Source organism: Enterococcus sp. DIV1444a (assembly GCF_051712125.1).
GTDB classification, from domain to species: Bacteria; Bacillota; Bacilli; order Lactobacillales; family Enterococcaceae; genus Enterococcus; species Enterococcus faecalis.
In genome coordinates this window covers 843,432-901,102 of record NZ_JBIOOG010000001.1, presented here as the reverse complement: position 1 = coordinate 901,102, position 57,671 = coordinate 843,432, and the positions used below count along the sequence as shown (strand labels likewise).

Sequence of the window (57,671 nt, the reverse complement as noted above, 5' to 3'; positions counted from 1 at the left end):
CAAGTATAAAATCAACTGGCAAATTTATTTCTATTCTAATTGGTAATGTATAAAAAAAACTAAAAAAAATATTATAGCACACACTACTTACAATAGAACGAATAAGATTTTGCCTTCCTAAAAAGAAAAATGAAGCAAAAAGTAGAAGTATCGTTATTCCAGACGTTAAATATAAAATATTAACATCTGTTATCTTGTTAACAATCATCGCAAGGCTTGTCACTCCGCCATTAATTATTCCTCGCGGTTTCATCCATTTTGAATAAGCTATTCCTAATAAGATATTTCCGCCTATAATTTTAAATAACGACTTACTATTTTTTATAAAATTTTTCATTATTACACTACCCTCGCTTCATTTAACTAAGTTTATGATTATCCCAAGATTTTCAAATTATATAGAACAATTGATAAGATTAAAAAAAATACAATCACACGCGTAGAATTCATTTTTTTTCGTCCTAACAACCAGTAAGCAAGCCCTACTAACAATACAGGAACTAAATTAGGCAAAATCATATCTAAAGTGTCTTGAATGACAAGCTTTACACCATTATGTTTATAAACAAAGGGCACAGTCGTTCGAACTATTGTAGGAGCTAATGCACCAATAACTGTTATTCCTAAAATTAGCGCTGCATCTGTAAACGCATTCAATTTATCCTTCATAACAGTTACTAGTTTCACTCCTTGTTTATAACCTAAGTGAAGTAAACGTGATTGAAAAAAAACTAATACTAAATTAGCAATAACCCAAATAAATATACCTATTGGACTACCATTCATTGCTAATGTTGCAGCTAACGATCCAAACACCGTTCCCCAAATAACATGAAACAATGAATCTCCAATTCCCGCGAATGAACCCATTAAAGCCGTTTTTAATGCTACTATTGTTTCTTTTGCTTTGTACCCATCTGCTTCTTCAATAGCTAAATCAATACCCATAATTAGATTTCCAAAAATACCATTTGTATTAAAAAATTGGTTGTGAGTGTGTAACATATCTTTATATTCTTCTGGATTGTCTTTATATAGCTTCTTTAGTCCTGGTAGCATCCCAAACAGGTAACCCGAACTCATCATTCGTTCATAATTCCAATTTAACTGACTTCCTAAGATAAATCGCCAGCTCATTTTATTTAAATCTTTTTCTGTTAATATTTTTTTACTTTCACTCATCGCCATCATATCCCCCTTCTAAAAGCACATGTTCTTTTGTAGTGGCTTCTTCTTTTTTTGTAGAATTCATTTTATAAAATAGCATAGCAATTACTAGTCCTAATAAAAAAACTCCTAATATTGGTAATTTTAAATAAGAAGATAAAACGAAGCCTAAAATTAAAAATGGAACAAACTTTTTCACAGGTAAATATCGCAATAACACACCTATACCAACTACAGGAAGTACTCCTCCTGCTGTTTTTAATCCACCCATAAGCCAGTCTGGCATGCTAGTTGTAATTGATTGGATTGTCGCGGATCCGGCAAGTAGCATAATTAAAACAGGAATTGCTCTACTTAATCCCCATAGCATAGAACCAGATAAAACAAGAGGACTTATTTTTTGATCTTCTAAATTATCAATTGCTTTATCGATTCTATGCAATAGAAATACATTACAAAAACGAGCTACAACATCCAGCTGTAACATTAATAATGATACTGGAACAGCTAATCCTACTCCAAATTTTGCTCCTTGACCTGATAATACTGCAAAAACAGTTCCTAGCAACGCACCAGAAAAGTAATCCGGAATGCTTGCTCCACCGAATGCTGCAATACCTAAGCGCATTAGCTGTAGAGTGGCGCCGACTGTTAAACCTACTTTCATATCTCCCATAATCAAACCGGCTACAAAACCTGATACTACTGGCTGAGTTAAAGTATTAGTGATAAGTGAATCATTGATTGCAATAAATGAATATACCGTAAGTAACATTACTTGATAAATAGTTAATTCCATTATCTTTCCTCCAAGCTTATAAATAAAATTGATTAGTTTCCTTATAAATCAATTACTTAGTTACCGTTTTTAAGCGCTTACATAAACGTCTTTAAATTCTATGATTTAAAAATAGCTTCTTCAGATAAAATCTGAATACTCTTGGTAATCTTCTCTACCCCCTTTTTAATAACTCATATTTTCAACATTGGCTACTTTAAGCAAATAGCTTATAGATTCTAGTTGATAAAAATATCAGTTAATTTCTATATTTTCCAGAACTAATATTTTTTTCAAGATTTTAATTGCCAAAACAAATAATCTTATTGAATAAGTAGGTGCCATTCGTATCAATGGCTTTTATAAATGCTTGATAACAGCTTTACCATTAACTAAGACTATTATTGATTGCTTAGATTAATTGTCTAAATATTTGCAATTTATCAATACATTAAGTGTTTATCACTTAGTGGATTGACTGTATTTTATTTCCTGTGTACTTACTATAAATACTTAGTCCTCACTCTTTATCCGATCTATAATTTCCAATCGGCTTTGTTCTCCCCTACTTATGCATCGATGTAATCTTTTTTTGAAAGATTAATTAACTATTTTATAGATGTTTGTGGATTAACTACTGCTTCAGTCACTAGACACAAAATCATTCTATCAATAACTTCAACTCCATTTTTATTTAACTGGTTCTTTGTTGCTACGTAGAATTCCACATAAAAAACCAACAATAATAGTCAATCTGTTACAGAGTTTCATTGTCTCGGGTACTTCTTCTTTAAATTTTAGAGATTATCTTCATTTGGTCTTAATCAAAATGCATAAAAATTCTCTTGTTTACCAATGATTATTTCTACGTTATCTTTAGTTCCTACTGCCAGTCCGCTGTGATTAATTAATACAATGTTTTTCACTGAATCCTCTCCTTGTGTCTTTATTCATCAACTGTATAGTCTATATTACAAAAACACTATATCACATATTAAGTTATCAGTAAACCTAACATTTTAACATATTAAGTAAAAATAGGTCGCTATTCTTCATTTATAATTGCTTATGAATGTTTAACTTAATATTTTATTACAATTTCGTTCACAATTTTTTAACTAAAGAATTCAATTGGTTCGTCTTCATTGCTATATGCTGACAATGCATAGATATTACTTGTTGCACCTAAAATCATTTCAACTGTTTGCTTTAAGCTTTGTGACAATTCACCATGGATTGCAATATTGTTCACTTTTTCTCCCCTCCTTATTAACACTTTTATATATGCAATTTCCGCGCCAAATTTTGTTTATATCAAAACTAGTAGAAATTCCAACGATTTCCAAAAAAATAAATTTTGTCAAAAAAATTTGTATAAAAAATACTACTGTCCCTTCTAATAGTTTAATAGCTTTTTTGTAATATATGATATTTATATATGAAAAGAGAGCTGTGCGCTAATACAACTCTCTGGTGTAGAACATTTTAAAATAATAGCGAATATAGATTATTTTAAGAAATAACCATTTTTTCGCTAAAGTAGATAATTATTTCTTTTTTATTTTTAAACAATTTCACAACAGACTTAATCAATGCAATAGTAAACTTATAAAAATTTAATGCCATATGATAAGAAACTTATCATCATTAATTCTGCTCAATTACTCTTATAAGAATTATAAACTTACCCAACTACAGTCTAGGCAACTTTTTCCATAATTCTTATTATGTTAATGAAGATACACGGAAATATTCAGTTCATTACACTAATTACTTTTCATATATAATTTTCTCTAAACTGCATTTCAATTGTTTGACAGCTTTCTGACGTTGATACCAGATACTCCCCGCACTTAGCCCCATAGGTTCACCTATTTCTCGATCATTGAAACCAGCATAATAAAATAATAGAACTATACGCTTTAGTTCATCAGGCAATTTGTTGATTGCCTCTGCTAATTCAGGATTCGCTACTAAAATTTTCATTCCATTAGTCAAAAACACCTCACTATTTCCTATATTTAGATCTATATAAGACAACTCCTCAAATTCTCGTTCTGTGAGCTCCGTCAATGGAAACTGTCTTTCTCGGAACCTTTTATATTGCTTTTGAATATTTCTGGCTTCATTTCTAATAACCGTACGACAATAGCTATCAAATGTACACTGAATAAGATTTTTTACCGAATCATTCATTTTTATGCCTCCTGCTTTACAAATATGTTTTTTCATATCTACAACAACTAGAAAAAACTATTTTCAAGAAAACTAGTCAAAGATATGAAAAAAACGTATAAGCTCTATTGCTTATACGTCATATAAGTGTGAATTTTATTTAAAATCTATACTGAAAAAAACTAGCTGTCTGTAGTGACCCCAAAAAGTTAGACTTTTTATAGAGTGGAAAAATCCACTCTATTTTTTATGCAGTTTTTTGATTGAATTGTCGAAATTCTACTGGGCTTTTCCAGTTAGTCCTGTATTTAAAAAGAATCAATGAATACGCATCTTGCTAACTTTAACTATATTTTTCTTTGCAGGACTAATTCTCCCTAGGTTCTTTAATAATCAACCACTACAAAATATTGATTTCCTTTATTTAGGGATCGCGTTTATCCTATCAAGTGGCTTAACAACCTTTAATCGTCTCATAGATAGACAAAAAACACTACTACCCCATTGATATCTAAAAACGATTCAGAAAGTGAACTAAATATCATTCAAACTAGACAATAAAAAATCTATAAACAGATTACAAAGTGTAGCCGGTTGCTATATACTAGGAATATGGTTTATTATAGATAGACTATTTATTTAACAAATAATGTTTCCAATATCCTCTGTCTTTGAATTGAAAATTATTAAGGAGTGATTACTATGTTTCATGACACCATGCTATTTTTTTATTACATAATCATAGCTATCTCAATCATTTTTACTTTGAAGTATCTAGTACAATTGTTATTATTAAATAAAAAGTATCGATCAACATTAACTCTACAACAATTGAAAATTTATAACAAAAAGATACAAAACTATTTAGAAAGTGAAAATCCAATATTTAAGATTCAAAAAAAAGTTACTCTCTGTTTATTTTTAGTAATTATTTTATTTTTAGGATTAGTCTTTCCAAATTTAATACAGTTTATTAATCAAAATAAACTAGAAAATAAAAGACTTGTTTCGCTTTATATAGGAATCGCAAGCATTATTCTCAGTATCTTAGTTTTATTTAATTTGAAAATGGATATCAATAAAGATAAAATACTCCGCCAATATTTGAAAAGACAATCTAAAAACAAGCTTGGTGTGATTCAAATTAACAAAGGAGAAAAAGAAAAAATATTAAATGTTTGTAAAAAATTTGGTATTTCGTTACTTGTATGTGGATTGCTTTTTGTAATACATTATTTTTTCTAAATGATACAAAAAGCAGAGAGGTTAATGAACCTCTCTGCTTTTTGTATCATTTCAGACTAAGATTTAATTGAACTAGCTAAGAAAGTTACTGCCGAAACTATTAGTGTAATAATTTCATAACTTGTTAATGCAGTTCCTGCATACATCACAGCACCCGCACAAACTATTATGAATAATACAAATAAAAACCATCCAAAGACACTATTTCCTACTGTACTTTGAATCCAATCAAGCACATCTTGGAATGGTTTACCAATTTTGCCTAAGTCAATCTCAAGATTATATTTTACAGACGTTGTAATTTCTGTACCGTCCACTGTATTTTTTGTCATATTAAAGGTAATCGAACCAGAAATGACACCATCCTTATAACCACCACTAAATTCAGCATCTCCTGTTTCAATGGCACTTGTTAATCCAGAAACACCGTCTTCAAGTTTCGCCGTAATTCCAGACCCCAAAACATCTTCAATTTTGGCAGTAAAGGCTGGATCTAATTTTCCATTCATTATACTAAATTTAAGTGAAAAGGCCTGTGCATCTGGCGATTGAGCTTGAGCGGCTAATGTTTGCGTTAGTTTAAAGATACCCCATTCAAAAATAACAAATTCTTTGCCAAATTCAAATTGTTGACTATCTAATATGTCATTAATTAATTTAATTCCTAATCCTCGCAACATACTAACGGCGGGATCTTTTTTTGACACTGCTGTCACACCTGAGTCCGTACCAGATACATTCACTTTATCAATCATAACCAGTCCAGCACCAGTGCCAATACCGTCTGCTGGCTCATCAAACTGATCAAAAGACCAAGAAGCTGGCTGCGAAAATCCTAAGTTACCTGACCAACCGGTAGACATATTGGATACATAACTAGCTACTGCGTATCCTGCATCAACTACACGCATGCACGCATTTCTTGTCCCATAAATCCCGATGTTGTAGCGTCTATTATAGTTCATCGTATCAAACAGGCCGTTAAAATAAGGAATAATATTGGTAGTAATATCTGAGTCTAACGCATCAACATCCACAGCAAAATAAATAATGGTCTCCGTTGCGAGCCCTAGATTGTCTGCTGCTGCAAAAGCTGATCGCGCATCTAAAACCCCTTGTCCATACGTGTAATAATCAACCGTCGGAAAATTATCTTGGTAAATAGGAATAATGGCCATTCCAGCTCCGATAATATTATTCGCTTCACCAATTGTTAAATACTTAGGTTTAAATTCAGAACCGACTGTCCCCGTTAAATAACGTCCTACATATTTAATACCAGCCTTTTTTAAAGTTTCAATTTGGGCAGGTGTCAACTGTGCAGCAGTATCCACCGCGGTAAAACTACGATTTGGGTCTCCTGAAGATAGTAACAATGACATCACCGTTGATAAATCGGGATACCCTGTTTCGACATCCTTTAAATGCAAGAATGATTGGAATAATCCAATAGCAAAAGAAGTTTCAACGTCTAGTGATCCTGAAAAAGGGACACTACTTGGTAATACGTTGATTAGATTTTGATACAATGCATACTGGATTAATGTTACTAATCCAGGGTAAGAGGATAATTGATGATTACCTGCAATTTCTCCGTAGTCTTTTTGAGTGGTAGGACCAAACACACCGTTAGCGATATCCCCTAGTCCTTCTTCAACTTGCACTCCATAAATCAAGGCTGTATTCGTTGCACGCTGATAAATCCCATCACATGGTAAAATCCCTGTCCATTGGTAATATTTATTATTTAAATCTTGTTGCATTTGTCTTGTTCGTTCATCACCGCCAGGCACTAATACAAAGGCACTCATATCAAATAATGCACGGGCCCACATCGAATTGAATTTACTATCTGGTTTGCTAAATCCAGCAGCTTTTTTTAATTCAGTTAAAGCTGATACATTTTCTTTTGAATAAGTATCAGCAAATTTTCCAGAACCCATTCCTTTACAACGAAATCCTGCATCAATTAACTTTACAATATTTCCATTTTTATAACCGATAGCTAAGTTAGGAGTTACTTGATTATCCCAAGCAGCTGCAGTTCCAGCTCCAAAATTATTTACTGGTGTATCTGTAACTTTCAGCTCTAACTGAATTGCTCGAATGATTCCATAGACTGTATCCCACCCTGTTTGTCCTGTTTCTGCTACAGTACCATAGTTTGGATTGCTTCCAAATGTTTTATTTAACCATTGTTGGACCTCTAAAACCCAAGGATCTCCTAGATTTTTACGTGTGGCCATTTTACTCTCCTCTTTTCTCTTTTTTTGTTTATAATTGGTGCCTACCTGTGTTTGTTTAGTTAGTATCAGCTATGTCTTTGCTGTCATTACCAAATATATTCTTGCTAAAATAACCTCTCGATGACTAATGCGTTGCGATAAATTTATCAACTCTCACGTTCAATTTTTTCTGTTGTGACCACCATAATTTTTCTTAATAACTCCACCGATTTCCATAAAAATTCTATTCTTTGATATCTAGTGATTAGGAACTTGATATTTCAGAATGGCTTCCATTAATTTGGTTTCCAAACTCCTACGAAAAAATTCATCTACCTGAACAGATACACTGCCTTGCTCATCATAAACCTTCTGTAAAGCAAACCGACAGATATAATTTTGATAGTGACTTAAAACCAGTGCTATAGACTCCGCATCCCCTTTCTGAGCAGATAAAATAGTAGAGACATCCAACATATGCAACTGCTTTTCACTTCTTTTTTTCACTTAGCACCTCCACTGAATTAGACTAATTAATAAATTTTCCGAAAGATAACGGCTATTAATCATTTCTCTAGCTATAATCGTTAAATGATTGATTGCATTGGTTTAATTATGGTACAAGTTTCCAATTCTTTAATACTTAACTTTAAGTCTTCAATAAAATCACCACACACTGTCATTGACATTGATGGTCTGACTACAATGCGACTGATCGTGGTGTCTTCTCGATTTTTAGGTAATGGATACGCAGGAACTTGCCAGCCATGTTTAGACAACACTGACTCTAAATCGTATAAAGACCATGGAACATCCATATCCTCTCTCAGCTTCAAACAAACGATAGGTAATTGAGACCCGTCATTTATAATTTCAAAAAATCCTGTATTTGAAATTTCGTTTGAAAGTTCTAAAGATACTTTTCGAACACCTTCCATAATTTTTTTATAACCATAATACCCAAAACGAATAAAGTTGTAATACTGTGCAACAATGTGTGCACCACTATGAGAAAAATTAATCGCTATCGAATCCACTCGATCGCCTAAATAAGCGACTTCAAAACGCATACTTTTAGGTAAAATGTCGTAATTATTTTTCCGCCAAACAATCCAACCAATTCCTGGATATACCATTCCATATTTATGTCCCGAAACATTGATTGAAACCACGTTTTCCAGTCTAAAATCCCAAGGTTCAAATCCATCCATAAAAGGAGAAAACAATCCGCCAAATGCAGCATCAACATGAATACGTAGTTCAACTTTTGCTGTTCTATTGTACTCGGAAACCAATTTATCTAATGTTGCAATATCATCCACTGCTCCTGTATAAGTTATTCCGTGAATGCCTATGACTCCGATAGTGTTCTCATCAACATGATTCATAACCGAACTAGTGTCCAAAGACATATGCTTTTTATCGACAGGTACCGCTCTTAATTCAACATCCCAATATACACAAAATTTTTCCCAGACAACTTGGTATCCAGACATAATTACTAAATTCGGCCGATGATTTTTTAAATCTAAAACATCTATTCCAACTTTTGAAGCACGCTCTTTCCATGACTTCAAAAGGGCCAAACCTCCTAACATACATCCTTCTGAAGAGCCAACTGTCGAAGTACCAATAAAATCTTTATTTAGTTTTTTAGAATCCCCGATATTCCATAAATGAGCAATCATACTAATACAAGCATTTTCTAATGCCGCAGTTTTTGGATATTCTGATTTATCAATGGCGTTTGTATTCAAACTATCTAAAATCAATGCATCGGCCTGTTCTTCCATTTGGGTTGTGCAAAATGTGGCTAAATTTTGATTTGCTTTCGCTTCATTCAAGCGAAAATGTTTGATTAAATCTCTTGCTAAATTTGCATACATTGGACCTTCTGGTAATTTAGTATTTGGTAATAACTCCTGAGAACCTTCACTTCCTAAAAACGAAGCCTCTAAATATTTTTGATAATCTATTGATGTTGTCATCCTATTCTCTCCTTATAATGAATCATTATTTTGTAATGCTGACTTCCAACTCTTTCTTTTTTTGTACATTAAGAATGGAATAATAAGAACTATTACAAAAGCAGTTAGTAACATTAAAAGATACGCATGCTTTTCATTTGTAGGCAAGGTTTTATCAGGAACGAACGAGACAACAAACCCAAGTAGAGACAATAAAAACCCTACTATGCCAACTAAATATTTTATAAATTTAGATTTTGTGAAACTATAACTAGGAATTAATCCTTCATCTTTTTTTGTCTGGAGCACGATATAGCCAATAAACATCATCATGTACATCAAAGTATATATAGCAACCGTCAAACTCATCGCAGTTCTAAACGATAAGTTATCTTTCGAGCCGCCAGCGCCAAAAGTTAATAGTGCTCCCATTATTGAAACAATTACTCCTTGTAAAATCATGATATTGGTAGGGATATTATAGTCATTCACCTTAGAAAATCGTTTTGGTAAAAATCCTTCTTTTGCTGCTTCATACATACCAGTATTCGGGCCTACTACCCAGCTGCTAATTTCTCCTAATACCCCTGTTGCAAGAAGTATTCCTGAAAGTTTTTCAATAATAATCCCATGACTTGCAATAGAATCTAATAATCCACCAAATGCATATACTATCCCGTTACTGAGTATGATTTTTTCATTTGGAATGGTCATCGCAATTGCCATCGATCCCACAATATCAGAAACCACAGCACAGATTCCCAAAGACAGCATTACTTTGGGATATGATGCTGGATTTTTTAAATTTTTAACATGTGGCGCTGAACCTTCTGCACCTGCAAATGCTAGAATAAATGGTACAAAACCAATTAGTGTTTGAATACCTAAGCTATGAGGCATAATTGTATGCCAATTAATCGTTATATAGTGATCATGACCTTGGATCAAATAAATAATAAACATAACTAACAGAATCAAAATTGGAAGAATCACTCCAATGGTAAAACACCATTGTGCAATTTTCCCAGTAATTCTCGTCCCATGTTGTTGTAGAGCAATTAACCCCCACAAAATAATCATCATCAAAATAAATTTAACTATAGGGTTATCATTGATAATTGATATATTCAATGAAGCGCTAAAACAGCCAATAATAAAGTACATCATCGTATTAATTCCAACTGTTATATGGATCCATTGATAAAATAAAGCTAGCCAACCATTTTTTTCTCCCAGTGTCCCTTTTACCCACGTAAATATTCCACCTTTTTTCCATCCATCAATAGAGGCCATTTCTCCTGAAGTTAGTATCACAGGTAAAAACCATAAAACAGCGGCTAAAAATAAAAAGAAAAAAGCACGTGGTCCTTGTTTCGCAAAAGCAGCAAAACCATAAACCGTCATAACCATAGATGTTGTCATTGAAAACAACTGAAGCGAGGTAATCTGGTTACGACTATCTTTTTTATTTGATTCGTTACTCATTCTTAAATTGCTCCTCTTCATGCATCTTTTTAGTTGTGCTATTTTGCAAAATAGACTTCATTACGACTTACTATATGTTTACTTCCTTTCTTTTTCATTGACATTACATTTAGTCAATTCTGATTTGAGCTGTATACTAGCTACGCTAATTATATTAGTATGGTTGAACATCTATGTATAACGATTATTTTTCATATTAAATATTCTAAAAAGGAATATTTTCTTTTTAACTAGATTTAACAGCTATGAAAAATGAAAATAAATAAGTCGAAAAATACTCTTAGATCTTTATATATCAATAAAAAAACATCATTCAGAAGGATTTTTAACGGATCAAAAAAATAGACAAATTAAAAAAACGATTCTAAATAACTAAATCAAACAACGATAAAAACTTGATGAGCATTGTTTTATTTTATCCATATGCTATAATCAGCGCATGTATTCAATAAGTTAATAAAACGATTAATTGTTAATTTTTTCTTACATTTTTTTTACGGAAGGAAGCTGGTTCTATTGATTTTCTACACAGAACAAATAAAATTCTTTATTTTATAAGAGGTAAAAATTGGAGGGATTGACTTGAGAAGAGAAAAAATAGAAATAACCGGAGAAGTTCGAGTAAGATACGCACCAAGTCCAACAGGGTTTTTGCACTTAGGAAATGCCCAGTCCGCTCTTTTTAATTATTTATTCGCTAAACATTACAAGGGCACCTGGGTTTTAAGAATTGAGGATACTGATTTAAAAAGAAATGTACCCCACGGTGAAGAAAGTCAAATGGAAAATCTCCATTGGTTAGGTATCTACTGGGATGAAGGGCCAGATAAACCAAAAGAAGAATTTGCACCTTATCATCAAAAAGAGCGTGTTTCTTTATATCATAAGTATGTTCAACAACTATTAGATGCAGAGTTGGCCTACAAAGATTATGCAACTGAGGAAGAACTAACTGAGTTGCATGATCAACAAATGGCAGCTAAAATTGCTCCCCACTACGATGGTCGTTGGTATGGCGCAACAAAAGAACAAATAAAAAAAGCCGAAGCTGAAGGTAGAAAACCAACAGTTCGTCTTCACTTGCCTAAAAATCATGTCTATTCTTGGGATGATATGATTAAAGGGACTGTTTCTTTTAACTCTGATAATATTGGCGGAGACTTTATTATTGAAAAAAGTAACGGGATGGCAACCTATAATTTTGCAGTCGTAATTGACGACTACTTAATGAAAATCAGTCATGTACTTCGTGGCGACGATCACATCGCCAATACGCCGAAACAACTTGCTGTTTATGAAGCATTAGGTATCCCTCAACCACTATTTGGTCACATTACATTAATTTACAATTTAGAAACCCACAAAAAATTAAGCAAGCGTGACAAAAATACCTTACAGTTTATTAGTCAATACAGAAAATTTGGTTATTTAAACGAAGCATTAGTAAATTTCATTGCTTTTTTAGGCTGGTCCCCTATTGGCGAAAAAGAGTTGTTTACTAGAGATGAGCTAATTGAAGCTTTTGATATTCATCGAATGTCTGCTTCCCCTGCTTATTTCGATCAAAAAAAATTAGACTGGATTAATAGTGAATACATTAAAAAAATTCCAATTGCTGAATTAGCCAATCGAATAGTAACTTTAATAAATGTAGCTGAAACAGATACAGCATTAAAATTAAAAGAGCTAAAAATGCAAGAGAATCTAGATTTTATAAAAAAAGTGATTCAACTTTACCGTGCTGAAGCAAAAACACTAATGACTTTTATGGAAAAAATTTATTTTATTAAAAATTCAGATAGACACAAATTTTCCTATGCAGACTTAGCAGAATTTGATAAAAATAATGTCCATAAAATTTTATTAGTTATGCAAAAAGAAATCCAAAATGCTGTTGAACCAATTGACTATGACTCCATTCTATTGGCTATACAAAAAGAAACTGGCCAAAGTGGTCGAAATCTCTATATTCCATTAAATGTTGTTTTTACAGATAATAAATCTGCCCCACAAATAACTGAACTGTTAGCTATTATGCCAAAGCAAAATGTTGAAATTATGATAACTAACGCCTTAAAGTGGTTAAACCAATAACAAATAATTATTTACGAATTAATTTAGATAAGCAATGTTAAATGGAAACTTTGACCAGTAACCAAAGCTTTCTATTTATCATTGCTTATATTTTTTCAGAAACAACTGATTTACTTGAACTATCAATTTTTAAATGAGGATGTGTTTTTATGAATCTGGAAGATATATCTATTTATTGTAAAATCTGTCAAGAAGAAACTTTTTTTAAAGCATCTGAACATGAGCATATGTCACAATCAGCAATTTCTAAAACTATTCTTAGATTGGAAGATTTTCTTGGCAAAAAGTTAATCGAGCGTAGCCGTGGAAAACATAAAATTACTTTAACTCATGATGGAGAAATCTTTTTGAATTATGCAAACAAAATTGAAGAAACAATTACTGAAATGAACAAGCATTTTCTATTAAACGATTTCAGACATATCCCGATACTTATAACCGATTACGCAATGGAACAAAATATTTCTAAAATTTTTGATCAATACGAAAAATTATGTCTGTTTAAAGAAGATACTTGTAGACAACTTAATGTCCAACAAGGAGAGATTCGAATAATAGAAAGTCCAATTAAATTAGATTCCAATCCTCATTTTGAGACAACCTTATTTTACCAAGAAGAACTCTTTTTGGTTTGTTCAAAAGATAATACATTAACTGACTATTCAGATTATCGTGCGCTATCTTTCATTCAAAGCCAGGTTAATCCCTCTCTAGCTCATAGCGTACAAATTTTTTTCGATTTGTATAAAATACCGAAAAATAATATAGTCATTCGAGAAGATTTAAAAATTGTTAAAAACATGCTGACTCTCAGTAACCGTGTTACCATTCTCCCAGCAAGTTTTATTGGCAGTAATGATGGACTTCAAAAAATACCCTTAGCCCACAAACTTTTTTACTATCACTATTTAGTCAACAGCACAACAATGTCTGCAAAAGAACAAGAAGTTTTAGAGCTGATAAAAGATAAATTATTGAGTTTGGAATCAATTACCGTTAAATAGCATTCATAGATCTTGCTAGAATAAAAAACCTCCAAACAGTATATAATTTGGAGGTTTTCTTAGTTTTGAAATGAACCTTAAACTATAGAATACAACTATGATAATTGGGAATAAAGAACTAACATAATATATCTACTTGCCATTTCTCCTGACAATTTTTTTATTCTCTACTTCTTAAAATCTAGTTCCGTATAAGAGATTTTGAAAAACTTTTTTATTAATAATAAATTGAACAATACTCCAAAACGAATAAACTTTTACCATTTTATTTTTTTCTTTTATTCTTATTTCTCTTTCTCATAAGTACTAACGTTATTTGAGTGACTGTGCCAGCTACAACTATTCCTATCACAGAAATTAAAACGGATGTGCGTTCTAAAATAATATGAAAATGATTTAATATTATTGCTAATAGTGATATCAAAATAATGACTCCATAAAAAATTTTTTGTGAAAAAACCCATTTTGTTTTTGAAGCCATGCTTTCTTTAGTTCTGAACCCAATACCAGCATTTTGACTATTATCAAAAAAAATAATATTGATTAATAACACCACCGCCACAATTAAAATAAAATAACTATAAATATTCACTATATTTCCTCCTATCTCAGAGCTAATTGTTCAATCAGTTACATTTACATATTAACTTTACTACTGGGAACATTATTAAAAATGAAGTGTATTCAACTTGAATGACCTACTAAACTTCTAAAAGTGATCACAATAAACAAAAGAACCTATAAGGCTTACCTTGTTGGTTCTTCTCTATTAATAACTTATAGCAGTTGTTTTTTTATGTTTTATTTTTATCAAAGTTTTTTAATTTTTCTTTATACTATCAGCACTTTTTGTTTGTAAATCTATATACGATACAGGTAATCCAACGTTCTTTATTTTTCATCAATATATGCTATATCCATCTCATTTAGATTATATGCCTTCATTAATATCAAAAATCACTAACAATTTGAACTCCTATAGGTATTTCTTTTTTATTGGTAATTTTTGATAAACAATACTCCTATATCGTTAATTAAATACTTCCACCGGCTAGTAATGATACAGGTAATATATAATCTTTACTTATCTTTTCACCCTTAATTTTTTTTAATAAAACGTCAACTATTAACTTTGCAATTTCATCAATGGGTTGTTTAATTGTAGTCAATTGTGGTAAAAAATCTTCAATAAATGATGTTCCGTCATACCCAATGATTTTCACATTTTCTGGAATATTTAGGTTGAGTTTCTGAACAATTTTTATAGTAAGAATGGCTGTTAAATCATCTGAAATAAAAATTCCATCTGGTTTGTTATTCGAAATGATTGATTTAATTTCCATTTCTCGACGAATAGTAGACAAGCTATTAGGAACTTTAAAGACCTTTCCACCTGGAATTTGGAAAGAAAATCCTAAAGCACGTAACCCTGTTGGAGAGTCGGTATTGTCATTTCCAGTAATCATAATAATGTTTTGACAACCACTTTTTTGTAAAATACTCGCTGCCAATTTACCACCTTCAAAATTATCTGATGCGATAATAGGAACATTTGGTGCTAAATTTCTATCAAAAGCAATAATTGGCGCTTTAACGCGCTCGTAGTCAGAAATTCCAAGATTATGACTAGAAGAAATAATACCATCGACTTGATTTGCTTCAAGCATTTCAAGATATTCACGTTCTTTTCCAGGATCATTTTCGCTATTACAAATGATTGCTTTGTATCCTTGTTTAAATAATTCAATCTCAAGATATTCAATGAGTTCCGCATAAAAGATATTACTAATGTTAGGAAAAATGAGACCTACTAGTTTAGGTGATTTTCCTTGTAACCCACGCGCTAAGTTATTTGGCTTGTATCCTAAAGTTTTCATAGCTTCATGGACTTTTTTCTTGGTTTTTTCCGACAAGTAGCCTTTGTTATTAATGACACGTGATACAGTTGTCGGGCTAACTCCAGCTAATTCAGCTACATCTGTTAATTTTGCTACCATATTAGTACTCCAATCCAAAGTATTTTCCAATAGGTTCTCCTGATTTTATTTGAATACCATTTTGATACTTCTCAGGAAATACACGACTGGTAAATACTTTCTCTCCTTTATTAATAAAAATTTCAATGATTGAGTTATCTACAAAAATATTAGCAATTGTTTCTTCAGTATCTATTAAGCATTCACGAGTCGTACCAAAATCAATTGCATATTGAGTCCCCACTCTACTACGATCTAAAACAACTTTCCCTTTTTTAGTATCTACTGTTAAGCTTAGTCCATTTCCTTTATCATCAGCAAAAAGAAGTAATTCTGATTTCTGATTGGCTGGAAAAGTCAATTCCAGTTCATAAGTATTACTTGTTTCTATTTTTGACGTAAAATCTTCGCAACTAGTTCGCAGTGTCTTAATAGCATCTACAGGGTATTGATAAAGCTTTCCATTATTGATAGAAAGCTCTTTAACAAGACTCATTGCACCTTGATAATCATATTTATCTGTAGGGTATTCAATATCAGGAAGCCCAATCCAACTAACAATTAAAGTACGTCCGTCAGGAGAATTAAATCCTTGTGTTGCATAGACATCAAAACCGTAATCAAGATTTTTAATTTCAGAAGAACCCACAAGCTTTGCATTTTGTTCATCAAAACTTTGAAAAATTTTATAAGTATTTGGATAAATATTATCATAATTAAGTTCTGATTTATCAAGTCCTTGAGGACAATAAATAAGAATTGGTGTTTCATCTACAAATAAAAGGTTAGGGCACTCAATCATGTATTCTGATCCGCCGCTACAAAAATCCAAATTACCTACCTCTTCCCAATTTTCAACATTGTTATTGGAAGCTTGATAAAGTTTTATAATTCCTTTTTTTTCAAGACTTTGTGCTCCAATAATTGCATGAAATTTTCCTTTATAATTAAAGATTTGTGGATCCCTAAAATGATCTGTGACATCCTCAGGCTGATTAATAAAAACACTCTCACATTTTGTAATACTGTAACTTGTATCCATCCATGCTCCTAGTTGAAACGAATTGCGTATCCAATTTTTATTTCGAACATTTCCTGTATAAAATAGAAGTAATTTGCCATCTACTTCATATGCTGAACCAGAGTATGCTCCATGACTATCGTATCTTGTACTCGGAAGAAGTTCTGCTCCTGTCACATAAAAATGAACTAAATCATGTGACTCAGTATGCACCCATTTTTTTAATCCATGTGATGCTCCGAATGGCCAATTTTGATAGAAAAGTGTAAATTTTCCATTAAAAAAAGAGAATCCGTTCGGATCATTAAGCAATCCTGTTGTAGGTTCAATATGATAGTTAGTATGCCAAGGAGACTGCTTGACATGTTTATTTATTTTTATAATTTCATCTTTACTCCATTCAGAATAGGCACGATATCGTATTTCTCTAGGTAATTTCATCTTCTACTCCTTCAGTATAACTTTTTATTATAAATATAGTAAACGTTTTCTTCGAAAAAATCAATCATTCTATTACCAAATAAAAAAAATATGACAAACGTTTGACATGTTTACGAAATGTGCTAAAATATACGTAATTAAAAAAGCGCTTTCTTTAAAATAAAATGTTATAAAAGGAGCTATTAATATGGATTACACTAAATTAGCTTCCGACATAATTCAAGCAGTCGGAAAAGATAATCTTATCGCTGCTGCACACTGTGCAACGCGTCTTCGTCTCGTGCTCAAAGATGATACAAAAGTTGATCAAAAAGCTTTAGATGAAAACCCCGATATAAAAGGTACATTTAAAATCGATGGGCAGTATCAAGTTATTATCGGTGCTGGAGACGTTAATTTTGTTTATGATGAACTTATAAAAAAGACTGGTCTTGCAGAACTTTCAACAGATGGTTTAAAACAAATAACCTATAAAGACAAAAAATTCAATCCATTCATGGCATTAATTAAACTACTATCCGAGATTTTCGTCCCAATTATACCTGCACTCGTTGCAGGTGGATTATTAATGGCATTGCGAAACTTTTTAACCGCCGCTGGACTTTTTGGACCAAAATCAATAGAAGAAATATATCCTGCTATTAAAGGGATTTCCTCAATGATTCAGATTATGTCAGCTGCACCTTTTATATTTTTACCCATTCTAGTAGGAATTTCCGCAGCTAAACGTTTTGGAGCGAATCAGTTTCTCGGAGCTGTAATTGGTATGATTATGACAACACCAGACCTTGGAGGGTCTACTGAGTACTGGAATATTTTTGGGTATCATGTCTCCCAAACGAACTATTCATATCAAGTAATTCCAGTACTAGCCTCTGTATATCTTTTGTCAGTACTGGAAAAATACTTTCATAAAAAACTTCCTTCATCTATTGATTTTACATTCACGCCATTATTATCCGTAATAATTACTGGGTTCTTGACATTCACAGTTATTGGTCCTGTAATGTTATTACTATCTAATGGAATTACAGATGCTATTGTTTGGCTTTATAATGCAGCTGGATTCATAGGAATGGGTATTTTTGGAGGAACATATTCGCTCATTGTAATGACTGGTCTGCATCAATCATTTCCAGCAATTGAAACACAATTACTTTCAGCATGGTCGAATGGTATTGGTCAAGGAGATTTTATCTTCGTAGTTGCTTCTATGGCAAATGTAGCACAAGGTGCTGCAACATTCGCTATTTGGTTCTTAACTAAAAATTCTAAAACAAAGAGTCTTGCTTCTTCTGCTGGAGTCTCAGCACTTCTTGGTATTACTGAACCAGCGTTGTTTGGTGTAAACTTAAAATATCGATTCCCATTTTTCTGTGCTTTAATTGGTTCAGGCATTGCTGCAGCAATAGCAGCTCTATTGAAAGTTGTTGCTGTATCGCTTGGTTCAGCTGGGTTCCTTGGATTTCTTTCAATCAATGCAACTTCTATCCCTTTTTACTTGCTGTGTGAATTAATTAGCTTTGCCATTGCTTTTACAGTTACTTACTTCTATGGTAAAACAAAAGCTGCAGGTATCTTTGCAGCAGAAGAAATTACTGAACAAACTGCGGTTAATACTTCAGAAATAATAACAGAATCAACAGTTACTGTTAATGCACCTACAAAAGCAAACACTTTAGTAGAAACGATTGTTAGTCCCCTTTCTGGTGAAGTAATTACTCTTGATTCAATAAATGATCCGGTATTTTCTTCAGGAGCTATGGGGCAAGGAATTGCTATTAAACCAAATGGAAGTACCGTTTATTCTCCAGTAGATGGCACTGTTCAAACCGTATTTGAAACAGGACATGCTTATGGACTTAAATCAGATACTGGTGCTGAAGTACTGATTCACATTGGCATCGATACAGTATCGCTGAAAGGTAAAGGATTCGCTAAAAAAGTTATTGCTAATCAAAAAGTAAAAAAAGGAGATATTCTTGGAACATTTAATAGTGCAATAATTACAAAATCAGGACTTGACGATACAACAATAGTCACTGTGACAAATACTACAGATTATTCAGAAATAACTCCAAGTTCTAAAGGTAAAATTACTGAAGGTGTATCTTTATTAACAATTAAATAGCTTTCTTGAGATTTAATAGCCCTTCTATATAAATTGTAAGGAAGGGCTATATTTTTAAGTTTCTGGCTGTTATACGGTCCTACCGCAAATACTATAAAATCATATTCATTTATATAATTACATATACTCTATAGCTTCATTACATTTTAACTATAATAATTAGGTGTCTTAAGAACGAGTTTGTTCATATCTACTATACAAATTTTATTATTTTTTATACTAATAATTTGTTCTTTCATTAATTTTGAGAGATGTCGAGTGACGTAAGATCTTGTTACGGATGAAAAAGAAGCGATAATATCATGTGTAATATAACTTGGCATATGAAAACTATTTTCCTTTACCCGCTCTCCTAAACAACAAGCCAAATTTATCAATGTGAAGTTTATTCTTTCAAACCCAACTGAAAAAGCACTTTGCCAATATAAGTATGAGATACTTATATAATATTGAAAATTTAGTCCAAGTAAAGTCAAGCTTTCTTTATAATTTTCTAACAACAATTTATTTGTAATTACTAAAATTTCTGTATCCTGTAAAACAGTTGTAGTCCATTGAATTGGTACTTCTCCAAATAAAGTTGCAAATCCTAGAATCTCATCTTTTGATAAAAGTCCCACGGCTTTTACATGACCGTCACTATCAGAAAAAGAGCGCATAACAACACCTTTTTTAATATAATAAAGGTTTCCTGGCTCAAGAATGTTATCTATTGCAAGCTTTTTTTTAAAAGTGAATTTTTTTAAACATGTTTTACCATTGTGTTCTAAAATTTTGTTTAAAAAGGTTTTATTTTGTTCTTTATGAATATTTTTTATATCTTTAATCATGTTAGTACACATTTTGGTCCTCCCTGCATTCCTAAATAAGCCGAATCAACTTCGAACAATTGATTATTAAATGTTGTTACTCATTTCTTTTTGTTAATGTAACTTAAAGACACTAAAATGATACCTATCAGAATGAAATAATCTTCTGTTTTCCAATTTAATTTTGGATAATAGAGGGGCTTTTTATTATCTTCAATCGTTAGGTCAATTTTATCTTTCTTAATCAGTTTATTATTCGACGAATATATAAAGTTCGCGTAATACACACGTTCTTTAACAATTTGCTCTTTACTCCAATCAACAACCGCTCTCTCATTATCATCAGTCCATCCGCCAAAACTAAAGCCGGAATTAGGAATTGCTCTTGGTACCATATAATCTTTTATAAAATTCCCTTTTTGTAAATAAATGGAAGGTGTCCCAACTAGTACACCGTTTTCCTTTGCTTTAAACATTACTTTATATTTAACAATAGTTTTTTGCCCACTATAGATAACTACAGTTTCATTAGCATAAGTTGTAATAAGCGCACAGTTCAATAAAAAACAAAAACTAATTAATAACATTGAATAGCTATATTTTCTTATAAGTCGCACGCTTCCATCTCCTTTTAGGTCAAACTATTTATTCAACAAACAATTTAACATCCCAATAGGCCTGATTTAATTTGCGCTTTACTTTTTGTTTTGTGTATTCATTTTCTGTAAAAGTAAAGGCATGTACATCGATTTTACAAAAATATTCCCCTTTATCTATGTCTTTAAGCACGTCTTTTTCAAGTTTAGGTGATTCTAATGCTTTACCAGATTCAATAAGTTTGGATTCGTAAATTTGTTTTGTTTTACCCTCAACTACAACTGAAATCTTGTATGTAAGAAATACTTTTTTATTAATTTTAGGGTTAACTAGTTTGATAGGGAGCTCCTTCTGGTCTTTATTCATCTGCAAATTTTTTTCATAGGCAGGAAAGACAATATATCCAGGTGAAACATCTTTGTACTCGGAATTATACTGAACTGCACCTTGCTCAATCTCTTTGTTCAAGAAAAAATGTTTAAAAATTAAGAAACTTGCCAATATGAGCGTCACAATCCCTATAACACTTACTAAAATCTTTATAGTTCTTTTATTATTTTTATTCATTTACATATCTCCTATTATTAAAAAAATTAAATTCTTACAAACAAATAGAAGATGTAGAAATCATTTTTATTTTTATCTACATCTTCCACTAGCTTAGACGTAATATATATTACTCTTCAATAGCTGTTCTTTGAGCTGTCCATTTCATAGTTGCATCTAAATTGTATTTTGTAAGTGAACGGCCATCTTCAACATTTTTTAAGTCGGATTCAAAACCGATATTTTGGACTGGCTTTTTAGTGCCACTTGTATCTGTTTCGAGATAAAATGGAGTGTACATAGGCAGTGGGGTAGAAGATTTTATGTGTTCAGACTCATCTCCCTGTTCATTTACTAAGCCTACGTTTAACACAGATCCTACTGGAACTTCAGGATTGGTCAACAATAACCTATCTTTTTCTGGATTTATTAGGGTATCTCCACCTGGTCCATACGCAATGGTAAAGATGTTCCTTAAGTTCTCATCTTTAAATTCTCCCCCCTCGATATTTGTGATTTTAACTTTGTTAATTGCGACATACGCTTCTGGATATTTGGAATCTTTTTTCAATTCAACTGTAGCCGGTACTTCTAGCCCCCAGCCTGCTGGTTCTACTTCCTTTGTATAAAATACTTTAGTATCCGACTGCTTTTCATCATTTGCAAAAGCAGTGATTGAACCCAAACCTACAGCATTCATTCCTAAAATCGACAATGTTGCAACTCCAATAACTTTTTTGATCATTTAAGATCCCTCCAATATATATTTTTTTATTACGTAAGCATCGTATCATGAACGAATACTTACTAAAAAGTTCCTGAGGAACTAATAAACATAAAAATTGTTTAAAAAATAGACGAAAAAAAAAGTAGAAGCTTTCAAACTTCTGCTTATCTTTGTTTTTTATTGTATAAATTATTTTAATCTAGCATAGCCAGGAGTATACTCTAAAAAATTAATTTTTACGTCTTTCTTGATGTTAACTGAAGCATTAGAAGAAAGCAACGAACATTCTTGTCAGATTTAGCTTCCTTTTTTGTCACTTTAGTTACACTTAATATCAGAAAGAAAAAAACATTTAAAAAATATGTTAAATAAGTGATATTTCCCTTCGAATCATTATAAATCCGAAGAATCCTATCATCTACTATAAAAGTCCCTGTTTTACTAATATATGAAATAAAGACAGAATATTAATGGAAGTTAATAGAAAACAATCAATTGTTAACGCATTCATAACTACAATTTAAAACTATTTCCGTTTTAAACACATGTCAATACTTGACTGATTATAAGAAATAAACTTTCTCTTAATTATTACATTACTCGCCGATTAAAAAGAATATACAATGATATTTATAAGCTTCTATTAATCTATATTGGTATTATTTTTGAAACTTAGCTATTCCTAATTTTAAATCTAATTTATTTTATCAATCACCCAATTCTGTTTCTTCTCCAATTTCAAATGATACTGACAAACTAACGTAGCTTTTGTTTCTTGATTCAAGTACTTAACTGAAACTTCGACTTCCATGCCACCCTTATCCTTTCTAAAAACAGGTGTTTCCAGTTCGGAATACAAATAGTTCTTATTTAACGGCTGAATAGTTTTATCTTTTACGTAGTAAGACAACTCATCCTTAGTTGCTCTCGGATACAACTTGAAGAATGTTTTCAAAAACTTCGTCACTTCATCCCGTGTTTTGGAATCAATCGTACTATCGTTCTCCCATTGTTTCGGATGAAAATTAGAATGTCCTGGTTGACGAGTAATCGTTGGATTTTGGGTAATTACCTTATCTTCATTCTCCGCTTGATGGACAGTGACTTGGTATGCAGAAGCAATAACACTTGATTTCTTCCCTTCGGTTATTCGTTGTTCTACCGTGAAATTCACTTGAAAATCTCGTTTACTTTTCTGAGTGATTTTAAAAATATGAATAGCTTGAACTTGGGAACTCGTAGGAATATCCGTACGAATCAACTCTTGATTCAGCTGTTGAAGTTCTTCTGTTAAATAACCATTAATTTTCTTGGTACGATTTTCAATCGCTGCTTTTCGATTCTCCCAAGTAAAGTAGTCTTTCGCAAAACTTTCTACATAGCTTTGAATACCTGTTGTATCCACTAACTTTTCTTCTACTTTCACTTTTTCGTGAATCGTTTGACGATCAATCGCAGTAAAATTTTTATAAATTGCAAAGCCCAAGCTGAGACATAATACTATCCATAAGAATAGGACAGATTTTCGTCTCTTGCCTATCACTAATACGGGAACTTTACGGCTGTTCTTAGTTTTTTTGAGCGTATTCTTTTTTACTTTCTTTTCTCTTTTTGTCTTTTCAATCGTAATCTTCATTTCTTCACACCTTTCATCTTCTCACGCGCCCAGCACCAATTAAATGCGCTTGCCAATAACTATCGGTTAAATCACCATAGTCAATTGGATTTCCAGCGTTATACATTTTCATCTTTCCTACATAAATTCCCACATGGGTCACGTATTCTCCAGCATCATACGTTGAGTGAAAAAAGACTAAATCGCCAGGCTTTGCTTCTTGAATGGAAAGATGTGTCGTCACATCATATTGGGCTTGTGCTGTTCTCGGTAATTGAATTCCCACTTTTCCATAACACCATTGGGTTAAGCCACTACAATCAAAACTCGTTTCTGGGTTAGAGCCTCCAAAAACATAGGGATACCCTTGATATTTTAAGGCCTCGTTCATAATTTTTTGAACGATCTTATCATCAAACTTTGGTGCTTCTTGTTTAAGGTATTGTTTCACCAAAAGCACATAAAATTGATTCCCATAAGCGTACCGCCAATAACCTTTGACCGCTGCAATTTCATTATGATAAGGAACCTTTCTACCACCTGATTTTTCTTTGGCAAAAGTTGTTGCTAGCTCATAGCTATATTTTTTACCATGTTTTTTCACAAAATCTAGAAAACCAGAGCCATAATTATAGCTCTGGATTACACTTTCAATATCACTGCCTTCTCGTTTCATCTTAGTCACCATTTGTGAAAAATAGATACAGGCTTGTTTAATGGATGCTTCCGGACTTAAAGAATTAGGAGCTAGACCTAATGATTCGGAACTTTGCATCACATCTTGCCCTTTTCCGCCTGTCTCCACTTGCATAATCGCCAATAGGTAATCACTGTATTCACTAATATGATTTTCTTTTGCGTATTTATTAACCAATTTTTGATAGTTGAGAACTTCTTGGCTAACAGATAACTGAGTTTCAGAAGGTTCAGTGGATGCAGAAGAATCTTGATCAGTTGAAAATAGTAATAGACTAGTTAACAACAAACCTACTAGGCTCAGAAAAAAACTACTTCCGAAACATAGTATTTTTAGTTTCATAAATCATCCCTTCTTTTTCACAGATTTTGTGAAACTATTTTTCAGTTTCACTGTATTAGGTCTCATATATTTGGGAGGAGTCTTTTGAGTTTTTCTTTGGTGAACTTTTTTGCCTGTACGGTCTACTTGGGTCATTTTCCTTTGAGATTTAAGAAATTGATAGGTTCTTTTTTATCTTTTAAAGCCTTATTTTTATAGGTAATAATTGGCTGTTTTGGATGATTTTTATGATCTTTTTTGGTTCCTTCTTTGGTTAAAATTCTTCGTTTATTCTTTTGATTCGCTGTATTTAATTCGGGATTCTTTTTGATTGAATACTTGTTTTTATCGGTTGTCTTTTTATTTTTGTTATGAGTTTTTTTGTCCTTAATGTACTTATTTTGATGTCTATTGTTGGCTGTCAGTGTTAAATACTTACTTCTGTTTTTCCGATTAGGTGAACTAGTTTTAGAGCCTTTTTGCTTACTTGGTAGTTTTGATAGAAGAGACGTACCTACTAACGTTCGTCCAATGTTGCGTTTTAAGCTTCGGATATTTCTTTGCGCAAATCTTTTTGGTCCCTGAGTGACTCTTCGTCCAAGATGTTGACTGTCTCCACTTTGTAAGCTAAACATCCCCATCAAGTCACTTAACTTAAGATAAATGCCACCAAATGTAACGATTTGTAAAAAAGCAACCATAAAAAATGGATAGTTTCCTGATAATGCATAAAACATAGAAGAGATACTAAAAGCTGTCGTAATAACTAGCGTAATCCCCGCACGCATCATAATTGTATTGAATAGTTTTTCAATCGCCTTTTTGGCCATTCCTTGATACGTCGGTAGCATCGAAAGTAAAAAACTGATTGGTAGAAACATCGTAAAAATCACGAATAGTATTTGTGAAAAGATCACGATGCCTGTTAATAAGAAGATAAAGACCGAGATGCCCAAATCAAATAGAAAGAGAAAAACCACGGTTCCTAAACGATTCATGGTTTTGGTAAGCGTCAAATTTTTATTGTTGTGTTTAGTAATTTCCTCTTTCACTACTTCTTCACGTTTCTTTCCATTTTCACTGTTTGGATCAACGGCTAATAATTTATCTACTCGCTTTACACCAATTTTTTCCTTGTTAGAATCATTAAATTGTAACAATAGCCAAGGCTGTTGAACTTGAATAGCAAATAAACTATCTCGAATCAAATCCACACTATCTTTTCCTTTGGTTGTCGCATCTGGTACCACTATTTTCGTGCCTAAAGATAACGCTGCTGAACTAATATCCGTTGAAAAGTCATTAATCTTCTTTATATAGCTTGGCGCATAGGCAATAAAGGAAGCAGATAATAAAAAAACAGTCACAAAATTAATGACTGCACGTATCCCTTTAGACGTTTCCTTTTTAATTAAACCCACGTAAGTTACATAAATCCCCACAAGTAGAATAAAAATCAAAAGAAAGCCAATGTAAAAACCTTCTTTGGCAAAACCATGGCTTGAAATTCCAGCTAAAGTTTGAATATTTTTACCAATCGCATCTGCAGTATCTGAAATAAAATCGAGCCGATATGCTTCTTGAATCACATAACCGGTTGCATTGGAAATATACAAACTAACGGTCCATAAAAAATTAGTAATCGCATATAGACCATACATGACAGATTTACCTATTCCATCTGACCAATTCCATGGTAGCCAATCCCATGAACTATCCACAAAAAAATCCAATTGATAATGGTCTAAGCTATACGTTGAATAGAGATGACCCGCATCAATTTTATTGTCTACTAAGCCACTAGCACTTGCTGAAAGGGTAAAAAGGCTCATTAGTACCCACAGAAAGAAGAGCATCACTGCCATTCCTATGAGTATTTGTTTTTTAGTTTTCTTTTTCATGAGACGCACCTGCTGCTTTCAATAAAGGTGGTCGTGTATCAAAGGCTTGAACGAGTTCTTCAAAGACAGGATGAAATTGAAGAATCCCCACATGACCATATAAATCTTGAAATAAACATTGACCATTTTCTAAATTACGCAACCGTTTTTGATTCTCTTCATCTTCTTTATCAATACCAAAGAACTCTAGTGTTTTCTTAATTTCATGAATATCTGTACTACGAAAAGCAAATTTTAAGCCAATGTTATTTTTCAAGCGCTCGTCCGATAAATCATCACTGTTTTGCGTAACAAAATATACTCCAGCATTCATGGAACGCCCTGCACGAACCAGTTTATTCGATAATATTTTTCCTTGTGCTACTTGCAAAATTGACCACGCTTCATCTAAATCAACAATTTTAAAGACTTCCCGCTGACTATGAATAAAATCTAAGGCAAAGGTACTAATAATCATCAATATAGAAATACTTAATAATTCCATCGTGGTATATTCTTCAAAACTTGTCTCTGTATCTGGCAACACTAAGTCTGCTACTTGAATAATGTTTAATTGTTTGTCTAAGCTAATAGATTGCTCCACTGAACCATCAGAAAATAACAATTGAGCAAAATCATAATCAGTAAATGATTCAATGTGATCGGCAATATTCAGTGAAATAGTACTATTTTCTTTACGTAATTCTTCAATCACACAGATCAATCCACGCTTATGACTTTGAGTAACAGAACGAATAGCTTTACGTAAGACAGGAAATTTTTCGCCATCTCGACTAGAAATTCCCGTTAAAAACGTTAAAATATCAATAGCTAAACTTTCTGAGTCCTTACTTCTTTTCATGATGACGTAAGGATCTAACATTCCTTGATTTTCACTTTTACTGGTTAAATTCAAAATATTAATTTCATGGGCAATATCTGGTAATTTTTCTTGCCAATTACCTCGTTCGGCTTTCGGGTCAAGAATCAACGCTTGACCACCAAATAGTACTGCATAATAAACGATTAAATTGTTACTAAAAGATTTTCCTCCACCTAACGAACCAAGGAAAGCCGCTGCCAGCGCATTTGTAACAGATCCCTTCACTCCTTGACTAGCTAAACTAGGTTTTAAATAGACATTTTGTCCTGTATCTACATTGTAACCAACATACATACCTTCTCTTTCTCCTAACTTTTGAGTAGCACCAAAACCTAATCCAGCTAAGAAATCTGAAGTAATATACTGAATATAATCGTTCATATATCGCTTACTTGCTGGCAAAAACTCTTGATGTAAGCCCAACATATCGCCAAACGGTCGAACTAATTTAATATTTAAATCATCATAAAAATCCATGACTTCTTCACAACGCTGCTTTAATTCTTCTTCATTTTTAGCTGAGACTCGGACGACATAACTTAACTTGTACATAGATTCTTTGGACTTATCTAAATTAGTTTCCAATTCATCAACAGAATCCAATGCTTCTACCACACCATTTGTTGTTTCATTATTTGACTCCCACGCATGATTGTCTAAGTCTTTTAATTCTTTTTTCTTATTACGAACTGTCGATAACGCTTTTTTATTAGGAACAATTTCAATATTCATACTTGTATCAATAGGAAAAGAAAATTGTTGTTGCTGATAGTAAAAAATTTCTGACGATGGAAAATCTAGCTCGCCCACAATTAAGTTGATGGTTAAATAAGCCACTAAAATGGACTGCTTTTCATGCTCAATTTTTAAATAACGTTGTTTCTCTGTGACTAAACAACGAGTTGGACGAATAAGATCGTAACGTTTGATTAGAGTTTCCTTGCTTAATTTCCTCCTAGGAAGTACATATTCATACTCCTCGTAAGGCGCTACTTCTCCTCCATAAATATGTTCTATTAAGTAAGCAAAGTCTTTTGAGAATAAAGGTTGAATTTTAAAGCGGCGTGAAATTTTAGCCGCTAATAATTTTTCCAATTTCTGATAACGAAAAACTTCCTCTTGAGGGATTGAAACAAAATCACCCATTAGCTGATGATTCACTTGATAGGTAAATGCATGCAATGTTTCTTTGAATCCCTTACCAACATTTTTAACTGTCAATTCCTGATCTGTAGATACGAGTTTAAACCCAATAAAAAAACGATAATCCAATTGATTATCGCCAATCATTGAGACCAAAGCTTCGGTCTGCTCTTCTATTTTTTCTTGGGCAATTGCCTTTAAACGTCCTGTAATTTCTTCTTTAGAACGTTCTTGCGTTGCTCGTAGACTCGTTTCGGTGGAGATTTGAAGCGCATGGATTTTTCCTTCACGATTTTGTGCAATTAATTGTTGAAATTGTTCGTGTACTTCAAATTTTTGTTCTTCTGATAAAAAAGAATAATTATACGGTAGTAATTCATAATACGCAAAACATTCGCCATCCTTATTCCAGACTAAATTGTTTTCAATGTACTTGATTTGGGTCATAGACTTCACTCCTAACTGTTGTTATTTCCAGTTGCACTTTTTGTTTATTTAACGTTACTTTCTTTCCTGCATAAGTTACCTTTGGACGAACAAGATACAAAATAACTGATCGTAAAAAGCCATAAGGACGTTTTCCATCAAATGTTTTCTTAGACATAAACCATGTGACACTTGCAGGAATGGCTAAATATTTTAGAAAAGCGCCTTGAATAAATACTAGTGGTGGCAAATTTCCGAAAAGAATCATTGCCAATAAAGTTAAAACGAACCAAGCCATTTGACTAAAGGTAACAGGAAAAGGCAGTTGAAAATCGTTGATCGCGTAGATCACCTTTTCAACTGCCCAGATACTGGTGTAGCTTTTTAGTTTTTTCATTTTTAGTCCTTTCTTAAAAAAAATCAAATGTGCTATATTTAAATAGCCATTTGATTTTTTTATTTTAAATAAGATTCATATTCTTGTTAAACTAATCTACACTGGATAAATCCACAGGATTAGTTCTTTTAACTGTATACTCTCCGTTTTCATCTTTAACCTTATTTAGATAAACTTTTAATACTTCATTTAATAATTCCTGTTTTTCATTTTTAGGCGTAACTTTTTCTTGATAAACTTTTATTACCTCTACATCAATTAATGTTTCAAAATCTTCATTCATTGAATAATAGTAACCACTATCTCCTTCTTGAATCACAACCAAGATATTCAAAATTTTAAAATAAGTGAATTCATTTAAATTGGCCTCTAAAAACTTTCTATAACGTTCCAATTGGCCTTTTTCTTGTAGATAGCGATAAATTTGTAAAACATTCTTTCTAGTGTAGGACTGTGAATTAAATAAATCAAAATCTCCTTCCAATACATTTATAATCAAATTTTCTGTTTTTTCTTCTAAAAACTCTATTTTTTCTTTATTATTTTCATCCGAAGAATGTTCTAACCAATATATTACATTTGATATCATAGTAAGGTTTTTAAGTTCCTTAGTGTAATCACCTAACAAGTTTTTAAACTCTGACATAGAAACATTTTCTAGTAGTAAAGAAATTATTATAGAAACACAATTTTCAGTATCTAATGCTAAAAACGTTTTATAGTTGCTAAAACTAAAATAGCTATCTAAAAAAAACTTAGCTAGAAAATAGCATTCTTCTGTAGAAAACTCATCAATGTAATAAGAAAGATTTGTTAACATCTCTAACTGTAACTCTTTATCTAACTTCAATATTTGTTCTAAACATTCATCCATACATTGTGATTCTTTATAATATTCTTTTACATATTCAATAAATGCTTTAGTAATATCAACAACCTCTGAATTATTATTAGTCATATTTGTAAAATAAAGGTTAAAAAATTTACCACTACTAACTCTTTTATTTTTTTGAATTTCTATATACTCAGGATTATGCCTTGAATTCTGTACAATATTTTTATATCTTTTTTTGTTCTCAATATAATTTTTTACATTGGGAAAAGACAAACTCAATAATTGTCCTTCAAGATTTTGTTTAATACCTGCATTATCAAAAACAGAATTTATTTTAGCATTCATATATTCTTCATCCATATATCTGAATACCATCTCCATACCTTGATCACTAGATATAAAGTACTCTTGATTTACATATATATAGTTATATAATTCTATATTAGAAGAACGTAAATATTCAAGGACTAAGAAATCAATTATTGATATCTTTCTAGAATTAAAAATAAATGGAAGTATACTTGTGTTTACAAACCGCTTAAATTCTCTTAAACCTACTTGGTTATTTGAAAGTATTTCTACAAATAATTTAACATCATTAGTGGAATGTTCTATATTACTAGAATTCAAAAGTTTTAAAATTGTTTTCAAATAAATATTGTACATATCTTCCGGTCTCATTAGGGGGAGTATAATTTTTTTTTGAACAATTTTATCTAAATAAGATGTACTAATGTTAATACTTTCGAGAGATTTACCAATCTCTTTTTTGTCATAAGATAATATGATAATCAAATTATTAAAATCCAATACATTATTAATAATATTTAACATTAAAAATATATTTTCTGGTCTTAATCTATCCAAATTATCAATAATAAAAACAATTTTTTTATTACTTTTTTCAATTAAATAATTTATATCAAAAACAATATTCTTAATTTGATTATCTTCGTGACTTTTTAGTATATCGATTATTGATGAAAAATATTTCTTACCTAACACGAGTTCACTAATTGACTTAATAAAAAAATCTATATCCTTTTTTGGGATTTCAAGTTTAGATTTTACTAAAATAGTGTTTATTAAATTATTTAATAAAGATTCTTTGTTTTCCGATAGCCACGGTTCAAAGTCATTTATAATAATGAATTGTTCATCTTTATCTATACAATCTACTAAACTATTTAAGAAAGTAGTTTTTCCTGAACCCCAAGAACCTTCCACCCCAATAACAAATCTTTCTTCAGAAATGTATGTTTTTATCAAATCTGATAATTCCTTTACAAAATACTCACGATTTAATAAATCATATCCTACTGCTTTTTCTCGTATAACGAAAGGAATATCGTACCCAACTTCATCATCTATTACTTGTTTCAAATCAACAACAGTACTTTTTTTCTTTTCATCATAGGTTTTACATATTTGAATAATTCGATATACAAATAAAAACAATAAAACTAACACGAAATAGTTGATCCAACTGATTTTATCAGTTAGATTAATATAGTTAAAATAACTCGATATTTTATATAAAATCAAGGAAATAGTTGATAAAAATAGTACATAATCAAATCGATTCATAAGTGGATATTTAACTGTTTTTAATAACTTATATTTTATACAAAGTAGTACCAATAGAATTCCAATTAGCGCTAGTACACTAATTGGAATACGACTTTTAGAAGCAGTAAATATTTCGGATAAAATGTTATTATAATCTATAAATATTGCTATGATACTTACAATAGTTCCAACAATAAATGTATTAACTATACTATACTTATTATTGTACATAGTCATATATAACTTAACTTTATCACAAGCTAATCTGAATCTATTCTTCCAATTTTTTTGTCTCATATTATAAACCACTCCTGCTTTGAATAAAAAATATATGTTTCAATTAACAATAGCTTATACTTCTTGTAAAATTAAGTAACATATAAGTTTGTTAGCATATTCTAAAGTTTTCATGTTCTAGTATAACATCTTTTACTAATATATTCTTTCTCTTATGAAGCTATTTTTAATTTAATAATCTTATTATTTTGACATCAATTAAAAAATATACTCAAAAACCCCATTCCTACTAACCAAAAAATTCCTCTCTATTTCCAAATCTCGACCAAAGGCTTCATAATCAATATAATTCACCAAATTCGCTGGTATTTCGCCTAATACGCCTTCTTCTACTAAAGAAGCTGCGACATCTGCCATTGTTTCGCAATTTGAATAACAGACAATATCATCTTTATGTTCCACCATTTCTTCAAAGCTATTAAAAAAGGCTTGCTGAATTTCTTGAATAGAATCTTCAAAAGGCATGCCTTCTAACTCTTGTGCTAATGTACCTAATCGATTTAGTTCTTCCAAAGAAGTATATTCATCGACTTCAAAGGGTAACTCATAGTCGTGAATCGCATATTCTTCATAACTTTCATTTAAACCAATCTGCTCGGCTACTTTTTCTTCATCAACTGGTAAAGTAAACCATTCCCCAACTAGTTCTCCTTCGTTATATTTTCCTAAATTTGCAATATAGACACGCAGTTCATCCATTTTTTTAAATTCCTTTCTGTCTATGCACCCACGATTCGGTTGAAAAGTCCTAGTAGAACATCTTTTACTCCTTGAGCATTAAAAACTAAACCAACAGCTATCAAGGCAATCACTAAAAATCCGATTAACTTGGAAAATTCTCTTTTAAAACCTAGATATAAGCCAATCACAACGATAGCTAATAACACTAAGGACTGAGCGTTACTCAAAAACCATTGATATAAATTCTGTCCAAAATTCATTCTTTTTCCTCTTTTCCTTATAAAATTAGTTCATTCAGTTTGTGACTTTGTTGTGCCAAAATCTTTTGATGTTTTTCGGTTAATTCTGCTTCTGCAATCATTTTTTTCACATGATTAGTCTGCTGAAGCTGGTCTAATTTCATCGCCATCTTTAAGGTAGGAGCTACTTGATGGGCTAACCAGTTTAAGGTTCGTTCAATAGTATAGGGTTGCGGTTCTGTCGTTAACCGTAGTTCTTGGCGATTTTTCCCAATAAACCAGAGCCACCGTTCATTTGTTGGCCACTTCGATCGTTGCTTATTTCCATCATTATCAGCAAAGCGTAAATAATGGTTAATAATGGAAAAAGCCGTTTTTTCAATGTTTCTATTTTTCACAAAATCAATTAATGCTAAATACGCACGCTCATTTTTTAACCGAATTTCAAAACGATTTTTTATCTCTGCTTCTTCTAGTGGAATTCCTAGTTTCACGTATTGTTCGTAATCTTTTTCATACAAACAAAAATATACCTCACTTTTTAAACTACCAATATACAAGGTGTTTCCCATACCAACTTTTTCATTATTCCTCAATAATTCACCAGAACGATAGCTTTTAAAACTACGAAATAAAGAAATACATTCTTCGCTTTTACATTTCTTCGTTAATTCAGGAATAGCTAAAATTCCCGTTCGATCATTAATGGCTAAATCTAAGCGCTTAATTACTGCACCGACTGCCAAACAATCGCAGAAAAACTCATGCCACGTTCGTTGTTGGGCTAAGAGAAACGTTTCATATTGACGACAACCACGCCCTTTTAGTTCAAGCAAGACACCTTTTTCTTTCTCTTGGGATACCATCACAATAATATCTCCCATCACATATTGTTCTTGATAAGAGTAAAACGCGTAGTCTTCATGAATCATATAATCAAAACGCAAACGTAAAATTGTCTCCGCTATTTTCTTAACATTAGTCGTTGGAAAACGAATCCGGATATAATCAAACAACAAGGTTAATGGTAGTTCTGGATTAAAGCTTTCTAAATGTTGAAAGATTTCTTCTCTCAATGATTGAGAGGGTTCTATTAATCCAGTTTCGATTTTATTAAAATATTCTCGAGAAATGCCACAGGCTAAAGCTAACTTATTTTGTGATAGTCCATAGTTTATTCTCTTCTTTTTCAATTGTTCAAAATTAAATTTTTGTGCCAAACGCATTCCCTCCAAATCTGTGAACCAAAAAGGATTTGTTCACACTTTGTATACTTGATATAAATGTTGATAAAACAATGGTCGTTTATCCTATTTACACATTTATTTGTGTTTTTCTACCCCCCTGTTAGACAAAGGGGGCTTGTTCCTCATGATTGGACTTCGTCCAATCATGACCAGGCCAAATCATTGTGAAGGGCAGTTTGCTTGAGGCAAAGCCCTCCACAATGTTTGCCTATCATGGTTTTAATCCATCAATTCCTTCCTTTTGAAGTTGTTCTCTTAAACTGTCTAAATGAAGACTGACATTTGGAAAAGGCGAACAATCCGAAAGTCGGGAAAGAGTCGCTAAAATAGATTGAAATTCAATGCGTACATCGTCATCCACGTCTTGTACTTCTGACTCTCCCAGTCCTTTCACTCCATTTTTACGCACCTCAAAATTTAAAGCATACAACTGTTGGAGATAAAGTAATTCTTTTTCATCTTCTCCCGTCACATGATTTTCATATTCATGACAAATATCGTATAATTCACCGATCAACGCATCATAATCCATTGAATTCACCTTTCTTTCAATCCTTTAATTGTCTGGCAATATCAAAAATAACCGGAACAGTGACAGAGTTTCCGGCTTGTTTGTATAATTGTGTTTCTGAATTGACTTTGGCTGCTCGTTCAAAGGCCCAATCTGGAAAACCTTGTAGACGCCAGCATTCTCTTGGCGTTAACTTTCTGATTTGATAATGATCAGTAATCACTGCTTGATTGTCGCTCGTTAATAAAGTATGAGCTACTTGTTTACCTACCCGGCCTCGCCGTGTTTGAGAATTGGGATAAGACAAATTGACGCTATCTCCTGGATAGACACGTTCGACCTGTTGATTGGACTTTCGAACTAATATTTTTGGCGAGTCTACTTTTGTAGTTAGCGTGGGTGAAAGACTATCCGTTGAGAAAACGCGACTGCTTTGTTGGTATTTTTCTGGTAATTTTCCTACAACAATTATTCCTTTCTTCGGATGAATAACTGGTTTGTCTTCTCTGGTGAGAGGAAATATTTGTGGGGTACGTTCTGCTCGATAATGTCCAATAATGAATACTCGCTCTCGATTTTGTGGTACATAGGCTTTAGAGTTAAGACACGCCCATTCCACATCATACCCAAGTTCATCCAGCGTTCGGAGGATTGTCTCGGACGTCGTAGTCCCTCTTTCGTGGTTGAGCAATCCTTTGACATTTTCAAGGAATAAAAACCGAGGTCTGAGAATAGTGGTGAAGCGAGCAATTTCAAAGAAGAGAGTTCCTCTAGTATCTGCGAAACCTTGTCTTTTTCCCGCAATTGAAAAAGCTTGGCACGGAAATCCGCCACAGAGAATGTCGGTATGTCCGATAGATCGAATAAATTCGTTTGAGACACTGGTAATGTCATGTAATTCTATTTCTCCTTTCGTCTGATGAATTGCTTGATAACTCTTTCTGGCATATTTATCAATTTCACAAAAGCCAATACAATGGTGACCTGCCATTTCCATTCCTAATCGAAAGCCACCAATACCGGCAAATAAATCTAAAAATTCCACAAGTTCCTCCTTTATTGATAGTTATTTTTTTCAATAATTGTTTGAATTTCAGCTAAAAAATCATGTCCTTTTGGCACAATCGGTGTATAAAATTCACTAATGACGTTGGTTCCTGTATCAATATAGCCACGGCCTTTGATTTTCTTTAAGAAAAATTGTTTATTGGTTTCGCCAAACATCATGGAATAGCCTAAATCACTCATTCTTCCCAACGCCACACGCAAATTAAACTGATCTCGGATGCCATCACCTAAATACTTTGCATCGGGACGTTGACAAGCAAAAATTAAAAAGAAACCTGCTTGACGTCCTAGCATGACAATTTGTTTCAATTTATTTAGAATATTGGCACTTTCTTTTGGCGTTAACATTTCCATAAAGGCTACATATTCATCAAAAATTAAAAATTTAGGAGCCAAGCCTAAATAAGCATAGTTTTCTCCTGTTTTATAGTTGGGCATCTGCTTCATGTCTTTGCTACGCTGCATCATTTGACTATGAAAATCTTCCACACATTGAGAGATATCTTCTTTAGAAGAAGAGACATTGGGCATCACGGTTTGTAAGTCAGCTAAATCCGCATTTTTAGGATCCAAGACAAATACAGTGGATTGGGCTTTTACTAGAGCTTCAATCAACGTTAAAATAAAATAGGTTTTCCCGCTTCCTGTTCCGCCTGCAATTAACAAATGTGGCATGGTATCATAGGACCAATTCAAATTTTTCATTAACTTTAAAGAACCTTTTTCTGAATACATCTCCTCACTAGAAATTCGGTTGGCAATCATGTCATAAAGCAACGTATATTCGACATATGAGTCTTTTAGCTCTTTCTCTGTCAGCTCACAATAAAGCCCACTTTCTAATTTCTTTTCAAGATTCAATAGTGGTTCTTGGTATTTTCCTAAAGAAATTTCAACTAAAATATGAATCAACCCATTACTCTGTCGATAGAAAACTTTAGGAAAATAAGTTATTCTTTCTTTTGAACGTGGATTAAAATCTTTAAAAAAATGAGTATTTTGTACTTGCATAACTTCATACCAATGATTCTCCATGAGCATTCGTGCCAATTTCTGACGATGTTTCAAACTTTGCCAATGATTTGGGAAACACTTTAAATACAAAATCATTACTATCCCTTGAATAAACAATGAAACAAAAAGAGACAGCCAGTGAAATGTACCTAGCTGTCTATCTAAAGGTTGGTTTTGAATAATTGTATTCGTCATATTGTAAAGTTGTTGCCAGTGAAAAAAGCCTACGGTAACAGCTAAAATCACCATATTCATACTAAAGAAAAAGCGATAAATTAACTGCGTATCTCTAGGATAAATCTTTTTGCCTTTTCTGCGTTGGAATCTCATTATTTCTTAGGAACAGGCTTTTCTTGTTGCTGTGAAACTGGACCCTTCTTTTTCAAAATCAAATCTTCCGCTTTAATGAACCAGCTGACAGTCGTTCCTTCTCGGAAGACATAGTTAGCCACGGTATCCACAGTTGGTTGTACCAGTTCGACTTCTGCATCATAAGGAAATTCTCTTAAAGGAACTTCTGCAGGAATACTAACTTGGACCATTCGCCCTTGTGTACTGGATTTTAAATTATATGTTCGTTCTTTGATTTCTGTACTAACCGTACCATCTTCATTTTGTTTCCGAACTTCTCGACGTAATGCAGAAAACTTTAATGTCCCAAATGTTTTTTCTTGGTTAATAATCATTCCTTCAGCTAATCTCATACTTACATTCCTCCATTTACTTTCATTAAATCATCAACCATCAAAAGATAATTCGTATAGCCACGGTTATCAATTTGATAGCCTTCTACTTGGATCTTTGGATTCACTACTTTGACTAATTCCCCATCCTTAAAAATCTTTTCACCTGCTTCTGGTGCTACAATAACTTCAATATCATCTGCTCGTTGGATATCAGAATATAAGTGATAACTGCGACCAATAATTATTCGATTTCTGCCACTTCCTTCAGTTAGAACTTCTCCTTCTCCAGCATAGGTCAAGTGACCAAATGTTTTCTCCATATTCGGTACGACAAATTTTAATTCCATTTTTTTTCCTCTTTTCTTTTTATTAAAATAAGCACGTTATCTCCAATAAAATTGGTGGATAACGTGCGCGCTGTAAACCATGATTCTGTTTTTCTTTCATCCATTAGTCACGATGGCGCCAAACATAATAGCCTGCAACAGCAAACATCAATATAAAACCAACTACCAATAATGCAGAAGAACGTTTTTCCCCAGTATTTGGGAACGATGCTTTCCTTTGATTTGGTACAGAAATCGTTGGTTTCGATTCTTGCGGAACGACAGGTTTTTGTTCTTCTTTTGGTGTTAAAGTTTGTGTTTGTTCCTTTAGGTCTTTGTTGTGTTCGCCATTTACTTTACCGTTTTTATCATAATTGGTTTCTGTAAACGTAAAACGAGTCCCTTTTAGATAACGACTCGTATCAATTTTTTCTATCAAAATTGTTTTAGTAAACGTGGCATCATCCACTGCATAATCAATTTTTCCAGAAGACCAAATGAGTTGATTGGTGCCATTAGGGAGTAATGCATATAGTTTTGTTTCAAATGCTTCTTTGGATCCGTCTAAAAGATCATGGGTAATTTTTACATCATCATACATAGTCAAAACATCGCCATAAGTAAAGGTATTACGACCATCTGCTCCATGAGCTTTAGTTTGAATAGTTACCTGTTGTTTAGTTGTTGCTTTCACAGTTTGTGCTTGGTTATTTAAATCAGCATCAATAGCGATTGGTTTGGCTCCTTTGTCATAAACTGCTTGATTTTCGTACACTTCATTAAACAAAACCAACGTTTTACCGGCTACTTGTTCTGTCGTTAATGAATGTTTCATTTCCCAAGTTCCTGCTTTTTGCTCATTTGCTAAAATTGTTTTATCTTCCTTAACAATGATTGGTTTCGCCTGTTTATCTTTTTCTTGGGCTTTTTTCGTTGCTACAACATCTACAATTTTTGTGACAACATACCAATCTTTTTTGACCGTATTCAAGTTATATCTTAAACGATCCACTATCGTTGGATTTTTCATTGTTTCTAAATTTTTCTCTCCTGATTGCCAAGTCGCTAAAGAAGAAAGGTGATTTTCTGTTTCTGGTTTGTCATAAAGCATAAGTCGGTTTAAGTGAACGGAAAAAGTTTGATTCGTTAATTCTTTATAGGGTACTTTGACTACTTTAATAGGATCTTTCTGACCTTCTTCGGTAATGGTAAAAACGTACTGACTCGCTTCATAATTCGTAGTATTTTCTTGGAAGGTAGAATGAATTACTAATGGTTGAATCTTTTGAAAACCAGTTGGTGCTTTTACTTCTTCAAAACGATAATCACCAAAAGGAATATTTTCAAACTTGCCATAGCCATCAAAACCTAAAGTTTCGTTAAAGCCAGTCGTTGCTTCATCGTCTGCACCTGTAATGGGTAACGTTGGTTTAATCGGGCTTAATTTAAAGGTTAAATCATTGAAACCACTACTAGTTGAACCAGAAGCAGAATTCGCAAATTTGAAAAAATCAAAGCCAAAACGAATCACTTGTTCTTTGGCAGTTACGTTTTGTGTAATCACGGCATTTTCTTGATGATCATCTACTTTGGCAATGTTTACTGGGTATTTTGTTTGGTCTAAGGTATAACCAATAGGTGCTTTGGTTTCTTTCCAATAATAGTTGGAAATGGCTAAGTGTTTCACCCCCACTTGATTTTCTTTATCAATGGTTAACGTTACTTCTTGTTCAGAAGCTTTCTCTCCTTTTATAACTTCTGGATGACTTTCATCTTGCCATTTTACAGGTGTATCTTTGGCATGATTTTGATTGGTTTCTCCATAGAATAAAGTATATTGTGCCCCTTTAAACGTAGCATTTCCTTGCGTATCCGTTCCTGTATCTTTGTCTTCTTTGGTTAAAGTAGTTTGTCCTGTAATTTCTTGGTTGGTTCCTTTTACATATTCTACTGAAATAGGCACGGTTTGATTTTGATAAGCTAAGACCACTTTAACTGGTTTAAACGTATTTACAAACCCTGCACTGGCTTTGCTCTCAATCACATAATAAGTTCCCAATTCTAATGCTTTTAAAACATCTTTTGACGTTTCTGCATGTCCTTTTGCATCCGTAGTTATCGTTTGAACAATCGGTCCATCTGGGGTCTCTTTACGTATCTCAAACTGATTACCCGCTAATGAGTAATGTTCGTTCCAAAGGGTGGTTCCTGTTTCAACACCTTTTTTATCTAAAACGATCTGTCCTTTTTCTCGAAGGTTCTTAGATACTTTTTCAATCATTTCACCTGCTTTGATGGTGGCAGAAAGCGGCGTTGAGTCAATCGTATACGGCGCTGGAACAGATTTTTCAGTAATAGTCACTTTTGTGTTATGAGGAATCCCTTCAATTAGGCTGGTTCCAGCATCCCCTGTTGTCACTTCTTGTGTGGGAAACTTTCCGCCAAAATCTAAATGAAAGACTGTTCCTGGTAATTTTTGACCTGACTCTCTATCTATTTTTGTAAATTTTAATTTTCCTTTTGTTTCTATGTCCAGTTTGACTGTATAAGTCGTTGGTTTATCAATGGCACCCGCCATCACGGTTTGTACACCAGCTTTTTTATAAGCAACTGGCGTGCCTGTTTCTTCTGTCTTTTCTAATGTGAGTACACCCGATTTTGACTGTTCATTCGTACTCAAAGTTAATTGATTACCGTTCACATGATAGTCAATGTTCGCAGTATTTTTGACCACTTTATTAAACTCTGACAAGTTTAATTGATTCGTATCTGTTAAAACTGTCGACTTTCCTAAGTTCAGTTTGGTTGTCGTTCCATCAAAACTTGGTTTCTTTTGATAGTCTTGGACAACTTTATTGATTTTTGCTTCAATGCTTGAAATGTCTACTGTACTTCCATCTGGACGAGTCATGGTATGGATAGTATAACCATTGGCTGCTTGCCAAATGATTTTTTGCGCAACGGCTTGGGTATCAGGGTCTTGACCAACCTTTTTCCATAAAATGGAAACTAATTTTGCGCGGTCTGGCATATCAGGTAAAGGATTTTTTTCATAACCTGGATTGATTGGATTAATAATATTCACTTCTGGCTCAATGCAGAAAACAGGTTGCTTCTTCCCTTTATAATTAGCATAGGTAGGGGCTGTATGCGTATTAAAAACTTTTCCATTATTATATACCCCCGAAACATTGTAAATATTATTAGCATCATACTCAATTGTTACTTCTTCAGGATAATCTCTTTCTTCTGCATGAGCGATAAGTGGCGTTATACCAGTATTTACAGTTTGGAATAGCAATACTAAAGCCGCTAGCAATTTACTATTCTTTATTCTTGGTCTTCTCACTTTTATACTCCTCTCTGATTTTGAATATAAAAAAAGACGCTCAAATTTTGAACGTCTTAATTTCTTATTTGATTATATATTGATACATTTAAATCTTCATTTGTATATTACTTTTAACTAAGTTATTTTATATTTTCTAGTAAAATAATAGTGACCATATTCAATAACTATTTAAAGCCCTTTATCTAATTAAATAACTACTTTTTTTACAAGAAAAACTATAAAAAATTTCATTCGCACCATTTTCGCACCACTATAACGAAAAAAGACTGTTAAATCATTGATTTAACAGTCTTTAGTATACCGGCGGCCGGGGTCGAACCGGCACTCCCGTGAAGGAACTGGATTTTGAGTCCAGCGCGTCTGCCAATTCCGCCACGCCGGCAAGATATTTTGGAAGGCGGTAACCGGATTTGAACCGGTGATGAAGGTTTTGCAGACCTCTGCCTTACCACTTGGCTATACCGCCATATTCCATTTTTGTTACAAAAAAACTGGGGTAGCTGGATTCGAACCAACGCATGACGGAGTCAAAGTCCGTTGCCTTACCGCTTGGCTATACCCCAATAAAATTACAAAGGGCGACCGATGGGAATCGAACCCACGAATGCCAGAGCCACAATCTGGTGTGTTAACCACTTCACCACGATCGCCGTAATCTTAAAAAGTGTATCTATTAAATAAATGGCAGGGGCAGCAGGAATTGAACCCACACCAACGGTTTTGGAGACCGTTGTTCTACCTTTAAACTATGCCCCTAAAATGGAGGAAAGTGGATTCGAACCACTGAACCCTAAGGAACGGATTTACAGTCCGTCGCGTTTAGCCACTTCGCTATTCCTCCATAAATGGCGTGAGACAGAGTCGAACTGCCGACACACGGAGCTTCAATCCGTTGCTCTACCAACTGAGCTACCACGCCTAAAACAAAAGCTTGTTCAAATAATTTTCAAATAACAACATTAAATGGCGGTTCCGACGGGATTTGAACCCGCGATCTCCTGCGTGACAGGCAGGCATGTTAACCCCTACACCACGGAACCAACCGAGTAATGGAGGTTAACGGGATCGAACCGCTGACCCCCTGCTTGTAAGGCAGGTGCTCTCCCAGCTGAGCTAAACCTCCAAAAAGGAATGTTACTATTAAATTGAATGACCCGTACGGGACTCGAACCCGTGTTACCGCCGTGAAAGGGCGGTGTCTTAACCGCTTGACCAACGGGCCAGTTTGTAAATATGAAACGGAGAGTAAGGGATTCGAACCCTTGAGACAGTGTTTACCGCCTACATGATTTCCAATCATGCTCCTTCGGCCTCTCGGACAACTCTCCATAGCTGAAAGAAGCACATACTCATGATATTTCATATGTTAAACTCCGGCAGTAGGACTCGAACCTACGACATCATGATTAACAGTCATGCGCTACTACCAACTGAGCTATGCCGGAATAATCGCGTGGCGACGTCCTACTCTCACAAAGGGAAACCCTTCACTACAATCGGCGCTAAGAAGCTTAACTTCTGTGTTCGGCATGGGAACAGGTGTATCCTTCTCGCTATCGCCACCACACTGGGTGTTGTTTCTTATTGAGTTGAATCTTCATTCACTCAAAACTGGATTGAAGTTTGAATCAAAATAACCAAGTTGCTTTTACTTATCCATTCTTTGGTTAAGTCCTCGACCGATTAGTATTGGTCCGCTCCAACTATCACTAGCCTTCCACTTCCAACCTATCTACCTGATCATCTCTCAGGGGTCTTACTTTCTTAAAGAAATGGGAAATCTCATCTTGAGGTGGGCTTCACACTTAGATGCTTTCAGCGTTTATCCCTTCCCTACATAGCTACCCAGCAATGCCCTTGGCAGAACAACTGGTACACCAGCGGTAAGTCCATCCCGGTCCTCTCGTACTAAGGACAGCTCCTCTCAAATTTCCAACGCCCGCGACGGATAGGGACCGAACTGTCTCACGACGTTCTGAACCCAGCTCGCGTGCCGCTTTAATGGGCGAACAGCCCAACCCTTGGGACCGACTACAGCCCCAGGATGCGACGAGCCGACATCGAGGTGCCAAACCTCCCCGTCGATGTGGACTCTTGGGGGAGATAAGCCTGTTATCCCCAGGGTAGCTTTTATCCGTTGAGCGATGGCCCTTCCATGCGGAACCACCGGATCACTAAGCCCGACTTTCGTCCCTGCTCGACTTGTAAGTCTCGCAGTCAAGCTCCCTTCTGCCTTTACACTCTTCGAATGATTTCCAACCATTCTGAGGGAACCTTTGGGCGCCTCCGTTACCTTTTAGGAGGCGACCGCCCCAGTCAAACTGCCCATCTGACACTGTCTCCCACCACGATTAGTGGTGCGGGTTAGAGGGTTCATAACACAAGGGTAGTATCCCACCAGCGCCTCCTCCGAAACTAGCGTTCCGGTCTCATCGGCTCCTACCTATCCTGTACATGTGGTACAAACACTCAATATCAAACTACAGTAAAGCTCCATGGGGTCTTTCCGTCCTGTCGCGGGTAACCTGCATCTTCACAGGTACTAAAATTTCACCGAGTCTCTCGTTGAGACAGTGCCCAAATCGTTACGCCTTTCGTGCGGGTCGGAACTTACCCGACAAGGAATTTCGCTACCTTAGGACCGTTATAGTTACGGCCGCCGTTTACTGGGGCTTCAATTCTGAGCTTCGCCGAAGCTAACCCATCCTCTTAACCTTCCAGCACCGGGCAGGCGTCAGCCCCTATACTTCATCTTACGATTTTGCAGAGACCTGTGTTTTTGATAAACAGTCGCTTGGGCCTATTCACTGCGGCTGACCGAAGTCAGCACCCCTTCTCCCGAAGTTACGGGGTCATTTTGCCGAGTTCCTTAACGAGAGTTCGCTCGCTCACCTTAGGATACTCTCCTCGACTACCTGTGTCGGTTTACGGTACGGGCAGTTGTTTTCTCACTAGAAGCTTTTCTTGGCAGTGTGACATCAGGAACTTCGCTACTATTATTTCGCTCCCCGTCACAACTTGTCCTTAAAGAGTAAAGCATTTAACTCTACTCAAGACTCATTGCTTGGACATGCACTTCCAATCGCATGCATTCCTTAGCCTACTGCGTCCCTCCATTGCTCAAACAAAAACAACTGGTACAGGAATATCAACCTGTTGTCCATCGCCTACGCCTATCGGCCTCGGCTTAGGTCCCGACTAACCCTGGGCGGACGAGCCTTCCCCAGGAAACCTTAGTCATACGGTGGACAGGATTCTCACCTGTCTTTCGCTACTCATACCGGCATTCTCACTTCTAAGCGCTCCAGCCGTCCTCACGATCGACCTTCAACGCCCTTAGAACGCTCTCCTACCACTACACCTAATGGTGTAGTCCACAGCTTCGGTAATATGTTTAGCCCCGGTACATTTTCGGCGCAGGGTCACTCGACTAGTGAGCTATTACGCACTCTTTAAATGGTGGCTGCTTCTAAGCCAACATCCTAGTTGTCTGTGCAACCCCACATCCTTTTCCACTTAACATATATTTTGGGACCTTAGCTGGTGGTCTGGGCTGTTTCCCTTTCGACTACGGATCTTATCACTCGCAGTCTGACTCCCGGATATAAATGAATGGCATTCGGAGTTTATCTGAATTCGGTAACCCGAGATGGGCCCCTAGTCCAAACAGTGCTCTACCTCCATCATTCTCAATTCCGAGGCTAGCCCTAAAGCTATTTCGGAGAGAACCAGCTATCTCCAAGTTCGTTTGGAATTTCTCCGCTACCCACACCTCATCCCCGCACTTTTCAACGTACGTGGGTTCGGTCCTCCAGTGCGTTTTACCGCACCTTCAACCTGGACATGGGTAGATCACATGGTTTCGGGTCTACGACTACATACTCATTCGCCCTATTCAGACTCGCTTTCGCTGCGGCTCCGTCTCTTCGACTTAACCTCGCATGCAATCGTAACTCGCCGGTTCATTCTACAAAAGGCACGCCATCACTCATTAACGAGCTTTGACTTGTTGTAGGCACACGGTTTCAGGATCTATTTCACTCCCCTTCCGGGGTGCTTTTCACCTTTCCCTCACGGTACTGGTTCACTATCGGTCACTAGGGAGTATTTAGCCTTGCGGGATGGTCCCCGCGGATTCCGACGGAATTTCTCGTGTTCCGCCGTACTCAGGATCCTCCTAGGTGTTGTCAGCATTTCGTCTACGGGGCTTTCACCCTCTTTAGCGGACTTTTCCAAATCCTTCAACTATACTAACAGACTACCATATTGGAGTCCTACAACCCCAACAAGCAAGCTTATTGGTTTGGGCTCTTCCCGTTTCGCTCGCCGCTACTCAGGGAATCGAATTTTCTTTCTCTTCCTGCAGGTACTAAGATGTTTCAGTTCTCTGCGTCTACCTCTAATCAGCTATGTATTCACTGAAAAGTAATATCCTATAAAAGATATTGGGTTCCCCCATTCGGAAATCTCTGGATCATAGCTTACTTACAGCTCCCCAAAGCATATCGGTGTTAGTCCCGTCCTTCATCGGCTCCTAGTGCCAAGGCATCCACCGTGCGCCCTTATTCACTTAACCTTATCAACCTTACGGTTGGGTCTTGATCACTTCTTCTAGCGATAGAAGGTTAATCAATAAATAAGCAATTGAACTTATTAAAAAACTCATTCAACGCGGTGTTCTCGGTTTGTTTTGATTCTTTTTACTTCAATATCCAGTTTTCAATGAACGAATTTGATAGCAAAAGCTATCAATGGAGCCTAGCGGGATCGAACCGCTGACCTCCTGCGTGCAAAGCAGGCACTCTCCCAGCTGAGCTAAGGCCCCGAACTTATTTAATTGAGAGTAGACCTCTCAAAACTGAACAAAGTAAAGACGAAATGTGTATTTCCGTAATATTCCTTAGAAAGGAGGTGATCCAGCCGCACCTTCCGATACGGCTACCTTGTTACGACTTCACCCCAATCATCTATCCCACCTTAGGCGGCTGGCTCCAAAAAGGTTACCTCACCGACTTCGGGTGTTACAAACTCTCGTGGTGTGACGGGCGGTGTGTACAAGGCCCGGGAACGTATTCACCGCGGCGTGCTGATCCGCGATTACTAGCGATTCCGGCTTCATGCAGGCGAGTTGCAGCCTGCAATCCGAACTGAGAGAAGCTTTAAGAGATTTGCATGACCTCGCGGTCTAGCGACTCGTTGTACTTCCCATTGTAGCACGTGTGTAGCCCAGGTCATAAGGGGCATGATGATTTGACGTCATCCCCACCTTCCTCCGGTTTGTCACCGGCAGTCTCGCTAGAGTGCCCAACTAAATGATGGCAACTAACAATAAGGGTTGCGCTCGTTGCGGGACTTAACCCAACATCTCACGACACGAGCTGACGACAACCATGCACCACCTGTCACTTTGTCCCCGAAGGGAAAGCTCTATCTCTAGAGTGGTCAAAGGATGTCAAGACCTGGTAAGGTTCTTCGCGTTGCTTCGAATTAAACCACATGCTCCACCGCTTGTGCGGGCCCCCGTCAATTCCTTTGAGTTTCAACCTTGCGGTCGTACTCCCCAGGCGGAGTGCTTAATGCGTTTGCTGCAGCACTGAAGGGCGGAAACCCTCCAACACTTAGCACTCATCGTTTACGGCGTGGACTACCAGGGTATCTAATCCTGTTTGCTCCCCACGCTTTCGAGCCTCAGCGTCAGTTACAGACCAGAGAGCCGCCTTCGCCACTGGTGTTCCTCCATATATCTACGCATTTCACCGCTACACATGGAATTCCACTCTCCTCTTCTGCACTCAAGTCTCCCAGTTTCCAATGACCCTCCCCGGTTGAGCCGGGGGCTTTCACATCAGACTTAAGAAACCGCCTGCGCTCGCTTTACGCCCAATAAATCCGGACAACGCTTGCCACCTACGTATTACCGCGGCTGCTGGCACGTAGTTAGCCGTGGCTTTCTGGTTAGATACCGTCAGGGGACGTTCAGTTACTAACGTCCTTGTTCTTCTCTAACAACAGAGTTTTACGATCCGAAAACCTTCTTCACTCACGCGGCGTTGCTCGGTCAGACTTTCGTCCATTGCCGAAGATTCCCTACTGCTGCCTCCCGTAGGAGTCTGGGCCGTGTCTCAGTCCCAGTGTGGCCGATCACCCTCTCAGGTCGGCTATGCATCGTGGCCTTGGTGAGCCGTTACCTCACCAACTAGCTAATGCACCGCGGGTCCATCCATCAGCGACACCCGAAAGCGCCTTTCACTCTTATGCCATGCGGCATAAACTGTTATGCGGTATTAGCACCTGTTTCCAAGTGTTATCCCCCTCTGATGGGTAGGTTACCCACGTGTTACTCACCCGTCCGCCACTCCTCTTTCCAATTGAGTGCAAGCACTCGGGAGGAAAGAAGCGTTCGACTTGCATGTATTAGGCACGCCGCCAGCGTTCGTCCTGAGCCAGGATCAAACTCTCATAATAAAAGTTAGAACAATCTTACGATTGTTAAGCTCAATTTGTTTGCTAGCATATTGCTTGCTTGTTAAAAATGTTTGTTGTCTTGAATTGAATCAAGACGCCCTACACATTTGGTTCGTCTATTCTTTGTTCAGTTTTCAAAGGTCTACGTTACCTCGCAGCAACTTTTATATCATAACAAACTTTCATTTGAATGTCAAGAACTTTTTTGAAAAGTTTTTTTCAAGTTGTTTCGCTCGGTTGTTGTCGTCTGTTGTGACAACTTCTATATCTTATCATTATCTCAGTTGTTTGTCAACAAGTTTTTAAAACTTTTTTGTTATTTTATAACAAGTTTTTTTCGATCAAATGATTGATTTGAAAGCAATCTCTTTAACGACTTTGTTATTCTAACATGTTATTTATCTTTTCGTCAAGAAAAATTTTTAACTTTTTAAAACTTTTTTCTTAACGGACTGTTTGTCAGAACAGATATTAATATACCAAGGATTTTTCTAAAACGCAACTATTATTTTGCAGAAAAATAACATTTTTTTCAATTTCGAACGATGAATATTTTCTACAAAGAAAACATTCGTTTCTTTATCTTATAATCCCTTTTCTCTTACTGAAATGTTCGTTAATCATTCGTAAAAAAAGAGCCTGGGACAAAAATTACTTTGGATTTTTGCTCCAGGCTCAAAACCTGATAAACGGCGGGAACAGAACCAACTCCTTCGGAAATAAGCCGAAATTCTCCAAAAATTAAAGAGCAATTTTCGGAAATTTCTTCTTATTTCTCGGAGCTAAACGGTTCTGTCCCGACCTCCTCTTCTTTTATTCTAGCGATTGGAATAAAAATTCTAAAGATCGTTCCTTGATGCAATACGCTTTCTGCATCAATACGTCCTTTATAGTTTTCGACTAATTGTTTTGCAATGGATAGGCCTAAGCCATTACCGCCTTTATTTCTTGCACGGGCTTTATCTACTCGGTAGAATCGATCAAATATTTTCTCCAAGTCTTCTTCAGTGATTCCTTCACCAAAATCTTGCACAGCTATTTCAAATTCATTCATCGTTCGAGAAATGGAAATATGCACTTCTTTTCGATCTGTTGAATATTTAATCGCATTATCTAAGAGAATAATTAACAATTGTTCAAAGTGATTACGATAGATTTTCAGTTCAACTTCGGTTGGTAAATCGTCATCTAATGTGATATGAAACTCAGGATAGACCAATTGGAAGTTATTAAATACTTGGTAGACTACTTGTTTAGCATCTGTTCGTTCATTTGCATATTGGGTGTCCACTTGTTCAGCGCGTGAAAGGTCAAGCATTTCTTGGACCAAACTCTTCATACGACTGATTTCTTGTAAACTGGCCTTTAACGATTCATCTAAAATTTCAGGATCGTCTTTTCCCCAACGATTTAAAAGATTTAAATGGCCTTCCATAATCGCAACAGGCGTTCTTAATTCATGGGAAACATCTTCAACAAACTGCTCTTGTTGTTCGATATAGCGTCTCATACGATCTAACATTTCATTAAAGATTTCCGAGATATCTGCTAACTCATCTCTCGTATTAATCTCCGGCATGTGGACATCTGATTGTGGGTCTTTGCGGATAGTATCCATCGTGTCTCTCAATACTTTTAATGGTTTTAAAAAATAAGAAGAGAGAATAAAGCCTAAGACACTACTTACAATCAGAGAAATCACTTCCAAAACTACAAGTGTTAATAATAAATGATTACGAATTTCATAAAAAGAAGAAAGCTCATAAAACGCTTGAATATAACCAATCTTTTCTCGTGTTTCTTTTGAAAAAATAGGTTCCACGGAATAAAAACCGGTTTTATCAAACACGGTTCGCACGACAGGTAATTGTCGATCCAATTGTAATAACTTATCATATTCATTTTGTGTTTTAAATACAAGCTTTTGATTTGTGTCATACACAGATAAATAAAGTTCGGGTTGTCCTAGTTCAGATATGAAACTGTCCATTTCCATAAACGAACCTTCTACTGCTGTATGTTTATTATAGTAGTTTTCATCTCTTTCACTCGGCGTTTTTAAATAGTCAAAAACGTCTGTTACCGTTAAATTTTCATTGGCATTAGCTAACCGATTTGTTACTTCTGCAATCGTTGCTTCGACATTTTCCTTTTCTTTGGCAACAATAAGACTAACAGAAGACTTATAGGTAATCACCGCAAAAATGGTAAAAACTACAAATATAAAGAAAGAACTTGCGAAAGCCCACTTTATAGTTAAAGATGGGCCTTCCAGTTCTTTTTTAATCGTTCTTTTCATTAATTAGTTCTCACGAACGCATAACGTAGCCAGTTCCACGGACAGTTTGGATGTAGCTTTCTTCTCCAGGTACGTCAATTTTATTTCGTAAGTAGCGGATATATACATCCACAACGTTTGTTTCTACTTCTGTTTCATAGCCCCAAACTTTATTCAGTAACACATCACGTGCCAAGACAACATTCACGTTTTCCATTAGCGTTAATAGTAATTCGTATTCGCGTTTTGTTAATTCAATCATTTCAGAATTACGACGAACAACACGATTTTCTTTTTCAATTGTTAAGTCACGATATGTAATCGTTGTTTGTTTTGCAACGTTTTTATCGCCCTCAATATCAATACGACGAAGTAACGCACGTAAACGAGCTAACAATTCTTCAATTGCAAATGGTTTAACAATATAATCATCCGCTCCATGGTCTAAGCCAGAAACACGGTCAATTACTGAATCACGCGCAGTCATCATAATAATTGGTGTATTTTTCACTTGGCGAACACGGCGACATACTTCTAATCCATTTAATTCTGGTAACATCAAATCAAGAAGGATAGCATCCCATTCGTTGTTAAGAGCGGCTTCCAATCCTGTACGACCATTGTAGTGTACTTCTGTCGTATACCCCTCATGTTTTAATTCAAGCTCAACGAATCTCGCTAAGTTCTTTTCATCTTCAATAATTAAAATGTTGCTCATTTGATTAATTGTCCTTTCTCTTTAAAAGCTATACTCAAGCTCAACCTTTTTATTCCTTACTACTTATTAGAGAATTACTACTCAATCTGTCTGGTTCTTTTTTAAGCCACAGTAAAACCATGAGCATGGTGAGCCACACTCATGGTCTCCAGCGTGTTTATTCTTCGTTGTACCAGCTGTAATGGTAGATTCCTTCTTTGTCTGTACGTTCGTACGTATGAGCACCGAAGTAATCACGTTGTGCTTGAATTAAATTCGCTGGTAAGCGATCTGAACGATATGAATCGTAATAAGCAATTGCAGATGAGAATGTTGGCACAGGAACACCTGCTTGAACAGCAATCGCAACAACTTCACGAACGGCTTGTTGATATTTTTTCGTAATTTCTACGAAGTATTCATCTAACAACAAGTTTTCAAGTGCTGGATTTTTTTCATATGCATCGGTAATTTTTTGTAAGAATTGTGCACGGATAATACAACCTGCTCGCCAGATTTTTGCAATTTCACCAAATGGTAAATCCCATCCGTATTCTTCAGAAGCTGCACGGAGTTGTGCAAAACCTTGCGCATAACTCATTAATTTACTAAAGTATAATGCTTCGCGAATTTTTTCAATCAATTCTTTTTTATCGCCTGCAAAGTTAAAGGCTGCAGGTTTTGATAAAATGCCACTTGCTTTTACGCGTTCTTCTTTGTAAGCCGAAATAAAACGTGCAAATACTGATTCTGTAATTAATGGTAATGGTACGCCAAGATCTAACGCACTTTGGCTTGTCCACTTACCTGTTCCTTTGTTGCCTGCTGCATCAAGAATAACATCAACGATTGGTTGGTCGGTTCCTTCATCATCTTTACGTGTCAAAATGTCAGCCGTGATCTCGATAAGGTAACTGTCTAATTCGCCTTCGTTCCATTCTTTGAAAATCTCTGCCATTTCATCAACAGATAAACCTAAGATTTGTTTCATTAAATCGTAGGATTCAGCAATTAATTGCATGTCCCCATATTCAATCCCATTATGAACCATTTTTACATAATGTCCAGCACCATTTGGGCCAATGTAAGTCACACATGGTTCACCGTCTTCTGCTTTTGCTGAAATTTTTTCAAGAATTGGCGCAACTAACTCATACGCTTCTTTTTGTCCGCCAGGCATGATCGATGGTCCTTTCAAAGCCCCTTCTTCTCCGCCAGAAACGCCAGTACCGATAAAGTTAATTCCTGAGTTTGCTAGTTCTTCATTACGTCGCATTGTGTCTTTGAAGAACGTATTACCGCCATCAATTAAGATGTCGCCTTTATCAAGGTGTGGTAACAATTCTTGGATTGTCGCATCTGTTGCAGGTCCAGCTTTAACCATCAACATAATTCGACGAGGTTTTTCAATTGCATTCACAAATTCTTCAATTGTGTATGTTGCTTGAAAGTTTTTGTCAGGATGTTCTTCAACCACTTCTGTTGTTTTTGATCCTGTACGGTTATACAGCGCAACTGTATAGCCTCTGCTTTCAATGTTTAAAGCAAGATTTTTCCCCATGACAGCCATGCCGACTACGCCAAATTGTTGTTTTGTCATTTTATGACCTCCTATATTATAATCAACGAAAATTCTATGAGCATTCTCTTATAATCCTCACTATTATAACGCACTATCTTTCATATGAAAACAATATAGTGCCAATAAATTTCCAATTTCTTCATATTTTCTTAAAAAAATACAAATCCCCTAGGCTCCATGGTTAGCCTAGGGGATTCAACATTTCAAAAAATGTTTTTATGCTTATGCTTCTTTAGACATTACGTCTTTTCCATCGTAGTGACCACATGCTGGACATACGTGATGGCTTTTTTTCATTTCACCACAGTTTGAGCATGCATTTAAGCCTTTGATTGTTAATTTGTAGTGTGTGCGACGTTTTGCTTTTTTCGCTTTAGAAGTTCTTCTAGCTGGTACTGCCATTGTTGTTCCACCTCCTTGTAAAGATGCGTGTATTTACATACACAATATATTCCAACCTAGCTGTTATCTTCCTCTTCAGCATTATCGCTGAGTAATTCTGATAGTTTAGCCAGACGAGGATCCACTGTTTGTTCTGCTGCTTTCTGCTTACTTTCCAAATATGCTTCTTCTGAAATTACTTCCCAGTCATTGCCACTTGGCATTTCTTGACTGTTTTGTTCTTCTTCTGTAAGCACTTGAATTGGAATGGACAATAGAATGTTGTCTTCGACAGATTCATCTAAATCAATTGTTGGCTTGTCCAATAAAATAATCTCTTCAGCTGCAAATCGTTCATCTCTTGTATCCATTTGTTCTTTTGTCATAAAGACTTCATCGACCGTGATTTTCATTGGCAAAGCCACAGGTTCTAAAGAACGGGATGAAGGAACGGTTACAGTTACCTGAATAGTGTAATGAAGTAAATATTCTGATTTATTGACTGCTAATAAGCCTTCTACTTTGATTGGACTTACATCCAACAAGGTATCATCTCGTTGAAGAAGCTCTTCTTTAAGATGCAATGTTTCTGAAAACACTAGCGGCTCTTCTTTGTATTTATTTAATTCTAACAAAGACCACTTCATAATTATCACTCCTAAGCAACAAAAGCTATTATACAGGGGTATGAAAGCTTTGTCAATGAAATTTTCTTGACAGCCCTTTCTTATTTCCTGTTTTTCTTTCGTTTTTTTTATAATTGTTTTTCAGTTGAAGCTAACTTAACGCTTATTTAATTAAATAACAAAATTTTTGTGTGAAATAACATAGATATTTTAAAACTAAGACATAATTTTACTATTTGCATCCAACTCTTTATTTACTGAATACGTGTTTTCTGAACATTTCGTACTACTGTCTTTTTTGTAAAAAAAGCTGAGACAAACTGACGAATCGGTTTGTCCCAGCTTTGCGTCCGAGTACATATTGCTTAAAATCAAATGATTGAATTAATTAGACTTAGATAGCTGTTGTTGCTCCGCGGTATACAATACCACGACGAGGATCAACAGTAATCACTTCGTCATTATTAATTAATGATGTTGCATCTGCAGCACCTACGATAACTGGAATATTTTGCGCAATCGCGACCACAGCTGCATGAGAAGTTAAACCACCTTCTTCAACAACTAATGCTGATGCTTTTTCAATTGCAGGCATGTATTCTTTATCTGTTGTTTTTGTAACTAAAATAGCTCCTTCAGTCGCTTTAGCAACTGCTTCTTCAGCAGTTCCTGCAACAACGGCTTTTGCAATAATTGCTTCTTCGCCGACACCTTGACCTTGAACTAATTTAGAACCGATCATTTGAATTTTCATTAAGTTTGTTGTGCCTTTTTCGCCAACTGGAACACCAGCAGTGATAATGATTAAATCACCTTCTGAAGCATAACCTTCTTCTTGTGATACTTTTGAAGCTAAATTAAACATTTCATCTGTGCTTGATGGTTTGTCAGCAACTGTTGCGTAAACACCCCATGATAATGATAAGCTACGTGCTTTTTGTTCTGAGAACGTAATTGCAACGATATGTGCTTTTGGACGGTATTTAGAGATCATACGTGCTGTATGGCCTGATTCTGTTGCCGCAACGATTGTTTGGATACCCAAGTTACGTGCTGTATGGCCAACAGATTGTCCGATTGCTTCGGTCATATCTGTTTTGCTATATAATTTCAATGCGAATGAATCTTGGTTAACTAATGTTTCTTCTGTACGAACTGCAATACGAGCCATTGTTTGAACAGCTTCTAATGGGTAATCCCCTGCTGCAGTTTCGCCTGATAACATTACTGCATCTGTACCATCGTAGATTGCGTTTGCTACGTCATTTGCTTCCGCACGTGTTGGACGTGGGTTACGTTGCATTGAATCTAACATTTGTGTTGCAGTGATAACTGGTTTACCTAAAGCATTACATTTTTTAATTAAAGCTTTTTGGACAACTGGAACATCTTCTGTTGGAATTTCAACACCCATGTCACCACGAGCAACCATTAAACCATCAGAAACTTTTAAGATTTCATCGATATTATCGATACCTTCTTGGTTTTCGATTTTAGGAATGATTTGGATGTGTGTTGCGTTTTCTTCTTCTAAAATTTTAGTGATTTCTAAAACGTCAGAAGCACGACGAACGAAGCTAGCTGCGATAAAGTCAATTCCTTGACCAATTCCGAAACGGATATCGTTAGCATCTTTTTCAGTGATCCCTGGTAAGTTTACAGAAACGCCTGGTACGTTAACGCCTTTTTTGTTTTTCAAGACGCCTTCGTTTTTAACAACTGTTACGATTTCGTTTGCATCACGGTCGATATCAGTTACTTCTAAATCGATTAAACCATCATCTAAAAGAATGTGTGAACCTACGTTTACATCATTGATTAATTCTGGATAAGTGATTGAGAATTTTTCATTTGTTCCTAAAACTTCTGTCATAGAAATACGCACTGAGTCACCAATTTTCATTGTGATTGCGCCATTTTCCATGTCATTTGTGCGGATTTCAGGACCTTTTGTATCTAGTAAGATCGCTACGCGTTTCCCTGTAATTTTTACAGCTTCACGAATGTTTTTAATACGAGCACCATGCTCTTCGTAGTCACCATGTGAAAAGTTCAAACGGCAAACATTCATACCTGCATTAATTAAGTTTACTAGCATCTCAACGGATTCACTAGCTGGTCCAATCGTACATACGATTTTCGTTTTTTTCATTACTAAAACGCTCCTATTCCAAATTTGTTTATACAAAGCTAATAACATTAGCTAATATACAAGATTAAAAAGAAATTTCATGATTTAACTCATAAAGAGATAAATCTGGTTTGTGTTGATTGTTTTCTAACGTGTCAATAATATCAGCTGCAACTACTTGGTTGTCTAACATACCAATACATAAACCGCCTTTGCCTTCTTTTAGAAGTTCAACAGCATATGACCCAAATTTACTTGCTAATACACGGTCACGAGCACTTGGAGAGCCCCCACGAACCACGTGGCCTAAAATTGATACACGCGTATGGAAATCACCATATTCAGAAAGTTTATCAGCAAATTCATTTCCGCCCATTACGCCTTCTGCTAAAATGATTAAGCAATGTTTTTTCCCGCGGTCGCGGCCTTCTTGAATACGTTTGGCAACGTTTTTCATATCAAAATCATGTTCAGGAATAATGATTTCATCTGCTCCGCCAGCCACGCCTGACCACAATGCGATATCACCAGCGTTACGTCCCATTACTTCGATAACGAATGTACGAACATGAGAAGTCGCTGTATCACGAATTCGGTCAATTGATTCCAAAACAGTGTTAATCGCTGTATCAAAACCGATTGTGAAATCTGTTCCAGGAATATCATTATCAATCGTTCCAGGAATTCCAACAGCCGGGAAACCACGTTTTGTCAAAGCCATTGCGCCATGATAAGAACCGTCTCCACCAATAACAACTAAGCCTTCAATACCGAATTTTTTCAATTGTTCGATTCCTTTTAATTGCCCTTCTTCAGTAGCAAATTCAGGATAACGAGCAGAGTACAAGAATGTTCCACCACGTTGAATCTTATCGCCAACGTCAGCAACATCTAAACGACGGATGTCGCCTGCGACTAAACCGGCAAATCCATAGTTAATACCGTAAACTTCGATTCCATCAAAAATACTTTTGCGTACGACTGCACGAATTGCAGCGTTCATTCCAGGGGCATCTCCCCCGCTGGTTAAAATACCAATGCGTTTCATTCGCTATTTCACCTCATATAATATACTTTCAACTGCCAAAAGAAACCTTTTCGCAAAAATTGATATACAAAAATATTACGTCATTCATTTTACCATTAAAGAACCAAAATGTCTTGAGTTAAGAAGAAAAAAATGAAAAAAGTTGAAAACAACTAGTATTTTTTACCGTAAATCATTTGAAAATGACGTTTTGCTCGCCTAAAACGTAAGCTAATTGTTGCTGACTAGCGCTTGTATGAGCGACCCAATTTTCTTCATTTAATACTATTTTCTTACCTGTTTTTTCAAAATAGACAATCACTGGAATGTGTCCAACATGACGACTGAGTACCTCTTTCATTTTCTGAAAAACGTCCGTTTGTTCGACATCTTTTGTAATTCTGATAAAACACGTTTCGTCACTAATTGATGTTTCTACTTGTTGGGCTTTTTCTATTCGTTGAACCAATATTTGCAATTCTTGATTGTACGTACTGCGTTCCACTTTTCCTTCCACATAATAAACTTGCCCTTTTTCAACGCTTTGTCTTAACTGGCGAAAAACAGTTGGGAACAAAGTTAATGAAATACTTCCTGTTGTATCATCCCCGTCAACAAAGGCCATTTGTTCTCCCTTTTTGGTCCGAATCGTCCGAATGTTTTTGACATAAATTAATAATTTCGTGGGCTGATTTTCAACAAGCTCATGAACAAGTTGCGTTTGCTTAGCTAAGCGTGTTTTTTTGAACTCTTCTGTCGGATGTCCTGATAAGTAGACCCCTAAATATTGTTCTTCTTGTTCTAGTCGCTCTTCTAGCGGATAATCGGCAATTTCTTCTTCCTTCGGCTTCAACGTTTCTAACAAATCCATACTACCACCGCTGAGAAGAATACTTTGGATATTACTCT

41 protein-coding genes, 13 tRNA genes, 3 rRNA genes and 2 pseudogenes (2 of these 59 cut by a window edge) are annotated in these 57,671 nt (G+C 35.0%); 4 read left to right on the top strand and 55 right to left on the bottom strand.

Annotated elements, in window-relative coordinates:
• The 5 genes and pseudogenes from IGI87_RS04555 to IGI87_RS04535 form a co-directional block, all read right to left on the bottom strand.
• Positions 1–337, bottom strand: the 5' portion of a protein-coding gene (locus IGI87_RS04555) for a YitT family protein (RefSeq protein ID WP_438736340.1). 299 nt of this gene lie to the left of the window's left edge; 337 of the gene's 636 nt are visible here — the first part of the coding sequence; the start codon lies at positions 335–337; the stop codon falls past the left edge of the window.
• 38 nt (positions 338–375) lie between these two features.
• A complete protein-coding gene (locus IGI87_RS04550) occupies positions 376–1,191 on the bottom strand; it encodes a PTS system mannose/fructose/sorbose family transporter subunit IID (protein ID WP_438736339.1) in 816 nt (271 codons plus the stop codon).
• Positions 1,175–1,966, bottom strand: coding sequence for a PTS mannose/fructose/sorbose/N-acetylgalactosamine transporter subunit IIC (locus IGI87_RS04545; protein ID WP_438736338.1), 792 nt, complete (start codon positions 1,964–1,966; stop codon positions 1,175–1,177). The genes IGI87_RS04550 and IGI87_RS04545 overlap by 17 nt, the downstream gene beginning before the upstream one ends.
• A gap of 1,105 nt (positions 1,967–3,071) precedes the next feature.
• A pseudogene (locus tag IGI87_RS04540) lies at positions 3,072–3,197 on the bottom strand (PTS sugar transporter subunit IIA); the annotation flags it as partial.
• 518 nt (positions 3,198–3,715) lie between these two features.
• A complete protein-coding gene (locus IGI87_RS04535; protein ID WP_438736337.1) occupies positions 3,716–4,141 on the bottom strand; it encodes an RNA polymerase sigma factor in 426 nt (141 codons plus the stop codon).
• A 681-nt stretch (positions 4,142–4,822) separates the two neighbouring features.
• Between IGI87_RS04535 and IGI87_RS04530 the strand changes: the two genes are divergently transcribed.
• Positions 4,823–5,365, top strand: a complete 543-nt coding sequence (locus IGI87_RS04530) for a hypothetical protein (RefSeq protein WP_438736336.1) — start codon at positions 4,823–4,825, stop codon at positions 5,363–5,365.
• 56 nt (positions 5,366–5,421) lie between these two features.
• On the opposite strand, the gene IGI87_RS04525 is transcribed toward IGI87_RS04530, so the two are convergent.
• The 4 genes from IGI87_RS04525 to IGI87_RS04510 form a co-directional block, all read right to left on the bottom strand.
• Positions 5,422–7,611: a glycoside hydrolase domain-containing protein gene (locus IGI87_RS04525; RefSeq protein WP_438736335.1), complete on the bottom strand. Its 2,190-nt coding sequence runs from the start codon at positions 7,609–7,611 to the stop codon at positions 5,422–5,424.
• 237 nt (positions 7,612–7,848) lie between these two features.
• Positions 7,849–8,097 carry a helix-turn-helix domain-containing protein gene (locus IGI87_RS04520; protein WP_202563074.1) on the bottom strand — a complete coding sequence of 83 codons (249 nt, stop codon included), beginning with the start codon at positions 8,095–8,097 and terminating at the stop codon, positions 7,849–7,851.
• 80 nt (positions 8,098–8,177) lie between these two features.
• Positions 8,178–9,578, bottom strand: coding sequence for a glutamate decarboxylase (locus tag IGI87_RS04515; RefSeq protein ID WP_438736334.1), 1,401 nt, complete (start codon positions 9,576–9,578; stop codon positions 8,178–8,180).
• Positions 9,579–9,590: 12 nt separating this feature from the next.
• Complete coding sequence (locus tag IGI87_RS04510) at positions 9,591–11,042, bottom strand: amino acid permease (RefSeq protein WP_438736333.1); 1,452 nt, start codon at positions 11,040–11,042, stop codon at positions 9,591–9,593.
• A 582-nt stretch (positions 11,043–11,624) separates the two neighbouring features.
• On the opposite strand from IGI87_RS04510, the gene gltX reads away from it, so the two are divergent.
• Complete coding sequence (gene gltX / locus IGI87_RS04505) at positions 11,625–13,136, top strand: glutamate--tRNA ligase (RefSeq protein ID WP_438736332.1); 1,512 nt, start codon at positions 11,625–11,627, stop codon at positions 13,134–13,136.
• Positions 13,137–13,285: 149 nt separating this feature from the next.
• Positions 13,286–14,140, top strand: coding sequence for a LysR family transcriptional regulator (locus IGI87_RS04500; RefSeq protein ID WP_208773783.1), 855 nt, complete (start codon positions 13,286–13,288; stop codon positions 14,138–14,140).
• 265 nt (positions 14,141–14,405) lie between these two features.
• Here IGI87_RS04500 and IGI87_RS04495 read toward each other — a convergent pair whose 3' ends face one another.
• From IGI87_RS04495 to IGI87_RS04485, 3 genes are all read right to left on the bottom strand, one after another.
• Positions 14,406–14,732, bottom strand: a complete 327-nt coding sequence (locus IGI87_RS04495; RefSeq protein WP_202563070.1) for an SdpI family protein — start codon at positions 14,730–14,732, stop codon at positions 14,406–14,408.
• A 442-nt stretch (positions 14,733–15,174) separates the two neighbouring features.
• Positions 15,175–16,137 (bottom strand): LacI family DNA-binding transcriptional regulator, encoded by a 963-nt coding sequence (locus IGI87_RS04490; RefSeq protein WP_202563069.1) that lies wholly within the window; start codon positions 16,135–16,137, stop codon positions 15,175–15,177.
• 1 nt (position 16,138) lies between these two features.
• A complete protein-coding gene (locus IGI87_RS04485; protein ID WP_438736331.1) occupies positions 16,139–17,578 on the bottom strand; it encodes a sucrose-6-phosphate hydrolase in 1,440 nt (479 codons plus the stop codon).
• A 187-nt stretch (positions 17,579–17,765) separates the two neighbouring features.
• Here IGI87_RS04485 and IGI87_RS04480 point away from each other — a divergent pair, with 187 nt between their 5' ends.
• Positions 17,766–19,709 (top strand): sucrose-specific PTS transporter subunit IIBC, encoded by a 1,944-nt coding sequence (locus IGI87_RS04480; RefSeq protein ID WP_438736330.1) that lies wholly within the window; start codon positions 17,766–17,768, stop codon positions 19,707–19,709.
• Positions 19,710–19,855: 146 nt separating this feature from the next.
• On the opposite strand, the gene IGI87_RS04475 is transcribed toward IGI87_RS04480, so the two are convergent.
• The 43 genes and pseudogenes from IGI87_RS04475 to dnaE all read right to left on the bottom strand — a co-directional run.
• Complete coding sequence (locus IGI87_RS04475) at positions 19,856–20,551, bottom strand: Crp/Fnr family transcriptional regulator (RefSeq protein WP_208773785.1); 696 nt, start codon at positions 20,549–20,551, stop codon at positions 19,856–19,858.
• Positions 20,552–20,619: 68 nt separating this feature from the next.
• Positions 20,620–21,105: a hypothetical protein gene (locus IGI87_RS04470; RefSeq protein ID WP_202563062.1), complete on the bottom strand. Its 486-nt coding sequence runs from the start codon at positions 21,103–21,105 to the stop codon at positions 20,620–20,622.
• Positions 21,106–21,163: 58 nt separating this feature from the next.
• Positions 21,164–21,682, bottom strand: a complete 519-nt coding sequence (locus tag IGI87_RS04465; RefSeq protein ID WP_207434962.1) for a hypothetical protein — start codon at positions 21,680–21,682, stop codon at positions 21,164–21,166.
• Positions 21,683–21,791: 109 nt separating this feature from the next.
• Positions 21,792–22,406 carry a hypothetical protein gene (locus tag IGI87_RS04460; RefSeq protein ID WP_208773786.1) on the bottom strand — a complete coding sequence of 205 codons (615 nt, stop codon included), beginning with the start codon at positions 22,404–22,406 and terminating at the stop codon, positions 21,792–21,794.
• Between the two features lie 676 nt (positions 22,407–23,082).
• A complete protein-coding gene (locus IGI87_RS04455; RefSeq protein WP_317095391.1) occupies positions 23,083–24,024 on the bottom strand; it encodes a conjugal transfer protein in 942 nt (313 codons plus the stop codon).
• 13 nt (positions 24,025–24,037) lie between these two features.
• Positions 24,038–25,042: a bifunctional lytic transglycosylase/C40 family peptidase gene (locus IGI87_RS04450; RefSeq protein WP_317095390.1), complete on the bottom strand. Its 1,005-nt coding sequence runs from the start codon at positions 25,040–25,042 to the stop codon at positions 24,038–24,040.
• Between the two features lie 152 nt (positions 25,043–25,194).
• A pseudogene (locus IGI87_RS04445) lies at positions 25,195–26,922 on the bottom strand (CD3337/EF1877 family mobilome membrane protein); the annotation flags it as partial.
• The gene (locus IGI87_RS04440; RefSeq protein ID WP_438736329.1) at positions 26,906–29,374 is read right to left on the bottom strand and encodes an ATP-binding protein; all 2,469 of its coding nucleotides are present in this window, start codon (positions 29,372–29,374) and stop codon (positions 26,906–26,908) included. The gene IGI87_RS04440 and the pseudogene IGI87_RS04445, both read right to left, overlap by 17 nt.
• On the bottom strand, positions 29,352–29,750 hold the full coding sequence (locus IGI87_RS04435; RefSeq protein ID WP_438736328.1) for a conjugal transfer protein: 399 nt from the start codon (positions 29,748–29,750) through the stop codon (positions 29,352–29,354). Before IGI87_RS04435 ends, IGI87_RS04440 begins: the two co-directional genes overlap by 23 nt.
• Positions 29,751–29,841: 91 nt before the next feature.
• Complete coding sequence (locus IGI87_RS04430) at positions 29,842–32,451, bottom strand: KAP family P-loop NTPase fold protein (protein ID WP_438736326.1); 2,610 nt, start codon at positions 32,449–32,451, stop codon at positions 29,842–29,844.
• A gap of 198 nt (positions 32,452–32,649) precedes the next feature.
• Entirely contained in the window at positions 32,650–33,150 is a 501-nt protein-coding gene (locus tag IGI87_RS04425; protein WP_438736324.1) for an antirestriction protein ArdA, read from the bottom strand.
• Positions 33,151–33,170: 20 nt separating this feature from the next.
• On the bottom strand, positions 33,171–33,392 hold the full coding sequence (locus tag IGI87_RS04420) for a hypothetical protein (protein WP_002408635.1): 222 nt from the start codon (positions 33,390–33,392) through the stop codon (positions 33,171–33,173).
• A gap of 17 nt (positions 33,393–33,409) precedes the next feature.
• On the bottom strand, positions 33,410–34,591 hold the full coding sequence (gene mobT / locus IGI87_RS04415; RefSeq protein WP_438736323.1) for a MobT family relaxase: 1,182 nt from the start codon (positions 34,589–34,591) through the stop codon (positions 33,410–33,412).
• Between the two features lie 238 nt (positions 34,592–34,829).
• Positions 34,830–35,150 (bottom strand): hypothetical protein, encoded by a 321-nt coding sequence (locus IGI87_RS04410; RefSeq protein ID WP_368021557.1) that lies wholly within the window; start codon positions 35,148–35,150, stop codon positions 34,830–34,832.
• A 16-nt stretch (positions 35,151–35,166) separates the two neighbouring features.
• Positions 35,167–36,174, bottom strand: coding sequence for a DNA cytosine methyltransferase (locus IGI87_RS04405; RefSeq protein ID WP_438736321.1), 1,008 nt, complete (start codon positions 36,172–36,174; stop codon positions 35,167–35,169).
• A gap of 11 nt (positions 36,175–36,185) precedes the next feature.
• Complete coding sequence (locus IGI87_RS04400; RefSeq protein ID WP_438736320.1) at positions 36,186–37,541, bottom strand: FtsK/SpoIIIE domain-containing protein; 1,356 nt, start codon at positions 37,539–37,541, stop codon at positions 36,186–36,188.
• The gene (locus IGI87_RS04395; RefSeq protein WP_438736319.1) at positions 37,541–37,915 is read right to left on the bottom strand and encodes a YdcP family protein; all 375 of its coding nucleotides are present in this window, start codon (positions 37,913–37,915) and stop codon (positions 37,541–37,543) included. The genes IGI87_RS04400 and IGI87_RS04395 overlap by 1 nt, the downstream gene beginning before the upstream one ends.
• 2 nt (positions 37,916–37,917) lie before the next feature.
• Complete coding sequence (locus IGI87_RS04390; protein WP_174126148.1) at positions 37,918–38,244, bottom strand: DUF961 family protein; 327 nt, start codon at positions 38,242–38,244, stop codon at positions 37,918–37,920.
• A 103-nt stretch (positions 38,245–38,347) separates the two neighbouring features.
• Positions 38,348–41,572 carry an MSCRAMM family collagen-binding adhesin EcbA gene (gene ecbA / locus IGI87_RS04385; protein WP_438736317.1) on the bottom strand — a complete coding sequence of 1,075 codons (3,225 nt, stop codon included), beginning with the start codon at positions 41,570–41,572 and terminating at the stop codon, positions 38,348–38,350.
• Between the two features lie 301 nt (positions 41,573–41,873).
• Positions 41,874–41,957, bottom strand: a tRNA-Leu gene (locus tag IGI87_RS04380).
• Positions 41,958–41,970: 13 nt separating this feature from the next.
• Positions 41,971–42,041 (bottom strand) — tRNA-Cys (locus IGI87_RS04375).
• A gap of 25 nt (positions 42,042–42,066) precedes the next feature.
• Positions 42,067–42,138 (bottom strand) — tRNA-Gln (locus tag IGI87_RS04370).
• A 14-nt stretch (positions 42,139–42,152) separates the two neighbouring features.
• Positions 42,153–42,225: transfer RNA gene (locus IGI87_RS04365), tRNA-His, on the bottom strand.
• 32 nt (positions 42,226–42,257) lie between these two features.
• Positions 42,258–42,331 (bottom strand) — tRNA-Trp (locus IGI87_RS04360).
• A 4-nt stretch (positions 42,332–42,335) separates the two neighbouring features.
• Positions 42,336–42,416: transfer RNA gene (locus IGI87_RS04355), tRNA-Tyr, on the bottom strand.
• Positions 42,417–42,421: 5 nt separating this feature from the next.
• Positions 42,422–42,494: transfer RNA gene (locus IGI87_RS04350), tRNA-Phe, on the bottom strand.
• Between the two features lie 45 nt (positions 42,495–42,539).
• A tRNA-Asp gene (locus tag IGI87_RS04345) sits at positions 42,540–42,615 on the bottom strand.
• 10 nt (positions 42,616–42,625) lie between these two features.
• Positions 42,626–42,698 (bottom strand) — tRNA-Val (locus IGI87_RS04340).
• Positions 42,699–42,725: 27 nt separating this feature from the next.
• A tRNA-Glu gene (locus IGI87_RS04335) sits at positions 42,726–42,797 on the bottom strand.
• Positions 42,798–42,814: 17 nt separating this feature from the next.
• Positions 42,815–42,903, bottom strand: a tRNA-Ser gene (locus IGI87_RS04330).
• Between the two features lie 43 nt (positions 42,904–42,946).
• Positions 42,947–43,020 (bottom strand) — tRNA-Asn (locus IGI87_RS04325).
• Between the two features lie 6 nt (positions 43,021–43,026).
• A 5S ribosomal RNA gene (gene rrf / locus IGI87_RS04320) occupies positions 43,027–43,142 on the bottom strand.
• A gap of 96 nt (positions 43,143–43,238) precedes the next feature.
• Positions 43,239–46,151: ribosomal RNA gene (locus IGI87_RS04315) — 23S ribosomal RNA — on the bottom strand.
• Between the two features lie 176 nt (positions 46,152–46,327).
• A tRNA-Ala gene (locus tag IGI87_RS04310) sits at positions 46,328–46,400 on the bottom strand.
• Between the two features lie 79 nt (positions 46,401–46,479).
• A 16S ribosomal RNA gene (locus IGI87_RS04305) occupies positions 46,480–48,040 on the bottom strand.
• Together the 16S, 23S and 5S rRNA genes with 13 tRNA genes alongside form the textbook arrangement of a ribosomal RNA operon.
• A 769-nt stretch (positions 48,041–48,809) precedes the next feature.
• Positions 48,810–50,339 carry a HAMP domain-containing sensor histidine kinase gene (locus IGI87_RS04300; protein WP_104855352.1) on the bottom strand — a complete coding sequence of 510 codons (1,530 nt, stop codon included), beginning with the start codon at positions 50,337–50,339 and terminating at the stop codon, positions 48,810–48,812.
• A gap of 10 nt (positions 50,340–50,349) precedes the next feature.
• On the bottom strand, positions 50,350–51,036 hold the full coding sequence (locus IGI87_RS04295) for a response regulator transcription factor (protein ID WP_002355954.1): 687 nt from the start codon (positions 51,034–51,036) through the stop codon (positions 50,350–50,352).
• Positions 51,037–51,193: 157 nt separating this feature from the next.
• Positions 51,194–52,615 carry an NADP-dependent phosphogluconate dehydrogenase gene (gene gndA / locus IGI87_RS04290; protein ID WP_280211977.1) on the bottom strand — a complete coding sequence of 474 codons (1,422 nt, stop codon included), beginning with the start codon at positions 52,613–52,615 and terminating at the stop codon, positions 51,194–51,196.
• A 204-nt stretch (positions 52,616–52,819) separates the two neighbouring features.
• Positions 52,820–52,999: a 50S ribosomal protein L32 gene (gene rpmF / locus IGI87_RS04285; RefSeq protein ID WP_002355952.1), complete on the bottom strand. Its 180-nt coding sequence runs from the start codon at positions 52,997–52,999 to the stop codon at positions 52,820–52,822.
• Positions 53,000–53,055: 56 nt separating this feature from the next.
• The gene (locus tag IGI87_RS04280; protein ID WP_010828677.1) at positions 53,056–53,625 is read right to left on the bottom strand and encodes a YceD family protein; all 570 of its coding nucleotides are present in this window, start codon (positions 53,623–53,625) and stop codon (positions 53,056–53,058) included.
• 373 nt (positions 53,626–53,998) lie between these two features.
• A complete protein-coding gene (gene pyk / locus IGI87_RS04275) occupies positions 53,999–55,756 on the bottom strand; it encodes a pyruvate kinase (RefSeq protein WP_104855354.1) in 1,758 nt (585 codons plus the stop codon).
• A 64-nt stretch (positions 55,757–55,820) separates the two neighbouring features.
• A complete protein-coding gene (pfkA, locus tag IGI87_RS04270) occupies positions 55,821–56,783 on the bottom strand; it encodes a 6-phosphofructokinase (protein WP_104855355.1) in 963 nt (320 codons plus the stop codon).
• Between the two features lie 172 nt (positions 56,784–56,955).
• Positions 56,956–57,671 carry the end of a DNA polymerase III subunit alpha gene (dnaE, locus tag IGI87_RS04265; protein ID WP_438736316.1) on the bottom strand. Its footprint extends 2,614 nt past the window's final position, so the window shows 716 of its 3,330 coding nt (coding positions 2,615–3,330); the start codon falls outside the window, past its right edge; its stop codon occupies positions 56,956–56,958.

Excerpts from the sequence above, each read along its gene's own strand:
- IGI87_RS04550 (WP_438736339.1), bottom strand. The coding sequence starts at position 1,191 with ATGATGGCGATGAGTGAAAGTAAAAAAATATTAACAGAAAAAGATTTA.
- IGI87_RS04545 (WP_438736338.1), bottom strand. The coding sequence starts at position 1,966 with ATGGAATTAACTATTTATCAAGTAATGTTACTTACGGTATATTCATTT.
- IGI87_RS04535 (WP_438736337.1), bottom strand. The coding sequence starts at position 4,141 with ATGAATGATTCGGTAAAAAATCTTATTCAGTGTACATTTGATAGCTAT.
- IGI87_RS04530 (WP_438736336.1), top strand. The coding sequence starts at position 4,823 with ATGTTTCATGACACCATGCTATTTTTTTATTACATAATCATAGCTATC.
- IGI87_RS04525 (WP_438736335.1), bottom strand. The coding sequence starts at position 7,611 with ATGGCCACACGTAAAAATCTAGGAGATCCTTGGGTTTTAGAGGTCCAA.
- IGI87_RS04515 (WP_438736334.1), bottom strand. The coding sequence starts at position 9,578 with ATGACAACATCAATAGATTATCAAAAATATTTAGAGGCTTCGTTTTTA.
- IGI87_RS04510 (WP_438736333.1), bottom strand. The coding sequence starts at position 11,042 with ATGAGTAACGAATCAAATAAAAAAGATAGTCGTAACCAGATTACCTCG.
- IGI87_RS04500 (WP_208773783.1), top strand. The coding sequence starts at position 13,286 with ATGAATCTGGAAGATATATCTATTTATTGTAAAATCTGTCAAGAAGAA.
- IGI87_RS04490 (WP_202563069.1), bottom strand. The coding sequence starts at position 16,137 with ATGGTAGCAAAATTAACAGATGTAGCTGAATTAGCTGGAGTTAGCCCG.
- IGI87_RS04485 (WP_438736331.1), bottom strand. The coding sequence starts at position 17,578 with ATGAAATTACCTAGAGAAATACGATATCGTGCCTATTCTGAATGGAGT.
- IGI87_RS04480 (WP_438736330.1), top strand. The coding sequence starts at position 17,766 with ATGGATTACACTAAATTAGCTTCCGACATAATTCAAGCAGTCGGAAAA.
- IGI87_RS04475 (WP_208773785.1), bottom strand. The coding sequence starts at position 20,551 with ATGTGTACTAACATGATTAAAGATATAAAAAATATTCATAAAGAACAA.
- IGI87_RS04470 (WP_202563062.1), bottom strand. The coding sequence starts at position 21,105 with ATGTTATTAATTAGTTTTTGTTTTTTATTGAACTGTGCGCTTATTACA.
- IGI87_RS04465 (WP_207434962.1), bottom strand. The coding sequence starts at position 21,682 with ATGAATAAAAATAATAAAAGAACTATAAAGATTTTAGTAAGTGTTATA.
- IGI87_RS04460 (WP_208773786.1), bottom strand. The coding sequence starts at position 22,406 with ATGATCAAAAAAGTTATTGGAGTTGCAACATTGTCGATTTTAGGAATG.
- IGI87_RS04455 (WP_317095391.1), bottom strand. The coding sequence starts at position 24,024 with ATGAAGATTACGATTGAAAAGACAAAAAGAGAAAAGAAAGTAAAAAAG.
- IGI87_RS04450 (WP_317095390.1), bottom strand. The coding sequence starts at position 25,042 with ATGAAACTAAAAATACTATGTTTCGGAAGTAGTTTTTTTCTGAGCCTA.
- IGI87_RS04440 (WP_438736329.1), bottom strand. The coding sequence starts at position 29,374 with ATGACCCAAATCAAGTACATTGAAAACAATTTAGTCTGGAATAAGGAT.
- IGI87_RS04435 (WP_438736328.1), bottom strand. The coding sequence starts at position 29,750 with ATGAAAAAACTAAAAAGCTACACCAGTATCTGGGCAGTTGAAAAGGTG.
- IGI87_RS04430 (WP_438736326.1), bottom strand. The coding sequence starts at position 32,451 with ATGAGACAAAAAAATTGGAAGAATAGATTCAGATTAGCTTGTGATAAA.
- IGI87_RS04425 (WP_438736324.1), bottom strand. The coding sequence starts at position 33,150 with ATGGATGAACTGCGTGTCTATATTGCAAATTTAGGAAAATATAACGAA.
- IGI87_RS04420 (WP_002408635.1), bottom strand. The coding sequence starts at position 33,392 with ATGAATTTTGGACAGAATTTATATCAATGGTTTTTGAGTAACGCTCAG.
- IGI87_RS04410 (WP_368021557.1), bottom strand. The coding sequence starts at position 35,150 with ATGGATTATGATGCGTTGATCGGTGAATTATACGATATTTGTCATGAA.
- IGI87_RS04400 (WP_438736320.1), bottom strand. The coding sequence starts at position 37,541 with ATGAGATTCCAACGCAGAAAAGGCAAAAAGATTTATCCTAGAGATACG.
- IGI87_RS04395 (WP_438736319.1), bottom strand. The coding sequence starts at position 37,915 with ATGAGATTAGCTGAAGGAATGATTATTAACCAAGAAAAAACATTTGGG.
- IGI87_RS04390 (WP_174126148.1), bottom strand. The coding sequence starts at position 38,244 with ATGGAATTAAAATTTGTCGTACCGAATATGGAGAAAACATTTGGTCAC.
- IGI87_RS04300 (WP_104855352.1), bottom strand. The coding sequence starts at position 50,339 with ATGAAAAGAACGATTAAAAAAGAACTGGAAGGCCCATCTTTAACTATA.
- IGI87_RS04295 (WP_002355954.1), bottom strand. The coding sequence starts at position 51,036 with ATGAGCAACATTTTAATTATTGAAGATGAAAAGAACTTAGCGAGATTC.
- gndA (WP_280211977.1), bottom strand. The coding sequence starts at position 52,615 with ATGACAAAACAACAATTTGGCGTAGTCGGCATGGCTGTCATGGGGAAA.
- rpmF (WP_002355952.1), bottom strand. The coding sequence starts at position 52,999 with ATGGCAGTACCAGCTAGAAGAACTTCTAAAGCGAAAAAAGCAAAACGT.
- IGI87_RS04280 (WP_010828677.1), bottom strand. The coding sequence starts at position 53,625 with ATGAAGTGGTCTTTGTTAGAATTAAATAAATACAAAGAAGAGCCGCTA.
- pyk (WP_104855354.1), bottom strand. The coding sequence starts at position 55,756 with ATGAAAAAAACGAAAATCGTATGTACGATTGGACCAGCTAGTGAATCC.
- pfkA (WP_104855355.1), bottom strand. The coding sequence starts at position 56,783 with ATGAAACGCATTGGTATTTTAACCAGCGGGGGAGATGCCCCTGGAATG.